This window comes from Catenulispora sp. MAP12-49 (assembly GCF_041262705.1).
GTDB lineage: Bacteria > Actinomycetota > Actinomycetes > Streptomycetales > Catenulisporaceae > Catenulispora.
The window spans coordinates 112327-169164 of record NZ_JBGCCP010000014.1; the positions used below are offsets into that span (position 1 = coordinate 112327).

Annotated in this window: 51 protein-coding genes (2 of these 51 cut by a window edge); 41 read left to right on the top strand and 10 right to left on the bottom strand. The window is 71.4% G+C overall.

From position 1 onward, the window contains the following. Window positions 1-741 carry the 5' portion of a DUF4349 domain-containing protein gene (locus tag ABIA35_RS24740; RefSeq protein WP_370342967.1) on the bottom strand. Its footprint begins 207 nt before the window's first position, so the window shows 741 of its 948 coding nt (coding positions 1-741); its start codon is at window positions 739-741; its stop codon lies beyond the left edge, outside the window. A 289-nt stretch (window positions 742-1030) separates the two neighbouring features. Between ABIA35_RS24740 and ABIA35_RS24745 the strand changes: the two genes are divergently transcribed. Next, window positions 1031-2380: a TIM44-like domain-containing protein gene (locus tag ABIA35_RS24745; RefSeq protein WP_370342968.1), complete on the top strand. Its 1350-nt coding sequence runs from the start codon at window positions 1031-1033 to the stop codon at window positions 2378-2380. A gap of 52 nt (window positions 2381-2432) precedes the next feature. Here the strand turns inward: ABIA35_RS24745 and ABIA35_RS24750 are convergent, their stop codons facing one another. After that, window positions 2433-3413, bottom strand: a complete 981-nt coding sequence (locus ABIA35_RS24750; protein WP_370342970.1) for an Lrp/AsnC family transcriptional regulator — start codon at window positions 3411-3413, stop codon at window positions 2433-2435. Between the two features lie 84 nt (window positions 3414-3497). On the opposite strand from ABIA35_RS24750, the gene ABIA35_RS24755 reads away from it, so the two are divergent. Beyond that, on the top strand, window positions 3498-5114 hold the full coding sequence (locus ABIA35_RS24755) for an FAD-dependent monooxygenase (RefSeq protein ID WP_370342971.1): 1617 nt from the start codon (window positions 3498-3500) through the stop codon (window positions 5112-5114). On the opposite strand, the gene ABIA35_RS24760 is transcribed toward ABIA35_RS24755, so the two are convergent. Next, entirely contained in the window at window positions 5111-5965 is an 855-nt protein-coding gene (locus ABIA35_RS24760; RefSeq protein ID WP_370342972.1) for an exodeoxyribonuclease III, read from the bottom strand. The two genes, ABIA35_RS24755 and ABIA35_RS24760, sit on opposite strands and share 4 nt — an antisense overlap. A 114-nt stretch (window positions 5966-6079) precedes the next feature. Here ABIA35_RS24760 and ABIA35_RS24765 point away from each other — a divergent pair, with 114 nt between their 5' ends. The 3 genes from ABIA35_RS24765 to ABIA35_RS24775 all read left to right on the top strand — a co-directional run bounded on the left by ABIA35_RS24765 (window position 6080) and on the right by ABIA35_RS24775 (window position 8696). Further along, a complete protein-coding gene (locus ABIA35_RS24765; protein ID WP_370342973.1) occupies window positions 6080-7060 on the top strand; it encodes an aminoglycoside phosphotransferase family protein in 981 nt (326 codons plus the stop codon). Window positions 7061-7133: 73 nt separating this feature from the next. Further along, on the top strand, window positions 7134-7769 hold the full coding sequence (locus ABIA35_RS24770; protein ID WP_370342974.1) for a TetR/AcrR family transcriptional regulator: 636 nt from the start codon (window positions 7134-7136) through the stop codon (window positions 7767-7769). A 3-nt stretch (window positions 7770-7772) separates the two neighbouring features. Then, the gene (locus tag ABIA35_RS24775) at window positions 7773-8696 is read left to right on the top strand and encodes a TauD/TfdA dioxygenase family protein (RefSeq protein ID WP_370359485.1); all 924 of its coding nucleotides are present in this window, start codon (window positions 7773-7775) and stop codon (window positions 8694-8696) included. Here the strand turns inward: ABIA35_RS24775 and ABIA35_RS24780 are convergent. Beyond that, window positions 8629-9942, bottom strand: a complete 1314-nt coding sequence (locus ABIA35_RS24780; RefSeq protein WP_370359486.1) for an NYN domain-containing protein — start codon at window positions 9940-9942, stop codon at window positions 8629-8631. The genes ABIA35_RS24775 and ABIA35_RS24780 overlap by 68 nt on opposite strands. Before the next feature lie 172 nt (window positions 9943-10114). Here ABIA35_RS24780 and ABIA35_RS24785 point away from each other — a divergent pair, with 172 nt between their 5' ends. Next, window positions 10115-10822, top strand: a complete 708-nt coding sequence (locus ABIA35_RS24785) for a hypothetical protein (RefSeq protein ID WP_370342979.1) — start codon at window positions 10115-10117, stop codon at window positions 10820-10822. A gap of 87 nt (window positions 10823-10909) precedes the next feature. On the opposite strand, the gene ileS is transcribed toward ABIA35_RS24785, so the two are convergent. Then, window positions 10910-14116 (bottom strand): isoleucine--tRNA ligase, encoded by a 3207-nt coding sequence (gene ileS / locus ABIA35_RS24790; RefSeq protein ID WP_370342980.1) that lies wholly within the window; start codon window positions 14114-14116, stop codon window positions 10910-10912. A 321-nt stretch (window positions 14117-14437) separates the two neighbouring features. On the opposite strand from ileS, the gene ABIA35_RS24795 reads away from it, so the two are divergent. Next, complete coding sequence (locus tag ABIA35_RS24795) at window positions 14438-14716, top strand: DUF167 domain-containing protein (RefSeq protein WP_370342982.1); 279 nt, start codon at window positions 14438-14440, stop codon at window positions 14714-14716. A 232-nt stretch (window positions 14717-14948) separates the two neighbouring features. Here ABIA35_RS24795 and ABIA35_RS24800 read toward each other — a convergent pair whose 3' ends face one another. Next, window positions 14949-15290: a hypothetical protein gene (locus tag ABIA35_RS24800; RefSeq protein ID WP_370359487.1), complete on the bottom strand. Its 342-nt coding sequence runs from the start codon at window positions 15288-15290 to the stop codon at window positions 14949-14951. Between ABIA35_RS24800 and ABIA35_RS24805 the strand changes: the two genes are divergently transcribed. From ABIA35_RS24805 to ABIA35_RS24820, 4 genes are all read left to right on the top strand, one after another. Then, window positions 15289-15723, top strand: coding sequence for a TraR/DksA family transcriptional regulator (locus ABIA35_RS24805; protein WP_370342985.1), 435 nt, complete (start codon window positions 15289-15291; stop codon window positions 15721-15723). The two genes, ABIA35_RS24800 and ABIA35_RS24805, sit on opposite strands and share 2 nt — an antisense overlap. A 106-nt stretch (window positions 15724-15829) precedes the next feature. Further along, window positions 15830-16633 (top strand): signal peptidase II, encoded by an 804-nt coding sequence (gene lspA, locus ABIA35_RS24810; RefSeq protein ID WP_370359488.1) that lies wholly within the window; start codon window positions 15830-15832, stop codon window positions 16631-16633. Further along, window positions 16633-17571, top strand: a complete 939-nt coding sequence (locus tag ABIA35_RS24815) for an RluA family pseudouridine synthase (protein WP_370342986.1) — start codon at window positions 16633-16635, stop codon at window positions 17569-17571. The genes lspA and ABIA35_RS24815 overlap by 1 nt, the downstream gene beginning before the upstream one ends. A gap of 60 nt (window positions 17572-17631) precedes the next feature. Then, on the top strand, window positions 17632-18516 hold the full coding sequence (locus tag ABIA35_RS24820) for a DUF4436 family protein (protein WP_370359489.1): 885 nt from the start codon (window positions 17632-17634) through the stop codon (window positions 18514-18516). Between the two features lie 4 nt (window positions 18517-18520). On the opposite strand, the gene ybaK is transcribed toward ABIA35_RS24820, so the two are convergent. Next, window positions 18521-19018 carry a Cys-tRNA(Pro) deacylase gene (gene ybaK, locus ABIA35_RS24825; RefSeq protein ID WP_370342989.1) on the bottom strand — a complete coding sequence of 166 codons (498 nt, stop codon included), beginning with the start codon at window positions 19016-19018 and terminating at the stop codon, window positions 18521-18523. A gap of 111 nt (window positions 19019-19129) precedes the next feature. On the opposite strand from ybaK, the gene ABIA35_RS24830 reads away from it, so the two are divergent. Then, window positions 19130-20176 carry a hypothetical protein gene (locus ABIA35_RS24830; RefSeq protein ID WP_370359490.1) on the top strand — a complete coding sequence of 349 codons (1047 nt, stop codon included), beginning with the start codon at window positions 19130-19132 and terminating at the stop codon, window positions 20174-20176. A 67-nt stretch (window positions 20177-20243) separates the two neighbouring features. Here ABIA35_RS24830 and ABIA35_RS24835 read toward each other — a convergent pair whose 3' ends face one another. Further along, window positions 20244-20909 (bottom strand): LON peptidase substrate-binding domain-containing protein, encoded by a 666-nt coding sequence (locus ABIA35_RS24835; RefSeq protein ID WP_370342991.1) that lies wholly within the window; start codon window positions 20907-20909, stop codon window positions 20244-20246. A 102-nt stretch (window positions 20910-21011) separates the two neighbouring features. On the opposite strand from ABIA35_RS24835, the gene hisD reads away from it, so the two are divergent. The 14 genes from hisD (at window position 21012) to ABIA35_RS24905 (ending at window position 35616) form a co-directional block, all read left to right on the top strand. Continuing rightward, the gene (gene hisD, locus ABIA35_RS24840) at window positions 21012-22343 is read left to right on the top strand and encodes a histidinol dehydrogenase (protein ID WP_370359492.1); all 1332 of its coding nucleotides are present in this window, start codon (window positions 21012-21014) and stop codon (window positions 22341-22343) included. Window positions 22344-22346: 3 nt separating this feature from the next. Further along, window positions 22347-23450, top strand: coding sequence for a histidinol-phosphate transaminase (locus ABIA35_RS24845; RefSeq protein WP_370359493.1), 1104 nt, complete (start codon window positions 22347-22349; stop codon window positions 23448-23450). Beyond that, window positions 23447-24037, top strand: a complete 591-nt coding sequence (hisB, locus tag ABIA35_RS24850) for an imidazoleglycerol-phosphate dehydratase HisB (protein WP_370342995.1) — start codon at window positions 23447-23449, stop codon at window positions 24035-24037. Before ABIA35_RS24845 ends, hisB begins: the two co-directional genes overlap by 4 nt. Before the next feature lie 2 nt (window positions 24038-24039). Further along, on the top strand, window positions 24040-24210 hold the full coding sequence (locus ABIA35_RS24855; RefSeq protein ID WP_194917445.1) for a hypothetical protein: 171 nt from the start codon (window positions 24040-24042) through the stop codon (window positions 24208-24210). Continuing rightward, complete coding sequence (gene hisH, locus ABIA35_RS24860) at window positions 24207-24845, top strand: imidazole glycerol phosphate synthase subunit HisH (protein WP_370359494.1); 639 nt, start codon at window positions 24207-24209, stop codon at window positions 24843-24845. The genes ABIA35_RS24855 and hisH overlap by 4 nt, the downstream gene beginning before the upstream one ends. A gap of 43 nt (window positions 24846-24888) precedes the next feature. Beyond that, entirely contained in the window at window positions 24889-25620 is a 732-nt protein-coding gene (gene priA / locus ABIA35_RS24865) for a bifunctional 1-(5-phosphoribosyl)-5-((5-phosphoribosylamino)methylideneamino)imidazole-4-carboxamide isomerase/phosphoribosylanthranilate isomerase PriA (protein ID WP_370342997.1), read from the top strand. A 3-nt stretch (window positions 25621-25623) separates the two neighbouring features. Next, on the top strand, window positions 25624-26019 hold the full coding sequence (locus ABIA35_RS24870) for a RidA family protein (RefSeq protein ID WP_370342998.1): 396 nt from the start codon (window positions 25624-25626) through the stop codon (window positions 26017-26019). 26 nt (window positions 26020-26045) lie between these two features. After that, a complete protein-coding gene (hisF, locus tag ABIA35_RS24875; RefSeq protein WP_370342999.1) occupies window positions 26046-26834 on the top strand; it encodes an imidazole glycerol phosphate synthase subunit HisF in 789 nt (262 codons plus the stop codon). A 1224-nt stretch (window positions 26835-28058) separates the two neighbouring features. Beyond that, window positions 28059-29003 (top strand): ABC transporter ATP-binding protein, encoded by a 945-nt coding sequence (locus tag ABIA35_RS24880; RefSeq protein ID WP_370359495.1) that lies wholly within the window; start codon window positions 28059-28061, stop codon window positions 29001-29003. After that, on the top strand, window positions 29000-29830 hold the full coding sequence (locus tag ABIA35_RS24885) for an ABC transporter permease subunit (protein WP_370343001.1): 831 nt from the start codon (window positions 29000-29002) through the stop codon (window positions 29828-29830). Before ABIA35_RS24880 ends, ABIA35_RS24885 begins: the two co-directional genes overlap by 4 nt. Further along, window positions 29827-31158: a sensor histidine kinase gene (locus tag ABIA35_RS24890; protein ID WP_370359496.1), complete on the top strand. Its 1332-nt coding sequence runs from the start codon at window positions 29827-29829 to the stop codon at window positions 31156-31158. Before ABIA35_RS24885 ends, ABIA35_RS24890 begins: the two co-directional genes overlap by 4 nt. Continuing rightward, entirely contained in the window at window positions 31155-31838 is a 684-nt protein-coding gene (locus ABIA35_RS24895; protein ID WP_370359497.1) for a response regulator, read from the top strand. Before ABIA35_RS24890 ends, ABIA35_RS24895 begins: the two co-directional genes overlap by 4 nt. Before the next feature lie 119 nt (window positions 31839-31957). Beyond that, window positions 31958-33787, top strand: coding sequence for an ABC transporter ATP-binding protein (locus tag ABIA35_RS24900; RefSeq protein ID WP_370343006.1), 1830 nt, complete (start codon window positions 31958-31960; stop codon window positions 33785-33787). Continuing rightward, complete coding sequence (locus ABIA35_RS24905; protein WP_370359498.1) at window positions 33784-35616, top strand: ABC transporter ATP-binding protein; 1833 nt, start codon at window positions 33784-33786, stop codon at window positions 35614-35616. The genes ABIA35_RS24900 and ABIA35_RS24905 overlap by 4 nt, the downstream gene beginning before the upstream one ends. Before the next feature lie 50 nt (window positions 35617-35666). Here the strand turns inward: ABIA35_RS24905 and ABIA35_RS24910 are convergent, their stop codons facing one another. Continuing rightward, entirely contained in the window at window positions 35667-36272 is a 606-nt protein-coding gene (locus tag ABIA35_RS24910) for a DUF1707 domain-containing protein (RefSeq protein ID WP_370359499.1), read from the bottom strand. Between the two features lie 118 nt (window positions 36273-36390). On the opposite strand from ABIA35_RS24910, the gene hisI reads away from it, so the two are divergent. The 13 genes from hisI to ABIA35_RS24975 all read left to right on the top strand — a co-directional run bounded on the left by hisI (window position 36391) and on the right by ABIA35_RS24975 (window position 49727). Beyond that, a complete protein-coding gene (hisI, locus tag ABIA35_RS24915; RefSeq protein ID WP_370343009.1) occupies window positions 36391-36819 on the top strand; it encodes a phosphoribosyl-AMP cyclohydrolase in 429 nt (142 codons plus the stop codon). After that, a complete protein-coding gene (locus tag ABIA35_RS24920) occupies window positions 36816-38366 on the top strand; it encodes an anthranilate synthase component I (RefSeq protein WP_370359500.1) in 1551 nt (516 codons plus the stop codon). The genes hisI and ABIA35_RS24920 overlap by 4 nt, the downstream gene beginning before the upstream one ends. Continuing rightward, window positions 38363-39106, top strand: a complete 744-nt coding sequence (locus ABIA35_RS24925) for a Trp biosynthesis-associated membrane protein (RefSeq protein WP_370359501.1) — start codon at window positions 38363-38365, stop codon at window positions 39104-39106. Before ABIA35_RS24920 ends, ABIA35_RS24925 begins: the two co-directional genes overlap by 4 nt. A 54-nt stretch (window positions 39107-39160) precedes the next feature. Then, window positions 39161-39367, top strand: a complete 207-nt coding sequence (locus tag ABIA35_RS24930; protein ID WP_370343013.1) for an HGxxPAAW family protein — start codon at window positions 39161-39163, stop codon at window positions 39365-39367. 265 nt (window positions 39368-39632) lie between these two features. Beyond that, the gene (trpC, locus tag ABIA35_RS24935; protein WP_370343015.1) at window positions 39633-40457 is read left to right on the top strand and encodes an indole-3-glycerol phosphate synthase TrpC; all 825 of its coding nucleotides are present in this window, start codon (window positions 39633-39635) and stop codon (window positions 40455-40457) included. A gap of 168 nt (window positions 40458-40625) precedes the next feature. Beyond that, entirely contained in the window at window positions 40626-41942 is a 1317-nt protein-coding gene (gene trpB / locus ABIA35_RS24940) for a tryptophan synthase subunit beta (RefSeq protein ID WP_370359502.1), read from the top strand. Next, window positions 41939-42748 (top strand): tryptophan synthase subunit alpha, encoded by an 810-nt coding sequence (gene trpA / locus ABIA35_RS24945; protein WP_370343018.1) that lies wholly within the window; start codon window positions 41939-41941, stop codon window positions 42746-42748. The genes trpB and trpA overlap by 4 nt, the downstream gene beginning before the upstream one ends. 159 nt (window positions 42749-42907) lie before the next feature. Then, on the top strand, window positions 42908-43447 hold the full coding sequence (locus tag ABIA35_RS24950) for a MauE/DoxX family redox-associated membrane protein (protein ID WP_370359503.1): 540 nt from the start codon (window positions 42908-42910) through the stop codon (window positions 43445-43447). 80 nt (window positions 43448-43527) lie between these two features. After that, window positions 43528-44376, top strand: a complete 849-nt coding sequence (locus ABIA35_RS24955; RefSeq protein ID WP_370359504.1) for a DsbA family protein — start codon at window positions 43528-43530, stop codon at window positions 44374-44376. Between the two features lie 228 nt (window positions 44377-44604). Further along, window positions 44605-45585 carry a thioredoxin domain-containing protein gene (locus tag ABIA35_RS24960; RefSeq protein WP_370359506.1) on the top strand — a complete coding sequence of 327 codons (981 nt, stop codon included), beginning with the start codon at window positions 44605-44607 and terminating at the stop codon, window positions 45583-45585. A 73-nt stretch (window positions 45586-45658) separates the two neighbouring features. After that, window positions 45659-46810, top strand: coding sequence for a prolipoprotein diacylglyceryl transferase (gene lgt, locus ABIA35_RS24965; RefSeq protein WP_370359507.1), 1152 nt, complete (start codon window positions 45659-45661; stop codon window positions 46808-46810). Window positions 46811-46830: 20 nt separating this feature from the next. Further along, window positions 46831-47694 carry a VIT1/CCC1 transporter family protein gene (locus tag ABIA35_RS24970; protein WP_370359508.1) on the top strand — a complete coding sequence of 288 codons (864 nt, stop codon included), beginning with the start codon at window positions 46831-46833 and terminating at the stop codon, window positions 47692-47694. 215 nt (window positions 47695-47909) lie between these two features. After that, on the top strand, window positions 47910-49727 hold the full coding sequence (locus tag ABIA35_RS24975; RefSeq protein WP_370359509.1) for a phosphodiester glycosidase family protein: 1818 nt from the start codon (window positions 47910-47912) through the stop codon (window positions 49725-49727). On the opposite strand, the gene ABIA35_RS24980 is transcribed toward ABIA35_RS24975, so the two are convergent. Next, a complete protein-coding gene (locus ABIA35_RS24980; protein ID WP_370359510.1) occupies window positions 49715-51160 on the bottom strand; it encodes an MATE family efflux transporter in 1446 nt (481 codons plus the stop codon). The genes ABIA35_RS24975 and ABIA35_RS24980 overlap by 13 nt on opposite strands. 165 nt (window positions 51161-51325) lie before the next feature. On the opposite strand from ABIA35_RS24980, the gene ABIA35_RS24985 reads away from it, so the two are divergent. Together ABIA35_RS24985 and gltB are read left to right on the top strand one after the other, a co-directional pair. Next, entirely contained in the window at window positions 51326-51868 is a 543-nt protein-coding gene (locus ABIA35_RS24985) for a PadR family transcriptional regulator (RefSeq protein ID WP_370344881.1), read from the top strand. A gap of 340 nt (window positions 51869-52208) precedes the next feature. Next, window positions 52209-56838, top strand: partial view of a glutamate synthase large subunit gene (gene gltB / locus ABIA35_RS24990; RefSeq protein ID WP_370359511.1) — the 5' portion only. Its footprint extends 50 nt past the window's final position; the window shows 4630 of its 4680 coding nt (coding positions 1-4630); its start codon is at window positions 52209-52211; the stop codon falls past the right edge of the window.

Genomic DNA, 56838 nt, shown 5'->3' on the forward strand with positions numbered 1-56838 from the left:
CGCCGGCGCCTCCGGCACCAGGAACGTGACGGTGATCGTCGACAGCGACACCTGGTCGTTCAGCGTGGCCAGCTGCGCCTGCATCGACTCCAGGTCCGCCTCGCGCCGCGACAGCTCGCCTTCGAGCGTGACCACGTCGGCCATGTTGGCCGCGTTCTTCATCAGGTCCGTGATCCGGCTGATGGCCGCCTGCTGCGCGGTGATCCGGCTGCTGGTGTCCACGACCTGCGAGGTGACGTCCGAGGCGGAGCGGGTCTCGTCCTGCACGGTGCCGCCGGTGCCCAGTTGACCGATCACCTTGTCGAAGGCCGCCGACGGCACGCGCAGCGTCACCGTGGACTGCGTCACCCCCTGCACGTCCGGCACGGTCCCGGACTGGGACTTCTCGTCGCCGACGAAGCCGCCGTTGACCGTCGCCAGCGACTCGGCGTTCGCGGTGGCGGACGCGACGTCCTTCGTGCGGACCGTCAGCGTGGCCGTGTAGACCAGGCTGCGCCCGGCCACCGGCGCCTTGGCCAGCGCGCTCTGTCCCTGCCCCGACGCGGGCGCCCCCGGGCTCGGCGCCACGTCCCCGGACATCGCGGGCCCGCCGCTTCCGCCGCTTGCACCCATCGGCGCCGCCGCTGCGTTGGACGCCGACGAACTGTTCTCTTTGCTGCTTCCGCAGCCGGCACTGAGTCCGACCGCCAGGACCGCGGCCACCACCGCCACGATCCGCCCCACCCGAGCACCCTGTCTCATCCGTCCGGCCCTCCAAAGGCCCCGGCTCCGCCCGGCCGTCCACCGGTGGACGGCCTGTGACCGAGTTGCACGGCACTGGGACGGCGGGCCGCGGTCGGCGGTTCCCGTTCCCGCGCTCACGGTTCGGTCACAAGCCGGCATCGGTACGGCACTGGCAGCGACGCCGGGGCTGCCCGGCGGCCGCTGTACGTGCAGGTAGCGGCGTTCCGGAACGGCTCGGGTCCTTGGCACCAGGCCGTCTTGCCGTACCTTGTTTTAAGGCGTTTCTGATTTCTCAAGGGGGACTCAAGTGCGTATCGGGCGGCGGATTCTCGTGGTCGCGGCAGTCGTCGCGCTGGGCAGTCCGGCAGTGGCGCAAGCCCGCGGTGGGGGCGGCGGCCACGGGTTCGGCGGCGGTGGGGGCGGCGGCGGTCACAGCGGCGGGGGCGGCGGCTTCCACGGCGGCGGGATCGTGGCGGTCGGCGGGGGCGGCGGATCCGTCGCGATCCTGGTGCTCCTGGTGATCATCGTGCTGCTGTGGCTCGTGTTCCGGTCCCGCAAGGGCGGTTCCAAGAGCGGTCTGAACACCGGGTCGGACAGGGCGGCGCACCGTTCCGACGCCGCGGCCCAGCAGCGCAACACCCAGCTCGAGGCGCGGATCGAGAACCTGGCCCAGAGCGATCCGACCTTCGCCCTGGACGCGCTCAAGCAGCGCACCGTCTGGCTGTACACGACCGCGCAGCGGGCCTGGACCGACCGCGACCGCGTCGTGTTGAGGCAGATCCTGTCCCCGGTGCTGTACGTGAAGTGGGACGAGGAGCTGCGCGACTACGAGTCGCGCGGCGAGGTCAACATCGTGCGGATCGTCTCGGGGCCGACGATCGAGCTGGTCAACATCGCCAACCGGGCCGGGGAGACCAACGACACCGTCACCTTCCGGATCACCGCGACGCTCGACGACCGCGTGCAGCGCGCCTACGGCGGGCAGGCGACGCGCAAGGACAACTCGACCCGCCCGGTCGAGTACTGGACGCTGCGCAAGGACGCCTCCGGCGCCTGGATCGTGGCCTCCATCGAGCAGGCCGCCGAGGGCGCGCACCACCTGACCGACGCCATCGAGACCGACGCCTGGGACCAGAAGGCGGTCGCCCGCGACGCCGTGCTCGAGGTGGCCCAGAACGTCTCGGTCCCGGGGGCCGGCGCCGAGATCCTCTCGCTCACCGGCATCTCCTGGAGCACCGACGCCGACGCCGCGGCCGGCGACCTGAGCGTCCTGGACGGCCGGTTCGACAAGGCGGTCCTGGAGGTCGCGGTCGAGCAGTTCCTCGAGGAATGGGCCATGAACGACGGCAGCCTCGACTTCACCCCGGTGCGCACCCTGAACCGCACGGTCATGCGCGACGCCGCCGTCGGGCGGGTCGAGGTGCGCTCGCTGCTCTCGCGCGAGCCGATCGTGGTGCGCATCGTGGTCGAGGCGGAGGGCTTCTACTACGAGGTCGACCGCCGGACCGAAGAGGTGCTGCTCGGCGACGCGCACAAGCGGCGGCCGTTCACCTTCTCCTTCGACCTGCGCCTCGACGGTCCGACGGCGAAGGGCTGGACGGTCGTCGCGGCCGACACCTCGCTGCCCGGGTCGCACATCGCGGGGCACCGCTCGTAGGTCAGAAACGGTGCACCGCTCGTAAGACAGATAACGGGGCACTGCTCGTATGTCAGAAATCTGAAGCCGGGCCATGGAGACCCGCGGCACCTTTGTAGGTCTCCAGCACCGGCGAGCTGTCGACGCTGTGCACCCCGCGCAGGGTGGCGATCCGCGTGCTGAGGTACGTGTACAGCGCCGGGATGTCGCGGGTCACCAGCGAGGCGTGCAGATTGGCCGCCCCGCTGGTGGCGGCGACGAACGCGACCTCGGGATGTGCGGCGAGCGCCAGGCCGGCCGCTTCCATCCGCGCGGGCTCGACCGTGAGCCACAGCAGCGTGCGAACACTGAGGCCCAGCATCGGCCAGCGGACGTCGACGTGGAAGTAGAGCACGCCGCCGGCGCGCAGATCGGCGATCCGGCGCTGCACCGTCGAGCGGGAGGCGCCGGTCTGCGCGGCCAGCCAGGCGGTGGTGGCGCGGCCGTCGTCACGCAGGAGGCCGATCAGGCGGCGGTCGAGGTCGTCGAGATCCTTTTCTGAGGCGCGGTTCTCCGCATCCGCAGGCCGCACAAGCGCGATCTGCTCCGGTGTGAGCGCGGTGAGCTTGGCGGCGATCCCGGCGGGGCGTCCGGAGAAGATGTGGAGCAGGCAGTGGGCCGTGACGTCCAGGACGCGCGCCGTCTTCGGCAACTCGCGCAGCAGCAGGCTCTCGCCGGGGGTGGCCGCGGCGGTCGTGCAGACCAGTTCGGTGCCGCCTGACGTCCGGCTGATCCACGAGGTGTCGCTGCGCCGGGCCAGGGCTTGGGCGATCGCTTCCGCCGAGTCGGGGGTGCAGCGGATGCGGACCAGCCACTCCACGTGCCCGAGCTTGCCTCGGTCCACCAGACCCCATACGCGCAACGCGTTCGACGAGCGCAGACGGATGTAGCGGCGCGCGACGGTCTGCTCCGACACGCCGATGGCTTCGGCGACCCGCGAATAGGGCACGCGGCCGTCGATGTGGAGCGCGTGCAGGATCTGCTCGTCGATCGGGTCGAAGTCGGTGGTATTCATCGCTGAATTCCTCGCAGTGCCGGATTCGCCCACCATACCTGCGCTGGATGGAGACACCGGACCTTCCCGGCCGACGATCGGGGCATGAACGAGAACACCACTGACCACTCCACTGACCGCACCACCGGCCACACCACGGACCACACGTCGGTCCTGATCGTCGGCGGCAGCATCGTGGGCGTCTCCGCCGCGCTGTTCCTCGCCTCCCGCGGCATCACGCCGATCCTGCTGGAGCAGCACGTCGGCATCTCGCCCCGGCTGCGCGCCAAGCTCTTCTATCCCCGCACCATGGAGGCGTACCGGGCGGTCGGGGCGGCCCAGGACATCTACGCGATCGAACACAGCCGCCCGCGCAGCGAGTACGCAGCCGTCGTCGAATCGCTGGCCGGCGCCGAGATCCGGCGCTGGCGCCTGCCCGCCGCCGACGACTACAGCGCCGTGTCGCCGTGTCAGGGCGCGATGGTCAAGCAGGGGGACGCCGAGCGCGTGCTGCGGACGCGGGCCTCCGCCGCGGGTGCGGACCTGCGCTTCGGGCATCGCTTGATCGGCTGGGAGCAGACGGCGCAGCGGGTCGCGGCTGAGGTGCTGGACGAACGCGGCGTCCGCTACGCGATAGAGGCCGACTACCTGCTGGCCGCCGACGGGAGCGCCAGCTCGGTCCGGGAGGCACTGGGGATAGCACGAAGCGGGGACCAGGCCCTTGCCTCCTGCATGGAGATGAGCTTCGCGGCGGATCTGCGCCCGCTGCTCGACGGCCGCCCGCTGGCGCTGGCCTTCGCCGACCAGCCCGGCCGCCCCTTCCTGTCGTGGACCACGGACCAGGACGCGGGAGCGGTGTCCGTCACCTACGACCCGGCGACCACGGACCCGGACACCGAGTTCACACCAGAGCGCTGCCAGGCCGTCGTCGCGGCGGCCCTGGGCCTGCCCGCCTCCGACTTCCGCATCACCGGCGCGCGCCCCTGGCAGATGGCCGGCTGGGTCGCCGACACCTTCCGCGCCGACCGCGCGTTCCTCCTCGGCGACGCCGCCCACGTCTGCCCGCCGGTCGGCGGATTCGGCGCGAACACCGGCATCCAGGACGCCTGGAACCTCGCCGCCAAGCTGGTATCCGTGCTGCGTGGCGACGCCGGGGCACGGCTGCTCGACCGGTACGAGGCCGAACGCCGCCCGATCGCGCAATTGACGGTCGGGCAGGCTGTAGCGCGCTTGGCTGGCGAGCGTGGTCAGGCTGGCGAGAGCAGGCAGGCGGTGCCAGTGCCAGTGCTCAGCGAGGCGGCTGTGGCGCTTGGCTATCGGTACCCCGGGACCGCCGACACCGAGACCGACAGCGTCTTGCCACTCGCCGCCGAACCCGACCACTGGCACGGCGAACCCGGCACCCGCCTGCCGCACCTCCCGCTCGCCGACACCTCAAGCCTCGACCTGGTCCGCGATGGTCGCCACGCCCTCCTGACCGGCCCGCAAGGCCAGATCTGGGCCGAGGCAGCCCGCAGCCTCGACCCCTGCGGAGCCCTCCTGGATATCCCCGACATCCCGCCGTCGAGCGTCGGGCCCGAGTGCGGCATCGGCGAGGACGGAGCGTTGCTCGTCCGCCCCGACGGCGTGGTGAGCTGGCGCGCTACACACCTCACCGCCGTACCCGCCGCGGATCTGGAGACCGCGCTCCAGCAGGCGCTGGCGCGCGACGCCGAGCTCTAACCGAGAGCCACGGCCTGCTCGACCGGCTTGCGCTGGGCCGGGATCGCCGCCATGTCCCAGTCGTACACGCACGTCACCGGAGCGTGATCCGACCACCGCTCCGCATACGTGGCCGCCCGCTCCACGACCGCCGAGGCGGCGACCTCCGCGAGGTTCGCCGAGGCCATCTGGTAGTCGATGCGCCAGCCGCTGTCGTTGTCGAAGGCCTTGCCGCGGAAGCTCCACCAGGAGTACGGGCCCTCGACGCCGGGGTGCAGGTTGCGGACCACGTCGGCGTAGCCGGCGTTGGTGAGCACGCTGGTGAGCCACTGGCGTTCCTCGGGGAGGAAGCCGGAGTTCTTCTGGTTGGCCTTCCAGTTCTTGATGTCGGCTTCCTGGTGGGCGATGTTCCAGTCGCCGCAGACCAGGACCGCTCGGCCGGTGGCGGCCGCCTCGGTGGTGAGGGTGGTCAGGTGGGCGTGGAAGGCTTCCATGAAGCGTTCCTTCTCGGCCTGGCGTTCGGTGCCCACTTCGCCGGCCGGGAGGTAGAGGCTCGCGACGGTCAGGGTCGGCAGGTGCATCTCGGCGTAGCGGCCGGAGGCGTCGAACTCGGGCGCGCCGAAGCCGATGCGGGTGGCGGTGGGGGCGATGCGGCTGAACAGGGCGACGCCGGCGCGGCCCTTGGTGGCGGCCGGGGCGACGACCGTGTGCCAGCCCTCGGGGGCGCGCAGGTGGGCCGGGAACTGGTCGGGCTCGGCTCGCACCTCCTGGAGGCACACGACATCGGCCGGGGTGGTGTTCAGCCACTCGGTGAAGCCCTTGGCGGCGGCGGCGCGGATGCCGTTGACGTTGACGGTGGAGACGGTCAGCACGCGCACCAGCGTAACGGGCGCCGGGGACCGGCACGGCCATCGGCACCGGCGGTGACCGGCGCGTTCGAGGTAATCGAGATGACGGCGGCCGGGTATCACCGGCATCATGCCTGGATGACGAGCCCATCGGACCGATCAGGTCGGACGCTTCCAGCCGCCAGTGGTGTGCGCGCGCCGTGGTCCACTGTGCCGGAACACCTCCAGGCCCGCGTCCTGGCGATGCTGGGCGGGGGAGAAGTGGTCGAGGCGGTGTCGCAGACCGGCGGTTTCTCGCCGGGTCCGGCGGTACGGCTGCGGACCTCGGCCGGGCGCCGGGCGTTCGTGAAGGCGGTCAGCGCGGAGTCGAACCCTGATTCGCCGAGCATGCACCGCCGGGAGGCCGCCTACTCCGCCCAGATGCCCGAGCACGCGCCGGTGCCCAAGCTCCTGGGCTCCCTGGACGAGGACGGCTGGGTGATCCTGGTCTTCGAGGAGATCGACGGCCACAACCCGGGCCCGGACTGGGATCCGGACGAGCTGCGCAGGACCGTCGAGGCCCTGGGCGAGATGTCGGCGCTGCTGACCCCCTCGCCGTTCGACGCGCCGCCGGTCGCCAAGGAACTGGCCGGCTTCACCGGCTGGCGCACCTTGGCGAAGGCGTACGCGAACGGAGAGGACGACCTGGCCTGGCTCGACCCGTGGGCCGTCGAGCGCTTGGACCGGCTGGCCGCGATCGAGGAGGCGATGGCCCCGCTGTGCGTCGGCGACACGCTCGTCAACCTGGATGTGCGCGCCGACAACATCCTGATCGCCGCTGACCGCGTCTACTTCGTGGACTGGCCGTGGGCCTCGCGGGGCGCGGCGTGGCTGGACATGGCGCTGTTCGTGCCGAACGTCTGGATGTACGGCGGGCCGGAACTGGCGCGCGTGGTCATGGAGCATCCGGTGCTGACCGCCGCCGATCCCGAGGCGGTGCGAGCCTTCGCCGTCGGTCTCATCGGCATGATCACGTACGCCGGCCGCCGGCCCTCCCCGCCCGGATTGCCGACGCTGCGTACCTTCCAGCAGGCCTTCAGCACCGCCGGTCTGGAGTGGATCCGAAGCCTGATGGAGTGAGGCATGGACTGAGGTTCGGCTTGCGGGCACATGACTCTTCCGCTTTTAACGCAATCGCGTTAACGTGCGCAGCGTGAGCGCACGGATCAGGATCCTGGAAGCGGCCGAGCGGCGTTTCGCCGAGGACGGCATCGAGGCGGTGTCCCTGCGGCAGATCGCCGCCGAGTCCGGCCAGCGCAACACCTCGGCCGTGGCCTACCACTTCGGCACGCGGGCCGCGCTGGTCGGCGCCCTGTACGAACACCGCATGACGCCGATCAACGCGCGGCGCCTGGAGTTTCTGGCGGCGAATCCCGACGCCGACGTGCGCACGTATGTCAGAGCTCTGGTCGAACCACTGGCCGGGACGCTGACCGACGCCGAGAAGGCCGGGCGCCCCTCCTGGTATCTGCGCTTCCTCGCCGAGGCGATGCGCTACCCGGAGTACGACCCGGCGTCGGTGGCGATCGCCCTGGAACGGCCGGAGGCCTCCAGCATCCGGGCCCTGATATCCGGTCTGCTGGCGGCGACCGGCCCGCTGCGGCTGCCGCCGGGCGTCTTCGCCGAACGGATGCGCCTGCTGGCACTGCTGGTCATCACGTCCCTGGCCGATCGTGAACGGCATCCGGGGACCGGCGTCGGCACCGAGACGCTGGTCGCCGCCGGGGCCGCGATCCTGGCCGATCCACCGCAACCACCGCAACCGCCGCAACCACCGCACGAGGAGTGAGCGATGGCCCCCTATCCCACCCTGCAAGCCCTGCTCTCCGGCCGCAGTCTGGCCGCCGGTCCTCGCAGAGGTCTGCGACGCCTGCCCGAGGGCGAGGAATCCCAGCCGTACGACCACATCACGGTCGCGCCGTGCACTTCGCTGATCGGCGCGCAGATTTCGGGCATCGATCTCGCCGAACCGGTCACGCCCGAGGTATTCGCCGAACTCGACCGCGCGCTGCTGGAATTCAAGGTCCTGTTTTTCCGTGATCAGCACCGGGTCACCGGGGCCCGGCATCGCGATTTCGCGCAAATGTGGGGCGAATTGGAGGTCCATCCCTTCCTGCCGCAAGGGGAGGTCGCGGAGATCGTGCGATTCGAGAAGGGGGCAGAGAACGCCGGCGTGGAGAACGTCTGGCATGCCGACGTCACCTGGCGCGAGAAGCCGGCGCTCGGCTCGGTGCTGCGGGCCGTGGAGGTGCCCGAGGCCGGCGGCGACACCTGCTTCGCGGACATGGCCGCCGCCTACGACTTCCTGCCCGAGCACGTCAAGACGGCGATCCGGGGCCGGGTCGCGGTGCACGACTTCACGCTGCCGTTCGGCATCGGCATGGACCCGGACAAGCTCAAGGAGATGCAGGAGAAGTACCCGGCGGTGGAGCATCCGGTGGTGCGGATCCATCCCCGGACCGGCCGGCGCACGCTGTTCGTGAACGGGATCTTCACCACGCACATCGTCGGGCTGCCGGAGGAGGAGAGCGAGGAGCTGCTGAAACTGTTGTTCCAGCAGGCCTCCGTGCCGGAGTACCAGGTGCGGTTCAAGTGGGAGGCCGGCTCGATCGCGTTCTGGGACAACCGGGCCGTGCAGCACTATGCGGTCAGTGACTATTTTCCGCAGCGCCGGGTGATGGAGCGTGCTGCGATTCTGGGTGATCGGCCTCGGTAGGCGTAGGCGGGGCCGGCTGCACGGGCGGCGGGGACTGGGGGACGGGGACGGTCGGCGGCGAGGGCTGCGGGGCGGGGACGGCCGGCGGCTCGCCGGTGGTCGGGGCTTCGGGTGCGGGCGCTGCGGGCGGTGCCGGTGCCGGCGCGGGTGCCGGTGACTCCGAGGCCGCCCCGGGCCCGGCCCCGGCCGCTGCCCAGGCTCCGGCGTCGGCCACACCCTCCCCGCCGTGCTGCTCCCGCCACTTCTTCAGACCGTCCAGGAACCCGGCGCGCAACTCGTGCTTGATCGGCTCCAGCTCCGCCTCCCAGGTGTCGATGCCCAGGTCGTTGGCGAAGCGCAGCAGGTCCGGGTCCAGGTCGTGCGGGACCCAGGTCCAGGTCGCGGTCCAGTCGGTGAGCCGGCGGCGCTCGGCCTCGGTGGCCCGGGCCATCCAGCGCGCCACGTAGGCCCGGCCGACGTCGATGGGCTCGGCGCGGCCCATGCTCTTGTTCTCCTCGGCGTCCAGGAAGCGCTGGGTCGGGGAGGTGACCTGCCACAGTTTGGGGAAGCGGCTGTTGGCCAGCGGGCTCTTGGGCGTCTCGGTGGGGTGCAGGACGCGCTGCGGCATGTCCAGCGGCGAGGGGAAGGCCTTGTGGGCGGGCTTGGCGTGTTCGCCGTGTTCGCCGTGGCTCCCGGGCTTGGCCGGTTCGCAGCCGCCGTGCTCGCCATGGACGGCCGAGGGTTTCACCCAGACGTAGGGCTTGAGCCACTCCTCGGACAGCGTCATCGACTTGTCCACCGCGGCGATCAGCTCCAGCGACTGGTTGTAGTCCGAGGCCGCGCCCCACAGGTGGATGCGGGTTCCGTACTCCTGGGCCTCCTCGACCGCGTGCAGCAGGTCCTCGTCGCCGCTGACCAGCACCACGTCGGCGACCGCGCGCTTGCGGGCCAGGCCCGTGAGGTCGGCGTGCAGGAAGGTGTCGACGCCCTTCTGTTCGTACTTGCCGTCGTCGCGCCGGACCAGCTTGCCCAGCCGCAGCTTGACCCCGTCCAGGACGCGCAGCAGCCGCTGGTCCCGGGTCGGGCCGGTGGCCGGGGCGGCGTCGTACCAGTACACGCGCAGGACCGGCAGCCCGGTCTCGGCGGCGGCGCGCTCGGTCAGCGCGGTCACCAGGCCCGGGTAGTCGACGTCGATCCCGGGGCGGCCGGGGTCGCCGCTCACCACGTTCGCGGCGGCGGCCAGCACATATCCAGCGTCGACCAGCACGGCACAGCGATCCATTGGCTAAAAGTGTCACATGGTCGCGGAACGTGGCAACACGACAGACCGGCAGTCACACGGCTTTACCGAATAAGCCCGCTGACGGCAGAATCAGGGCATGGGGACACTCGGGGGGATGATGACTGAGTTCTCGCAGCGCCGTCGGCGAATGCGGAATATGACAGCAATATGCGTTGTCGCGATCATCGCGGCGGCGCTCCAGGGCTGCGCGAGCAGCGGCACGGTGGCGGGCCCGGGCCAGACGGCTCCGACGGGGACGGCCTCCAGCAGCCCCGCGGCGTCGCCGACGCAGACCGCGAGCCCGACCGGGACGGCGTCGGACTCCGATACCGCGACCACGGCCTCGACCACGGCATTGGCCGCCAGCTCGAGCACGACCACCGCCCCCGCCGCGCCGGCCACCGGCGGCTGGACCCCGCAGGGCCAGCTGGCGAACCCCGAACAGATCGACCAGGTGGTGAACCCCGACAAGTCGGTCACCGCGACCTGGCCGAAGGGCGCCCCGCCCGGCAAGGCGCTGACCATCAAGATGCGCGCCGCCCGCAACGGCGCCAAGATCGTGATCCACCTGGCCATCGACAACGAGAGCGGCCAGCAGGTCAGCATGAGCGAGGGCGTGTTCACCGGCGGCACGGTCCTGGACGCCTCGGGCAACGACCTGAACATGGACAACTTCGACCCGCTGTGGACCCTCGGCAGCGGCAGCTCGGACGGCAACATCGACCCGGGCCAGCCCCTGATCGGCGACTTCGTGGTCGACGCCCCGGCCGGGGGCTCGACGCTGAACGCCTACTGGACGCAGGCGGTCTCCGAGGGCGGGATCATGAGCGGGATCATCCTGATCCGGGATATTCCGATCAACTGACGTTCGGGGCGGGCGGGGTGTGCATTCGAAGGAGTGTAGAAGCGCGCCCCCGGATCCCGAGCGGGATCCGGGGGCGCGCTTCTTGCGTCAGCCCGCCTTGGCGATGCGGAACTTCAGTCCCAGATCCTCGTCCCCGGCGATCGCGGCCTGCAGCTTCGCCAGCTCCTGCGGGTCCTCGGCGGCCGGGACCGGGCCCTCGGCGAAGGACAGGGCCAGGATCTCGTCGGCGATCATCGTGGCGTGCTCGCGGACGGCCTCGGCGGTCTCGGCGCCGGCTTCGGAGCCGTCGAGGACGGCCCAGGACACGGTGATGCGGTCGGCGACGTCCAGGCCGGTGGCCTTGCGCGTCTCCTGGAGGAAGCGCACCACGTCGCGGGCCAGGCCCGCGCGGCGCAGTTCCGGGGTGACGTGCAGGTCCAGGGCGATGGTCTCGCCGCCGGAGGTGGCCACGGCCCAGCCTTCGCGGGGGGTCTCGGTGACGATGACCTCCTCGGGGGCGACCGTCACCTCCTCGCCCTCCACCACGACCGTCGCCGAGCCCTGCGAGCGCAGCGCGCCGGCCAGCGCGGCCGCGTCGCAGGCGGCGATGGCGGCGGCGACCAGCGGGGTGCGCTTGGCGAAGCGGGCGCCGAGCGAGCGGAAGTTGCCCTTGGCGCTGTAGTCGATCAGGTCGCCGCCCGCGTCGGCCAGCGGCGAGGTGGTGAGCACGTTCAGCTCCTCGAGCAGCTGCGCGCGCAGTTCCTCCGGCAGTGCGGCCCAGCCGGGGGCGCCGACCAGCGCGCGCGAGAGCGGCTGGCGGGTCTTCACGCCGGAGTCCGCGCGGGTGGCGCGGCCCAGCTCGACCAGGCGGCGGGTGAGCGCCATCTGCTCGGCCAGCTCCGGGTCGACCAGGGCCTCGTCCACGACCGGCCAGGCGGCCAGGTGGACCGACTCCGGCGCGTCGGGGGCCACCGGGCGGACCAGGTCCTGCCAGACGCGCTCGGTGATGAACGGGACCATGGGGGCCATCAGCTTGGTCACGGCCTCCAGCGCCTCGTGCAGCGTGGCCAGGGCGGCCGGGTCGGCGTTCCAGAAGCGGCGGCGGGCGCGGCGGACGTACCAGTTGGACAGGTCGTCCACGAACGCTGACAGGAGCTTGCCGACCTTGAGCGTGTCGAACTCGTCCATCGCCGCGGTGACCTCGCGGACCAGGACGTTGAGCTCGGACAGGACCCAGCGGTCCAGGGCCGGACGCTCGGCGGGCTTCGGGTCGGACTCCGAGGGCGACCAGCCCGCGGTGCGGCCGTACAGGGCCTGGAAGGAGACCGTGTTCCAGTAGGTCAGCAGGGTCTTGCGGACCACTTCCTGGATGGTCGCGTGCCCGACCCGGCGCGCGGACCACGGCGAGCCGCCGGCCAGCATGAACCAGCGCACGGCGTCGGCGCCGTGCTGGTCCATCAGGGGGATCGGCTCCAGGATGTTGCCCAGGTGCTTGGACATCTTGCGGCCGTCCTCGGCCAGGATGTGGCCCAGGCACAGGACGTTCTTGTACGACGACTTGTCGAACACCAGGGTGCCGACCGCCAGCAGCGAGTAGAACCAGCCGCGGGTCTGGTCGATGGCCTCGGCGATGAAGTCGGCCGGGTAGGCGTTGTCGAACTTCTCCTTCGAGCCCTCGACGTAGGGGTAGCCGTGCTGGGCGAAGGGCATCGAGCCGGAGTCGTACCAGCCGTCGATGACCTCCGGCACCCGGGTCGCGGTTTTGGGAGTCACAGCACACTGCGGGCACGGCATGGTGACGTCGTCCACGAACGGCCGGTGCGGGTCCAGGTTCGACACGTCCTGGCCGGACAGCTCGCCGAGCTCGGCGAGCGAGCCGACGGCGGTCACGTGGTTGTCCTCGCACACCCACAGCGGCAGCGGGGTGCCCCAGTAGCGCTTGCGGGACAGCGACCAGTCGATGTTGTTGTTCAGCCAGTCGCCGAAGCGGCCGTACTTGACGTTGTCCGGGAACCAGTTGGCGGCGTCGTTCTCGCGCATCATCGCGTTCTTCAACGCGGTGGTGCGGATGTACCAGGCCGGCTGCGCGTAGTAGAGCAGCGCGGTGTGGCAGCGCCAGCAGTGCGGGTAGCTGTGCTCGTACTCCAGGTGCTTGAACAGCACCCCGCGCTCGCGCAGGTCCGAGGTCAGGACCTCGTCGGCCTTCTTGAAGAAGACGCCGCCGACCATCGGCACCGACTCCTCGAAGGTGCCGTCGCCGCGGATCGGGTTCACCACCGGCAGGTCGTACTTCTTGCAGGTGGCCAGGTCGTCGGCGCCGAAGGCCGGGGCCTGGTGGACCAGGCCGGTGCCGTCCTCGGTGGTGACGTAGTCGGCCAGCACCACGAAGTGCGCGTCCGGGACGTCGACGAGCTCGAACGGGCGCTGGTAGGTCCAGCGCTCCATCTCGGCGCCGGTGAAGGACTCGCCGGTGCGCTCCCAGCCCTCGCCGAGCGCCGCTGCCACCAGGGGCTCGGCGACGACCACGCGCTCGGCGCCGTCGGTGACCACCACGTAGGCGACCTCCGGGTGGGCGGCGACCGCGGTGTTGGAGACCAGGGTCCAGGGCGTGGTCGTCCAGACCAGCAGCGAGGTGTTCCCGGCCAGCGGCCCGGAGGTCAGCGGGAAGCGGACGTAGACCGAGGGGTCCACGACCGTCTCATAACCCTGCGCCAGCTCGTGGTCGGACAGGCCGGTGCCGCAGCGCGGGCAGTACGGCGCGACGCGGTGGTCCTGGACCAGCAGGCCCTTGTCGAAGATCTGCTTAAGGGACCACCACACCGACTCCACGTAGGACGGGTTCATCGTCCAGTACGCCTCGTCGGTGTTGACCCAGTAGCCCATGCGCTCGGTGAGCTTCTCGAAGGCGCTCACGTGGCGCTGCACCGACTCGCGGCACTTGGCGTTGAACTCGGCGATGCCGTACGCCTCGATGTCCTGCTTGTTGGTGAACCCGAGCTCGGCCTCCACGGCCAGCTCCACCGGCAGGCCGTGGCAGTCCCAGCCGGCCTTGCGGTCCACGCGGTGGCCCTGCATGGTCTTGAAGCGCGGGAAGACGTCCTTGAAGACGCGGGCCTCGACGTGGTGGGTGCCGGGGCGGCCGTTCGCGGTCGGCGGGCCCTCGTAGAAGGTCCAGGTGGGGGCGCCCTCGGTGGCCTTGAGGCTCTTGTCGAAGATCGCGGCGCCGCGCCAGAAGTCGATGATCTCGGCGTCCATCGCCGGGAGGTCGAGCTGGGCGTTGACGGGGCGGTACAGCCTCGGATCGGGCGCAGTCATGACCGCGGTGCCTTCCTTCGTCGTAGGTCTCAAAACCGACGAAGGGACGACACTGGCACTCCCTATACAGAGCGACTCTCTATATAAGGGGCCGGTACCGCGGTACCACCCTCCTTGACACACCGCGGTCAACGGTATGTCCACTTCATTGGTATCCGGCCGGGTCTACTCGGGCTCGGGCCCTTTCTTCCGGCGGCTCGGGGGTGATTTTCGCGCGGCGTCCGCCTCCGGGCTCGCACCGTCCCCGGATCGCTGAGGCTTTCCCGCCGCGCTACTCGTCCCGTCGCTGCCTGCTCGGGTACTCGTGTCATTGTAAGCGGTATGGAGGAGCTCCGAATTCCAATTCGCGTGAAGCCCGGAAGCTCCCGCACGAGGGTCGGCGGACGGCACGGTGATCGGTCACTCATCGTGGCCGTCACGGCCAAGGCGGTCGACGGCGCGGCGACCGAAGCGGCGCTCCGAGCGGTCGCCGATGCCTTGGGAATGCCCCGCCGCGCGGTCGTGTTGATCACCGGAGCCACCTCGCGCGACAAAGTCTTAGGTGTTTCTTCGGAAGACCCGGAAACGCTGCGCGAGCTGGTGCGGGACCTGCTCGGCTGAACCGGGCGCGATCCCGCGGAAGACCCGCTTCAGCAGCTCGCGGCGACCACTTAGCCCGAACGAGTGAATGTTTGGTGCGCGTGTGTTCGACGGGAACTGGTGGGCGGGTTGGGACGTTTCTCCCCTCACGAAGCGTGATTAGCGGGGGCTCGGTGCGGGCACGCTACACGTCGCGTGTGAGTTGGGGGCGGACGGGTTGTGATGCTCGGCATGAGCGCACTGCGCCGCCACGTCAGAGAGCGAGGATGACGGCCGTGACGACGAGTAGGACCAAGGCATCAGAGGCGGCCACGGGGGCCACGCACGCCGCGAAGGCGTCCGTCAAGAACAAGGCGGCCGGCAAGGCGGTGCCCACGCCGACTCGCGCCGCGACCGGGGCCACCGCGGCCCCGCCGACCCGCCGCTCGGGCGCCGGTGAGGCGAGGCGGTCGGCGAGCGGGCCGGCCGCTTCGGTTTCGGCGAAGGTTTCGGCCAAGCCCGCGGCGGCCACAACCGCTGCAAAGACTTCAGCTGCGCAGGACTCAGCTGTGAAGACCCCGGCGCCGGAAGCCGCCGCGGAGAAGGAGACGCCCATGACGGTCACGCAGATCACCGAGACGATGGCCGGTGTCGGCGGGCTGCCGCCCTACCGGTCCGGTGAGGACCCGTGGACCACCGACGAGGTCGGTGAGCTCCAGGCCGAGCTCGAGGGCGACGCCGCCCGGCTGCGCCGGGAGATCAGCGTCGCCGAGACCGGCATCGCCGACCTGTTGCGGGACTCCGGCGAGGGAGCCGGCGACGACCAGGCCGACGCCGGGACCAAGAACTTCGAGCGCGAGCACGAGATGGCGATAGCGAACAACGCCCGGGAGATGCTGCAGCAGACCGAGCGGGCGCTGGCGCGGCTGGCCGCCGGGACCTACGGGGTGTGCGAGTCCTGCGGCGAGCCGGTCGGCAAGTACCGGCTGCAGGCCTTCCCGCGGGCCACGCTGTGCATGAGCTGCAAGCAGCGGCAGGAACGGCGCTAGGTCGCCGGGAGTGAGGACGTCCGTGAGCCCGGCGTGCGCCGGGCCCGGCCGCGATCTTCTCGGTGATCGAGCGTCGCCCGGTCTGCCGCGAAGGTAGGGTGTGCGCGTGGCTTCAGAAGTACGTGCGGATTCAGAGGTGGCCGAGGACGTGGCCGGGATCGTCGACGACGCCGACGGGGGTGCCGGGCAGACCGGCGCCTCCGAGGCAGCCGGAACGGCAGAGGCGGCTGAGACGGCCGAGGCGGCTGAGGCGACCGGGACGACTGAGGCGACCGAGACGACCGGGACGACCGAGGCCCCGCGGCGCAAGCGCCGGATCGGCATCGTGCTGCTGTTCGCGGCGCTCGCCCTGACCCTGGACGTGACCAGCAAGGCGATCGTGGTCGCGCAGATGCAGGACCGCGGCCCGATCCACGTCACCGGCGGGTTCCTGAACATCACCCTGATCCGCAACTCGGGCGCGGCCTTCTCCATCGGCGAGGGCCAGACCTGGGTGTTCACCATCATCGCCGCGGGGGTGGTGTTCGTGATCCTGCGGGTCTCGCGCAACCTGCGCTCGCTGCCCTGGGCCATCGCGCTCGGGCTGCTGCTCGGCGGCGCGCTGGGGAACCTGAGCGACCGGCTGTTCCGCTCGCCGGGCATCGGCCGCGGCGACGTGGTCGACTTCCTGCAGTTCCCGACCTTCCCGCTGGTGCACTACGACTTCCCGGTGTTCAACCTCGCGGACTCCGCGATCGTCGTCGGCGGGTGCCTGATGGTGCTGCTGTCCTTCCTGGGCATGCAGCCGGACGGGACCCGGCACAAGGAGGTCCCCGAGGGCGCCTCCGACGGTGCCGCCGAGGGCGCCGCCGAGGGCGCCTCCAAGGACGTCTCCAAGGGCGTCGAGGGCGGGGACGACGCTGCCGGATAATGGTGGCCATGTCTGATCTCCGCTCTCTCCCCATCCCCGACGGCCTCGAAGGCGAACGCCTGGACGCCGCGCTGGCCCGCATGTTCGGCCTGTCGCGCACCCGCGCCGCCGAACTGGCCGCGGACGGCCGGGTGCGGGTGGACGGCGCCGAGGCCGGCAAGTCCGACCGGGTGCACGGCGGGTCGTGGCTGGAGATCGAGCTGCCGCCGGCCGCCGATCCGGTGGCGGTGAAGGCCGAGGCCGTCGAGGGCATGAAGATCGTGCACGACGACGAGGACATCGTCGTCATCGACAAGCCGGTCGGGGTCGCGGCGCATCCGAGCCCGGGCTGGCTGGGGACCACCGTCGTCGGCGGGCTGGCCGCGGCCGGGTACCGCATCTCCACCTCCGGGGCCTCCGAGCGCCAGGGGGTCGTGCACCGGCTGGATGTCGGGACCAGCGGCCTGATGGTGGTGGCCAAGTCCGAGCGCGCCTATACCCTGCTCAAGCAGGCGTTCCGGGACCGGACCGTGGACAAGCGCTACCACACCCTGGTGCAGGGCCACCCGGACCCGATGCGCGGGACCGTGGACGCCCCGATCGGCCGGCACCCGCACCACGACTACAAGTTCGCGGTGGTCCGGGACGGCAAGGACAGCGTCACGCATTACGAGACGATCGAGGCCTACCGTGCGGCCACGCTGCTGGCCATCAAGCTGGAGACCGGCCGGACGCACCAGATCCGGGTGCACATGGCGGCCCTGCGGCACCCCTGCGTCGGGGACCTGCAGTACGGCGCCGACCCGAAGCTGGGGGAGCGGCTGGGGCTGGGCCGGCAATGGCTGCACGCGGTGAGCCTGGGCTTCGAGCACCCCGGGACCGGGGACTGGGTGCAGTTCGAGAGCCGGTATCCGGACGACCTGCAGCACGCGTTGGATCTCATCGCCTCAGAAAGCTGATTCCGCGGCTTCCCGGCGTTGCTGCCGAGCCCCGGGCGATCACGGCGGTTGACTTGGTCCGTGGCGAAGAGGACGGATTGGTGGTGGCCGCCGGCCCACCCGCGCACCTGGGCGGCGATGGTCGGCGCGGTGGCGCTGGTGGCGCTGGCCACGCTGATCGGGGTGTACCTGTCCCATCTGGACCGCGGCGGCCGGCACAGCGGCTTCGAGGCCGGGGCGGCCGGCGTCCCGGACCGCGTCGACATCGTGGCCACCATCAACCAGGTCAACGCCGCCCGCAATGACGCCGACCTGCGGGTGTTCGTCAGCGTCACGGGCGCGTACGCCGAGGACGAAAGCGGCGTGTACCCCAAGCAGGACGTGACGGTCAGCACCTCCTCGCTGTCCACCGGCGAGCTGGCCTTCCCGGCGGGCAAGCGCATCGTGGCCCAGGACACGCTGCTGGACCTGGTCGGCGGCGACATCGCCGACTACCCCTTCGACCGCTACACGACCACCATCCGCTTCGCCGCCGACGTCGCCGGCAAGCCGGTCCCCACCACGCTCGCCATCATCGACTCCGACCCGGGCTTCGTGACCCGTGAGAAGGCCGACGGCGACGTGTACGCCCCCGGCTTCGACGTCCAGCTGCGCCGCACCCGCGGCACGTTCGCGATGGTGTGGCTGATGTACGTGATCATGTGGTCCCTGGCCCTGGCGGTCCTGACCGGCGCCCTGGTCATGGGCCACCGCCGCCTGGGCATGGTCTGGCCGGGCCTGGGCTGGATGGCCGCCTCGCTGTTCGCGCTGGCCGGGTACCGGAACACGGCGCCGGGCCAGCCGCCGATCGGCTGCCTGCTGGACTACACCGTGTTCCTGTGGGCCGAGGCGATCGTGGCGTTCTCGGTGGTGTACGCCGTGCTGCGGGGGACCAGGGTGGAGGTGGCGGCTGAGGCAGAGCGCTGAGGCGCTACCCCTCCCGCCCGATCTCCGCCACCACCGCGCCGGTCAGCCGCACCAGCTCCTCGGGCGAGAGCTCGATCTCCATCCCGCGCTTGCCGGCCGAGCAGAACATGGTGTCGAACATCAGTGCGGTCTCGTCGACCACGGTCGGCAGCTGCTTGCGCTGGCCCAGGGGCGAGACGCCGCCCAGGACGTAGCCGGTGGTGCGGGTCACGGCGGCCGGGTCGGCCATCGCGGCCTTCTTGCCGCCGACCGCGGTGGCCAGCGCCTTGAGGTCCAGGGAGCCCGAGACCGGGACCACGGCCACGGTCAGCTCGCCGTCCACGTCCGCGACCAGGGTTTTGAAGACGCGCTCGGGCTCGACGCCCATCACGTCCGCCGCCTCGCGGCCGTAGGAGGCCGCGGCCGGGTCGTGGTCGTAGGTGTGGATCGTGAACTCCACGCCTTCCTTGCTGAGCAGGGCGGTGGCCGGCGTGCCGGTCGCCTGACGGTTCTTCGCTGCCATGGGGCAATCGTGCCAGCCGGGGACCCGGCGCGGACGGCCGGCGGCCCACTTCGGGCACATCGGCCACTCCCGGCTGCCAGGATGGGGCGCGGCATGAAAAGCTGATGGACGATGAACGACCAGACTTCGCCGACTGCCGATGGGCAGGGCCCGGGTTCCTCGCCGTGGCGGAACCCCTTCGAGGAGCCGCAGAGCGCGCAGGGGCTGCCCGGCGTGCCGCCGCCCCCGCCAGCAACCGTCGGCGGCGGGCCGGGCGGTCCGGCTGGTCCGGGCGGTCCCGGCGGGCCGGGCGGTCCCGTCGGCTACGGCGCCGGTCCCGCGGTGTCGGCGCCGCGACGGACGCTGACCGGGACCCTGCTCGCCTGGCTGCCCGACCTGCTGGTCGCGGCGATCCTGGTGGTCCTCGGCGCGGTGCTGGGCGTGCTGTCCGGGCTGGCCTGGTACCGCTTCGCGCCGACGGTCTGGCTGACGCTGCCGGCCAACGCGGTCTCGCAGGTGACCTCCGGCGTCGACCAGTCCGCGCTGCTGGTGGAGCCCGAGGCCAAGGGCATCGCCAGTGTCGACGGGTACTACTTCGTCTTCACCGCGATCGTCGGCCTGCTGCTGGGCGTCCTGGGCTTCTTCCTGGCGCGGCGCGGTTTCCTCAGTGAGCGCGACCGCGAGGGCGAGCGCGACGGCGCGGCCGTCGGCGCCTGGGCCGGCGTGCTGCTCGGCGGCCTGGTCGCCGCCACCGTGGCGGCCGCGATCGGGCGCTGGGTGTCGATGCCGGATCCGCTGACCGTGCTGCACACCATTGCCGCCGGCCACAACTTCCACGCGCCGGTCGCCCTGCACGCGCAGGGGCTGTACCTGGCCGCGCCGCTGCTGGGCCTGGTGCTGTTCCTGGCGCTGACCGCGGCGTTCACCAAGCCGGCGCCGCAGCACCACGGGCACCAGGGCTACTTCACCGCCGATGATCCTTACGGGTTCCGGGGCGGTGCCCGCGGCGGCGGTGTCCCGGACCGGGTGCCGCCCGGCGGCGTCCAGGACCAGGTCCCGCCGTCGCAGCAGCTGCCGGGCACGAACGGCCGGCCGGACGAGCGCCCCGGTGGGAACGGTCCCGACGGGACGCCCGGTGCGAACACGGGTGCGTCGCAGGCGGACAACTCGCTGGGCTGAGGCCTGGCTGAAGCTGGATTTCTTGGCGGCCGCAGCTCACAGCTGCGGCCGCCGACCATTGCCCGGCTTACCGGCTCCGCCGCCGCAGCAGGTCGACCGCCGGCAGCGACGGCAGGTTCTTCAGGATCCCGGTCTCCCGGCGCAGGATCTTCGCCTCGGCGCGCAGCCGGTCCACGGTGCTCTCCGTGGTCAGCAGCTGCTGCTTCTCATAGGTGTCCAGCACCGTAGCGGCACCGATCAGGTACGACAGCACCGTCGGGTCCTCCGGCAGTTCCGGTATCGCGCCGACCTGCACGCCGCGCAGCTCCGACAGCGCGCCCTGGTACTTGCGGAACAGCGCGGTCAGCCCGGGCGCCAGCACCTCGGCCTCGGGGCCGGCGACCTCGTCGAGCAGCTCCACCTCGCCGCGGGCGTAGGGGCCCTCGTCGTCGTAGGCCTCCAGGCGGAAGCGGTGGACGCCGGTGGTGGTGATGTCGAAGCGGCCGTCCTCGTACTCCACGATCGAGTCGATCTCGGCGGTGCAGCCCACGTCGTACAGCGCCGTGACCTGGCCGCGCCCCACCTCGTGGCCGTCCTTGACGGCCAGCACGCCGAACCGCCGCGGGGCGCCCTCGGGCAGCCCGGACAGGTCGCGCACCAGCTGCCGGTAGCGGTGCTCGAAAATGTGCAGGGGGAGTACGACGCCCGGGAAGAGCACGCTTCCGAGGGGGAACAGCGGCAGCTCTGTCGTCACGGACCCAATCTAGTCGCTGCCCGCCCGGGAACCAGTCGGCCCGGCGTGCCCACTCTGCGGACGCGCCGGTCCGGCGCCGGTGACCGAACTAGAATCGGTGCCGTGATCACTCGAATCGACCTGCGCGGTCGCGCTCTGGACACGGCCCAAGCCGATCCTCGCGCCCTGGTCCCCAGGGCCGAGCTGGACGTGGAGGCGGCCCTGGCCGTCGTCCGCCCGATCGTCGAGGACGTGCACCATCGCGGCGAGGCGGCGCTGATCGAGTACGCACAGAAGTTCGACGGGGTCGAGCTGGCCCAGGTCAAGGTCCCGACCGCTGCGCTCACCGAGGCGCTGGAGAAGCTTGATCCGCAGGTCAGGGCCGCGCTGGAGGAGTCGATCCGCCGGGCCCGCACGGTGCACCAGGACCAGCGCCGCGAGGCCAGGACCACGCAGGTCGTGCCCGGTGGCAGCGTCACCGAGCGCTGGGTGCCGGTGGACCGGGTCGGGCTCTACGTGCCCGGCGGCCGGGCCGTGTATCCGTCCTCCGTTGTGATGAATGTGGTGCCCGCGCAGGAGGCCGGGGTCGGCTCGCTGGCCGTGGCCTCGCCGCCGCAGAAGGAGTTCGGCGGCCTGCCGCACCCGACGATCCTGGCCGCGTGCGCGCTGCTCGGCGTGGACGAGGTCTACGCCGCCGGCGGCTCGCAGGCCGTCGCGATGTTCGCCTACGGCTACGGCGATGCGGAGGGAAACCTCGTCTGCCGCCGCGCCGACCTGGTCACCGGCCCCGGCAACATCTACGTCGCCGCCGCCAAGCGCCTGCTCAAGGGGGTCATCGGCATCGACGCCGAGGCCGGCCCGACCGAGATCATGGTGGTCGCCGACGCCACCGCCGACGCCGGCATCGTCGCCGCCGACCTGATCAGCCAGGCCGAGCACGACCCGCTGGCCGCCGCGGTGCTGGTCACCGACTCCGAGGAGCTGGCCGAGGCGGTCGAGAAGGAGCTGGAGGTCCGGGTCGCCGCGACCAAGCACTTCGAGCGCATCCGCGAGGCCCTGGCCGGCCGCCAGTCGGCGATCGTGCTGGTCGACGACATCGAGGCGGCGCTGATCGTGGCCAACGGCTACGCCGCCGAGCACCTGGAGATCCAGACCCGGAACGCCGCCGAGGACGCGGCCAAGGTGCGCAACGCCGGCGCGGTGTTCGTCGGCTCCTTCGCCCCGGTGAGCCTGGGCGACTACCTGGCCGGCTCCAACCACGTGCTGCCCACCGGCGGCTGCGCCTGCCACAGCTCGGGGCTGTCGGTGCAGAGCTTCCTGCGCGGGATCCACGTCGTGGACTACACCCGCGAGGCGCTGGCCGAGGCCTCCGGCCTGGTCGTGGCGCTGGCGAACGCCGAGGACCTGCCGGCCCACGGCGAGGCCGTGACGGCCCGCTTCGAAGAGCGGGGCTGAGACGTGGACTACCGCGACCTGCCGATCCGCGACGATCTGCGGAAGCTGACGCCGTACGGCGCGCCCCAGATCGACGTGCCGTATCCGCTGAACACGAACGAGAACCCTTATGGTCCGCCGCCGGAGCTGGTGGCGGATCTGGCCAAGGCCGTCACCGACGCGGCGACCACGCTGAACCGCTACCCGGACCGCGACGCGACCGACCTGCGCAAGGACCTGGCCGACTACCTCGGCCACGGCCTGACCGCGCAGAACCTCTGGGCCGCCAACGGCTCCAACGAGGTCCTGCAGCAGATCCTCCAGGTCTTCGGCGGCCCCGGCCGCAGCGCCATCGGCTTCGAGCCCTCCTACTCGATGCACCGCCTGATCGCGCTGGCGACCGCGACCGAGTGGATCTCCGGCCTGCGCGAGGGCGACTACACGCTGGACGCCGCCAAGGCCGTGGGCGCCATCGAGGAGCACCGGCCGAACATCGTCTTCCTGACCTCGCCGAACAACCCGACCGGCACCGCGATGGAGCTGGACGTGATCCGCGCCGTGCTCAAGGCGGCCGACCAGGTCGGGGCGATGGTGGTGGTGGACGAGGCCTACTTCGAGTTCGCGCGGCCCGGGACGCCCTCGGCGCTGACGCTGCTCCCGGAGCACCCCCGGCTGATCGTCACCCGCACCATGTCGAAGGCCTTCGCCATGGCCGGCGCGCGGGTCGGCTACCTCGCCGCCGACCCGGCGGTGATCGACGCGCTGCTGCTGGTGCGGCTGCCGTACCACCTGTCGGCGCTGACGCAGGCCGCCGCGCGGACCGCGCTGAAGCACGTCGGCGCGCTGCTCGGGACGGTCGTCGCGGTGAAGGCGCAGCGGGACCGCATCGTCGAGGAGTTGTCGGCGCTTGGTCTGCACGTCGTCCCGTCCGACGCGAACTTCGTGTTCTTCGGCGTCCCGGGCGGGGACCAGAAGGCGCTGTGGGCCAAGGTGCTGGAGCACGGCGTCCTGATCCGCGACGTGGGCATCCCCGGCATGCTGCGGGTCACCGCCGGGACCGAGTCTGAGACGACGGCGTTCCTGGACGCCTTGAAGGAGAGCCTTGCCGTGTTGGATGGAGAATCGTGAGCCGCGTGGGCAGGGTGGAGCGGACGACCGGCGAGACCGGCGTCCTGGTGGAGGTCGACCTCGACGGAACCGGCGAGGCCGAGATCTCCACCGGTGTGGGCTTCTTCGACCACATGCTGCACCAGCTGGCCAAGCACGGCCTGTTCGACCTCACCGTGAAGACCGAGGGCGACCTGCACATCGACGGCCACCACACGGTCGAGGACACCTCGCTGGCCCTGGGCGCCGCGTTCCGCGAGGCGCTGGGGACAAAGGCGGGCCTGCGCCGGTTCGCCGACGCCCGGGTCCCGCTGGACGAGACCCTGGCCGAGGTGGTCGTTGACCTGTCCGGGCGCCCCTACCTGGTGCACGAGATGCCCGAGGGCCTGGCGCCGATGATCGGGGACTTCGACACCGAGCTGACCCGGCACATCTTCGAGTCGTTCGTGGCGCAGGCGCAGATCTGCCTGCACATCCGCGTGCCCTACGGCCGCATCGCGCACCACGTGGTCGAGGCCCAGTTCAAGGCCCTGGCCAGGGCGCTTCGGGAGGCCTGCTCGCCGGACCCTAGAGTGAGCGGTATTCCGAGCACGAAGGGTGTCCTTTAGAGATGACCGGTAGTTACGCGGCCGCGGGACTTCTGTTCCTCGGCCTCTTTCTCCTTGGCGGAGCCTTCTCCCTGTTCCGGCAGGCCTCCGGCAACGGCAACATGCGCGTGATGTCGATACTGCTGGTGCTGTGCGCCGGCATGGCGATCGCCGGCGGGGTGATGCGCTGGTGAGCAAACCCACGGTCGTGGTCCTGGACTACGGCTCCGGCAACATCCGGTCGGCCGAGCGGGCCCTGGAGCGGGCCGGCGCGCAGGTCACCGTGACCGCCGACGTCGATGCCGCGCTGAACGCCGACGGGCTGTTCGTGCCCGGGGTCGGGGCGTACGCGGCGTGCATGGCCGGCCTCAAGGCCGTCAAGGGCGACCGGATCATCGGGCGGCGGCTGGCCGGCGGCCGGCCGGTGCTGGGGATCTGCGTCGGCATGCAGATCCTGTTCGAGCGCGGGGTGGAGCACGGCGTGGAGACCGCCGGGTGCGACGAGTGGCCCGGGACCGTGGAGCGGCTGGACGCGCCGATCATCCCGCACATGGGGTGGAACACGCTGGACGTCCCCGAGGGCTCGCGGCTGTTCGCCGGGCTCGAGGCGGACGCGCGGTTCTACTTCGTTCACTCCTACGGAGTGCGCAAGTGGGAGCTGACCGACACCGGACGGATGGCCGCGCCGTTGGTGACGTGGGCGACCCACGGGGAGCCGTTCGTCGCCGCGGTGGAGAACGGTCCGCTGTCGGCCACGCAGTTCCATCCGGAGAAATCCGGTGACGCCGGTGCGCATGTGCTGGAGAACTGGCTCAAGCAGCTCGCCTGAACAGCGCCCGTTTTATCAACACTCGAAGAACAGGGATCTGATCATGTCCGGCAACCTCGAACTCCTGCCCGCCGTCGACGTCGCCGACGGCCAGGCCGTCCGCCTCGTGCAGGGCGCCGCCGGCTCCGAGACGTCCTACGGCGACCCGCTCGCCGCCGCGCTGGCCTGGCAGAGCGCCGGGGCGGAGTGGATCCACCTGGTGGACCTGGACGCCGCCTTCGGGCGGGGGACCAACGCCGACCTGCTGGCCGTCGTGATCGGCTCGGTGGACGTGAAGGTCGAGCTCTCCGGCGGCATCCGCGACAGCGTGTCGCTCAGGCGCGCGCTGGCCACCGGTTGCGCCCGCGTCAACCTCGGCACCGCCGCCCTGGAGCGCCCGGAGTGGGTGGCCGAGGTGATCGCCGAGCACGGCGACAAGATCGCGGTCGGCCTGGACGTGCGCGGCACCACCCTCTCCGCGCGCGGCTGGACCCAGGAGGGCGGCCAGTTGTTCGAGGTGCTGCAGCGCCTGGACGCCGACGGCTGCGCGCGCTACGTGGTCACCGACGTCAACCGCGACGGCACCCTGACCGGGCCGAACCTGGACCTGCTGCGCGACGTCTGCGCGGTCACCGACAAGCCGGTCGTGGCCTCCGGCGGGGTGTCCTCGCTGGCTGATCTGGAAGCGCTGGCGACGCTGGTGCCGATCGGCGTCGAGGGCGCTATCGTCGGCAAGGCGCTCTATGCGGGCGCCTTCACGCTTGAAGAAGCCCTCGAACTCACCAGGAGCGCGTGAGACATGAGCAGCATCCAGCGGATCGGCTCCGACGGGCAGTGGGAGAACGAGTACGGGTACTCCCGTGTGGTCGTCGCCGGCCCCCACGCGTGGGTGGCGGGCTGCACCGCCACCGTCGACGGCGTGGTGCAGGGCAACGGCGACCCGGCTGCGCAGATGAAGGTCGCGCTGGAGACTGCTCGCAAGGCGCTGGAGCAGGTTGGGTTCGGACTGCATGATGTGGTGCGGACGCGTTGGTACGTGGTGCACGCCCGGGACGTCGCCGAGGTGGGGCGGGCGCACGGCGAGGTCTTCGCCGAGTGCCGGCCGGCTGCCACGGCGCTGGTGGTGTCGGGGCTGATCGACCCCGGGATGCTGGTCGAGGTGGAGTTGGACGCCTACCGGTCGCAGAGCGCGTAACGACTGTTTTCGCAAAGGAGCAGCAAGTGAGCACCGCCGCCCTCGGCCAGCTGGCCGTCCGCGTGATCCCGTGCCTGGACGTCGACGCCGGCCGGGTGGTCAAGGGCGTGAACTTCGAGAACCTGCGCGACGCCGGGGACCCGGTGGAGCTGGCGCGCGCCTACGACGCGGCCGGCGCGGACGAGCTGACCTTCCTGGACGTGACGGCGTCCTCGGACGCGCGCGAGACGGTGTACGACGTGGTCGGCCGCACGGCCGACCAGGTCTTCATCCCGCTGACGGTCGGCGGCGGCGTGCGCACGGTGCTTGACGTGGACCGCCTGCTGCGCGCCGGAGCCGACAAGGTCGGCGTGAACACGGCGGCGGTGGCACGGCCGGAGCTGATCGCCGAGATCGCCGACCGCTTCGGCAACCAGGTCCTGGTGCTCTCGGTGGACGCGCGGCGCTGCCCGCAGGGCGTGAGCACGGACTCAGGCTTCGAGGTCACCACCCACGGCGGCCGTCAGTCCACCGGCATCGACGCGGTGGCCTGGGCGGCGCGGGCGGCGGAGCTCGGCGCGGGGGAGATCCTGCTGAACTCGATCGACGCCGACGGGATGAAGCAGGGCTTCGACCTGGAGATGCTGGCCGCGGTGCGCGCCGCGGTGACCGTCCCGCTGATCGCCTCCGGCGGCGCGGGCGCGCGGGAGCACTTCGTACCGGCGGTGGGGGCGGGGGCCGACGCGGTGTTGGCGGCTTCGGTGTTCCACTTCGGGGATGTGACGATCGGGGAGGTCAAGGATTCGCTGCGGGGGGCGGGGTATCCGGTGCGGTAGGGAGCGGGTTGTGGTGGAGCGGGCTGTGGCAGAGCGGGGCATTGTTGCTGCTTGGTGCTGCGGTTTGTTCGTGGGTTGACAGTCAAGGGCGTTTTCTTACGGCTTCGCGCGGGTTGAAGACGGATCCGCTGGTGGCGCGGTCGTGGGGGCGGTGCTCATCACGCGTTGGCTGCTGATGGTCTGGGCAGGTGGTGGGGTCTACTGCCACAGTCAAGGTCAAGAGCGGCAGTCAAAGGCGACGGTCAACGGCGCCTCCGGCGGCGCCTGCGCGGCGAGCGGCCTCGCTCCGGGGAGTGGGGGTCGCGCTGGCTGCCGGCGGACGCTGCTTGTGGTCGCCTTCGTCCCGGATTCCCCGTCGCATCGTCGCCTAACGGAAGCAGACCGGTCCGGTGGTATCAAGTCGGATCGCCCAGCTGGTGGCCGGGTATCAGCGACTTGACACCACCGGCCCGGCCTGCTTGGCTTCGCCCGCCGAAGCGACGGGGAATCCGGGACAACCCCACCTGTGGGAAGAGTTCCCGCACCTTGTGCACGCACCGCCTGGCCGCCGCTGTGCCTCACCGGGTGGACCGAGTCCACACCACAGACCGGGGTTGTCCCGGATTCCCCGTCGCTTCGGCGGTGCTTGCACAACCATCCCGGACTGGGCGGTGTCCAGCCGAACCAAACCGGTGGCCAGCAACAGTGATCCGGCTTGATACCGCCCAGGCCGGGATGGTTCCCTCCGGGCGACGAAGCGGCGGGGAAGCCGGGACAAAGGCGACCACAAGCAACGACCGCCGCCAGACAGCGAGGCCCCCCATCCCCGGAGAGAGCGCCGCTCGCCGCGTAGGCGCCGCCGGAGGCGCTCTTGACTGTGGTTCTTGACTGTGGCTTTTGACTGTCGCCGTAGACCCCACCATCTGCCCAGACCATCAGCAGCCAACGCGCCCCGACCACCGCCCCACGACCGCGCCACCAGCGGATCCGTCTTCAACCCGCGCGAAGCCGTAAGAAAACGCCCTTGACTGTCAACCCACGAACAAACCGCACCCGCCCCGCGACCCCCCAAGCACGCACCCCCTGCACGCACCCCCTGCACGCACCCCCAAGCACGCACCCCTGCACGCACCCCATCCATCCCGCTATGCACCGCGCCATACATCCCACGATGCAGTCCAGCCGCCTCCAAGTTCGCCGTCTGGTCTGACGACCGCGAGGGGTGTCGGGCCATAGCGTTGCCACATGATCGAGGCACGCAGCCTGACTAAACGCTACGGCGACAAGACCGCCGTCTCCGACTTGTCCTTCACGGTGCGCCCTGGGGTGGTGACTGGTTTCCTGGGGCCGAACGGTGCTGGGAAGTCCACCACCATGCGCATGATTCTGGGGCTGGACCGGCCGAGCTCCGGTTCGGTGACCGTCAATGGCAAGGCCTATGCCGAGCACTCCGCTCCGCTGCATGAGGTCGGTGCTCTGCTGGAGGCCAAGGCCATCCACACCGGGCGCAGCGCCTACAACCATCTGCTCGCGCTGGCCGCGACCACCGGGATCGAGCGGTCTCGGGTCGACGAGGTGATCGACCTCGTGGGTCTGCGCGAGGTGGCCAAGAAGCGCGCTGGGGGGTTCTCGCTCGGGATGGGGCAGCGGCTCGGTATCGCCAGCGCTTTGCTGGGCGATCCGGACACGCTGATCCTGGACGAGCCGGTGAACGGGTTGGACCCCGAGGGCATCCTGTGGATCCGGAACCTGCTCAAGGACCTGGCTTCTGAGAACCGGACCATCTTCGTCTCCAGCCACCTGATGTCCGAGATGGCGCTCACCGCTGAGCACCTGATCGTGATCGGGCAGGGCAAGTTGATCGCCGACACGTCGGTGGCCGAGTTCATCTCGCGGGCCTCGACCGGCAGTGTCAAGGTGCGTACTCCGGAGGCTGCGAAGCTGCGGGAGTTGCTGGCCGGGCCGGATGTCACCGTGTCCTCCTCTGTCGAGGGGACGCTGCAGGTCCAGGGGCTCACCAGCGATCGGATCGGCACCATCGCGGCGGAGAACCGGATCACGCTGTTCGAGCTGGCGCCGCATGAGGCTTCGCTGGAGGAGGCGTTCATGGAGCTCACCGGCGACGCCGTGGAGTACCGTGCGCCGGCACCGGCCAGCGCGACCACCACTGACGTCGAGGTGAACGCATGACCGCCGTCACGCAGGCGCCGGCTCCGGTGCGCCGGGTCCACACCGGCAAGGTCACCCAGGGTCGGGTGATCAAGAGTGAGTGGATCAAGTTCCGGACGCTGCGCTCCTCGCGCTGGTCGCTGATCGCCGGGGTCGGGGCGATGATCGCCATCGCGCTGCTGTTCAGCCTGGCGATGAAGAGCCACTACCCGCACATGAGCCACGCCCGGCAGAAGGAGGTCGACCCGGTCGCCGACCCGATGCGCGGGGTGTTCCTCGGGCAGTTGGCGGTCGGGGTGCTCGGGGTCATGATGATCACCGGTGAGTACACCACCGGGATGATCCGGGCCTCGCTGGCCGCCGCGCCCAAGCGGCTGCCGGTGTTGTGGGCCAAGGCGCTGGTGTTCACGGTCGTGGCCTGGACGATCATGACGATCACCGCGTTCGTCTGCTTTTTCCTCGCGCAGTCGATCTTCTCCTCGATCCACCTGAACAAGTCGCTGTCCGACCCGGGCGTGCTGCGCGCGGTGTTCGGCGAGGGCTTGTACCTGACGGTGGTCGGGCTGCTGGGTGTCGCTCTGGGGGCGATCATCCGCAGCACCGCCGGGGCCATCGCGGCGCTGTTCGGGATCCTGCTGGTGCTGCCGGTGCTCGGCGAGGTCCTGAACCTCACCTCCTGGGGCGACCACGTCAACCCCTACCTGCCGAGCAACGCCGGGCAGCAGATCATGGCGCTGACCACGACTTCGCCGGACATGAAGCCGTGGCCCGGGTTCCTGCTGTTCCTTGGTTACGCTGTGGTGGCGATGGCCGCGGCGGCCTTCCTGCTCAAGAAGCGAGACGCGTGACCTCAGCGACCGTCCCCGAAGACCCCGGCAGCCGCCGGGGCCTTCGGGCTGTCGTGGACGCGCCGACCGCCGTGTCGGCGTGGCTGAGCTCGCCGGGGATGAAGCGCTTCCTGCAGGCCGCCGGGTTGGAGAACCTGGTGCGGCGCGGACAGCGGTGGACCTCGTCCCATTCCACGATCGTGGACTCCGTGCTCGTCGCGGCGGTCCTGGTCCCGCTCAGCGGGCATCAGGCCCTGCATCCGGCGCGCCACGCTGTGCTGGGCTGGGTGCTTCAGTTCGCCTTCTTTGTGCCGCTGGCGCTGCGGCGCCGGTTCCCCAGCGCGGTGTTCGCCATCGTGGCCGGCGCCGCGCTCGTGCAGTGGGTCGCGGGCCTGGTGATGGCGATGCCGCCGGAGGACTTCGCGCTGCTGATCGCGCTCTACACGGTCGCCGCGCACACCTCGATCCGCCGCTGCCTGGCCGCGATCGGCGTCATGGAGGTCGGCGCGGTGCTGGTCGCGGCGTCGTGGCCGTACCAGGGCGCGGCGCTGCGGGTCTTCGTGTTCGTCTCCGGCATGGTCACGGCCGCCGCGGTGCTCGGCGTCAACACCCGCACCCGGCGCGCCTACTTCGCGACGCTGGAGGAACGCGCGCGCCGCCTGGAGTTCGAGCGCGACCAGCAGGCGCAGATCGCCGCCGCCGCCGAGCGCGCCTCGATCGCGCGGGAGGTGCACGACGTCGTCACGCACAGCCTGTCGGTGATGGTCGCCCTCACCGACGGTGCCTCCTACGCGGTGCACACCGCGCCGGACCGCGCGGCCGAGGCCGTCGCGAAGGCCTCCGAGGTCGGGCGGCAGGCGATCACGGACATGCAGCGGGTCCTGGGCGTCCTGCGCGGCTCGGCCGGGGCCACGATGGCCGAGCTGCACCCGCAGCCCGGGCTCGCGCAGCTGGACACGCTGCTCGCCGAGGTACGGGTGGCCGGGCTGCCGGTGGAGCTGGTGGTCAGCGGCGCGCGGCCGGACCTGTCTTCGGGCGTGGAGCTGGCGGTCTTCCGGGTCGTGCAGGAGGCGCTGACCAACACCCGCAAGCACGCCGAGCCCGGCGCGTCGGCGCGGGTGCGGCTGGACTTCGCGGCGGACGCCGTGGCCGTGACGGTGCTGGACGACGGTGCGACGGCGGATGTGAAGCCCGATGCGGCCGGCGGACACGGGATCGCCGGCATGAAGGAACGGATAGCGGCGTACGGCGGGGAGCTGGAAGCCGGGCCGCGCGGCATCGGGCGGGGGTGGCGGGTGCATGCCCGGGTGCCGGTGGCGGCCCTTGGCGCCGAGGCGGGCCCGGCATGATCAGCGTCCTGCTGGTGGATGACGCCCCGCTGCTGCGCATGGGATTCCGCATGGTCCTGGAGGCGCAGCCGGACGTCGAGGTCGTCGGCGAGGCCGGCGACGGCGCCGAGGCCGTGGCACTAGCCACGCAGCTTCAGCCGGACGTGGTGCTGATGGACGTGCGCATGCCCGGCGTCGACGGCATCGAGGCCACCGCGCGCATCACCGCCGCCCAACTGCCCTCGCGGGTCCTGATCCTCACGACGTTCGACCTCGACGAGTACGCCTTCGCCGCGCTGCGCGTGGGTGCCGCCGGCTTCCTGCTCAAGAACGCGCACCCCTCCGACCTGATCGCCGGGATCCGCACCGTGGCCGCCGGCGACGGCGTGGTGGCCCCCCGCATCACCCGCCAGCTCATCGAGGCCTTCGCGCGCCAGACCGATCCCGCCACGGCCGGTCCGCGCGCCGACGAGCGCCTGGAGCGCCTGACCGACCGCGAGCGCGAGGTCCTGGTGGAGATCGCGCGCGGCCAGTCCAACGCCGAGATCGCCGAGAGCCTTCAGCTGTCCGAGGCGACGGTGAAGACCCACGTCAGCCGGATCCTGCCGAAACTGGAGCTGCGCGATCGGGTGCAGGCGGTGGTGTTCGCCTATGAGGTCGGGCTCGTCGCCGCCGGTTCGCCGCCGGGTGGAGAGAAGTAAGCTCCGCCTAACCAAACCGGGAGTAATAGTCGCGCATCCGGAATGGGTTTTACCCGGCCGGGTGTTGTCCGCCAGAGTGGATGCCGGGCAGGGTCTCGGCGTGACATGGGTGGGATGACGTGAGTACGGAGAGTTTACAAACGGCTGCGCGGACGAAGGACTCGATCCTCAAGCGCGGGTTCGGTCTGCTGGGTGTCGCGATCCGCACCGAGCCGCGAGTCTTCGCGGCCGCGGTCACCGGCAGCGCGGTGTACGGGATCATGACGGTCGGCGCGGCCTGGGCCGTGGGCTGGGCCACCGACCACGCGGTCCTGCCGGCGTTCGCGGCCGGGAAGGTGCCGGCCGGGGCGACGCTGACCGCCGGGCTGCTGATCCTGGGCGTGGCGCTGGCCAAGGTGATGGGCATCATCGGGCGGCGGCTGCTGGCCGGGGTGATGCAGTTCCGGCTGCAGTCGCGCTATCGGCGCGCCGTCTCCGAGCGCTACCTGCAGCTGCCGCTGTCCTGGCACCGCCGGCACCCCACCGGCCAGCTGCTGTCCAACGCCGGCTCGGACGTGGACATGACCTGGCAGTTCATCGCGCCGCTGCCGATGTCGCTGGGGGTGCTGATCATGATGGTCGCGGCCCTGGTGTCGATGGTGCTCACCGATCCGGTGCTGGCGATCATCGGCTTCCTGCTGTTCCCGGCGATCATCGTGCTCAACACCGTCTACCAGCGCTACGCCGCGCCCCGGCTGGCCGCCGCGCAGGAGATGCGCGCCGGGGTCGCCGAGATCGCGCACGAGTCCTTCGACGGCGGCCTGGTCGTGAAGACCCTGGGCCGCGAGGACGAGGAGACCGTGCGCTTCGCCGCCGCCGCGGACCGCCTGCGCGACGCCAACATCTCCGCCGGCCGCGCCCGCGCCTTCTTCGACCCGGCGCTGGAGGCCGTCCCCAACCTCGGGGTGCTGGTCGCGCTGCTGGTCGGCACCTCCCGGGTGGCCTCCGGCGCGATCCAGGCCGGGCAGGTCGTGCAGGTCGCCTACCTGATCACGCTGCTGGCCTTCCCGCTGCGCGCCATCGGCTGGGTCCTGGGCGAGCTGCCGCGCTCGGTGGTCGGCTACGCCCGGGTCAAGGCCGTGCTCGACGCCCAGGGCGACATGGAGTACGGCACCGCGCAGGCGCCGTCGGACGGCGCCGCCGAGGTCCGCCTGGACCACGTCAGCTTCGGCTACGACGGCCAGGAGATCCTGCGCGGCATCGACCTGAGCCTGCGGCCAGGCTCGACCGTGGCGCTCGTCGGGCCGACCGGCTCGGGCAAGTCCACGCTCACCGGCCTGCTGGCCCGCCTGGCCGACCCCGACGGCGGCGCGGTCGAGCTGGACGGCACCGACGTCCGCGAGTTCGCCCGCGGCCAGGTCCCGGCACAGGTCTCGCTGGTCCCGCAGCAGACCTTCCTGTTCGCCGACAGCATCCGCGACAACATCCGGCTGGACCGGGACGCCGACGACGAGCGGATCTGGGCCGCGCTGCGGCTGGCGCAGGCCGAGCGCTTCGTCAAGCGCCTGCCCGAGGGCCTGGACACGGTCATCGGCGAGCGCGGCGCGACCCTGTCCGGCGGCCAGCGCCAGCGCCTGGCCCTGGCCCGGGCCCTGATCCGCGACCCCCGGCTGCTGATCCTGGACGACTGCACCGCCAGCGTCGATCCGCAGGTCGAGGCCGCGATCCTGGGCGGGCTGCGGGACGCCGCCGGCGAGGGGACGCTGGCCTCCACGGTCCTGGTCGTCGCCTACCGCAAGGCCACGATCGCCCTGGCCGACGAAGTCGTCTACATGGAGCACGGCCGGGTCGTGGACCGCGGGCCGCACCTTGAGCTGGTGGAGCGCTGTGCGGGATACCGCGATTTGATCACCGCCTACGAACGCGACCACGAAGAGCGCGACGGCGAGCTGCAGGAGGTCGGGATATGAGCACCGCCGTCGCCGAACTCGATGACGCCGACCAGACCACCGTCGTCCCGGCCGGCTATCAGCTTCCTGAAGCCTCCGACGGCGGCTACGCCGTCCTGCGCCGCGGCGTCCGCCTGGCCCCGGCCTTCACCAAGGGCCTGGGCATCACGGCCGCCCTGGCGCTGATCGCCACCGTCGGCCGGGTGGTGATCCCGCTGACCGTGCAGCAGACACTGGACCACGGGATCCTCGCCAAGGGCGGCACCGACTACGGCGTGGTGCGGAACATGGTCGCGCTCAGCGCCGTGGCCGTGCTGATCACCGCGGTTTCGGCGTACCTGATGAACTTCCGCCTCTACACCTCCAGCGAGCGCGGGCTGGCCGAGGTGCGCACCAAGGCCTTCCGCCACGTGCACGACCTGTCGCTGCTGCACCAGCAGGCCGAGCAGCGCGGCGCGCTGGTCAGCCGGGTCACCAGCGACATCGACACGGTCACGGTGTTCATCCAGCAGGGCGGCATGCAGCTGTTCGTCGCCGTCGCGCAGGTCGTGGTGGTCACGGCCGTGATGGCGGTGTTCTCCTGGCAGCTGACCATCCTGGTCTGGGTCTGCTTCGTGCCGATGTTCCTGGTCATGCGCAAGATCCAGGGCCGGACGGGCCGGGCGTACCGCAAGGTGCGCCGGCGCTACGGCAAGATGCTCGGCGAGGTCTCCGAGGCGCTGGTCGGCGCCGACGTGCTGCGCGCCTACGGCATCGAGGACCGCACCGGGGCCCGGATCGGCGCGGCGGTGGAGGACACGCGCGACTCCCAGGTACGGACCCAGCGGCTGATCGTCGTCACCTTCTCCATGGGCGAGCTGGTCGCCGGCCTGGTGAACTCCGCGATCGTGGTCGTCGGGGTGATGCTCGGGGTCGGCGGCCACCTGTCCGCCGGCGACCTGACGGCGATGCTGTTCCTGGTGAACCTGTTCATCTCGCCGGTGCAGTTCGCCACCGAGCAGCTGAACGAGGCGCAGAACGCCATCGCCGGATGGCGCCGCATCGTCGGCCTGCTGGAGGAGCCGCCGGACGTGGTGGACCCCGGCGAGGCCGGCGTGACGCCGCCGGAGGGGCCGCTGGGCGTCGGCTTCGAAGAGGTCGTGTTCGCCTACCCCGGCGGCGCCCCGGTGCTGCACTCGCTGACCACCGAGATCACGCCGCGCACCCGGGTGGCGGTGGTCGGGGAGACCGGCTCGGGCAAGACGACGTTCGCCAAGCTGCTGACCCGGCTGATGGACCCGAGCTCCGGCCGGATATTGATCAACGGGGTGCCGCTGAAGGACGTGGACTTCGAGACGCTGCGCTCCCGCATGGTGATGGTGCCGCAGGACGGCTTCCTGTTCGACATGACGGTCGGGGACAACGTCCGCTACGGCAAGCCCGGCGCCACCGACGCCGATGTGCGGCGGGCGTTCGAGGACCTGAGCCTGACCGACTGGCTCGACGGGCTGCCCGAGGGCCTGAACACCCGGGTCGGGCAGCGCGGCGAGTCGCTGTCGGCGGGCGAGCGGCAGCTGGTGGCGCTGGCCCGGGCCTACATCGCCGACCCGGACCTGCTGGTGCTGGACGAGGCCACCTCGGCCGTCGACCCGGCGACCGAGGTGCGGATCACCCGCGCGCTGGACGGGCTGACGCGGGGGCGGACGTCGATCGCCATCGCGCACCGGCTCTCCACGGCCGAGGCCGCGGACGAGGTGTTCGTGTTCGACGCCGGGGAGATCGTGGAGCGCGGGCCGCACCGGGAGCTGGTCGGAGCCGGCGGGGTGTACTCGGGGCTGTACGAGAGCTGGTCGCGGCAGCAGTCCTCGTAGACAAGCAGTCGATCTTTATAGATTCGCGGACTTCATAGATATGCGGAAGATCAGGCGGGATCCTCGTTCGACGGTCCCGCCTCGCCCGGCTTGTGCCAACGCGCCACCACCGAGCCGTGCTTGTTCCGTCCGACCAGGCGGACGTGCAGCACCTCCGGCGTGCCGTCGTCGGGGTTGGTGATGTCGACGCCGCCGTGGCGCACCGACAGCTCGTTGGCGTCCACCGTCATGCCCGGGCCGAGCAGGAGCGTGACGCCGTTGCCGCGTCCGCGCATCTCGATGATCAGCTCGGGCCCGCTGCGCACGGCGCTGGTCAGGTCCAGCGTGATCGGGCACCACAGCGTGCGCAGCACCAGCCGGTGCGGCAGCTTCCACCGGCCCTCGCGGCGCACCGGGCCGTGCTTCTCGCGGATCCTCACCACTTCTCCGGCCGAAGCCGCCGGCGCCGGGGCCACGCCGGCCCCGGGCTCCAGGTCCGCGGTCAGCGGCGCCAGCGCCTCGAAGGTGCGCGCCGTCAGCGCCGTCTCCACGCGCTCGTCGTACTCCGCGGGGTCGAGGCGGCCGTCGCTCACGGCGGCTCGCAGCGTGTCGATGACTCGGTCGCGGTCCGCGTCGGAGGCACGCAGCACAGGCTGCTTGGCCGGATCGGTCGACATGCGGGCTCCCCCTGGACGGCAGTGGTGACGACCTTCACGTTATATCGCAATCAGGCCGCCGGTCGCAGGAACCGAACCCGCGCGACGTGCCGCCGGGGCCGCGGGCGACAATGGGTGCATGACCGACGAAGTCGCCACCCCCGCCCTGGACCCCGCGATCGCCGCCCGGCTCAAGCGTGACGAGCACGGCTTGTTCGCCGCCATCGCGCAGCAGCACGACACCGGCGAGGTGCTGATGCTGGCGTGGATGGACGACGAGGCGCTGCGGCGCACGCTGGCCACCGGCCGGGTCACGTACTGGTCGCGCTCGCGCCGGGAGTACTGGACCAAGGGCGACACCTCGGGGAACGTCCAGGTGCTGAAGGCCGCCGCGGTGGACTGCGACGGCGACGCGGTGCTGCTGAAGGTGGAGCAGAGCGGCGGCGCGTGCCACACCGGGGACCGGACGTGCTTCGACGCCGGGGAGCTGCCGCTCGGCGCGGCCTCAAGCGCGGGCGCGGACTCGGCGTCGGCGGTGCGCGCGCCTCTGGGAGAATCGGCGGCATGACGGCCTTCCCCCCAGGGGTGGACACCCCGGACCTGCCGACCTTCCGCGAGCTGGCTCAGGACCGCCGGGTGATCCCGGTGGTACGACGGGTGCTGGCCGACGGCGAGACGCCGGTCGGGCTGTACCGAAAGCTCGCCGGTGAGCGTCCCGGCACCTTCCTGCTGGAGTCGGCCGAGCACGGCATCTGGTCGCGGTACTCCTTCGTCGGCGTCAGCACCGGCGCGGCGCTGAGCGAGAAGGACGGCGCGGCGCACTGGATCGGCGAGCCGCCGGTCGGGCTGCCGGCCTCCGGCGACCCGATGGACGTGCTGCGCCAGACCCTGGAGCTGCTGCACACCCCGCGCCTGCCGGGGCTCCCGCCGCTGACCGGCGGGCTGGTCGGGTACATGGGCTACGACGCCGTGCGCCGCCTGGAGCGGATTCCGGAGCTGGCCAAGGACGACCTGCTGATCCCGGAGCTGACCTTCCTGCTCAGCCTGGACCTGGCGGTGCTGGACCACGCCGACGGCTCGGTCTGGCTGATCGCCAACGTTTTGAACCACGACAACCTGCCCACCGGCGTCGAGGCGGCCTACGCCCGGGCCGTGGAGCGGCTGGACGCGATGACCGCCGCGCTGAACGAGCCGATGGTCAACACCCCGGTGGTGTACGACCCGGCGGTGGCGCCGGACTTCAGCGCCAACCGCACCCCGGAGGACTACCGGGAGACGGTGCTGCGCTGCATCGAGGAGATCAAGTCCGGCGAGGCGTTCCAGATCGTGGTGAGCCAGCGCTTCGAGGCGCCGGTCGAGGCCTCGGCGCTGGACGTCTACCGGGTGCTGCGCGCGACGAATCCGAGCCCGTACATGTACCTGCTGCGGGTCCCCGGCCCCGACGGCGGCGCCGAGGGCGGCTTCGACATCGTCGGCTCCTCGCCCGAGGCGCTGGTGAAGGTCACCGAGGGCCGCGCGATGCTGCACCCGATCGCCGGCACCCGCCCGCGCGGCGCCGACCCCGAGCAGGACGCGCAGCTGGCCGCCGACCTGCTGGCCGACCCCAAGGAGCGCGCCGAGCACCTGATGCTGGTCGACCTGGGCCGCAACGACCTGGGCCGGATCAGCCGCCCGGGCTCGGTGGAGGTCGTGGACTTCATGGCGGTCGAGCGCTACAGCCACGTGATGCACATCGTCTCCACGGTCATCGGCGACCTGGCCGAGGGCAAGACCGCCTTCGACGCGGTCACCGCCACCTTCCCGGCCGGCACCCTGTCCGGCGCCCCGAAGCCGCGCGCCATGGAGATCATCGAGCACAACGAGCCGACCCGCCGCGGCCTGTACGGCGGCATCGTCGGCTACCTGGACTTCGCCGGCGACGCCGACACCGCCATCGCGATCCGCACCGTGCTGATCCGCGACGGCGTGGCCTTCGTGCAGGCCGGCGCGGGGATCGTGGCGGACTCCGATCCGTTCGCGGAGGACCAGGAGTGCCGGAACAAGGCGATGGCCGTGCTGAAGGCGGTCGCGGTCGCCGGCACGATGCGGTCGGCGGTGGGAGAGGGTGCGCGGTGAGTACGGGAACTGAGAAGGGCGGGGTTGTGAAGGCCAGTGCTGTGAAGGGCGATGCGTCGGCTGCCGATCCCGCCCCGGCCCGCCGCAACAACCGCCGCGAACTGAGCCTCGTCGTCCTGCTGGCCCTGCTCGGCGGCATCCTCGCCTGGGCCGCGGCCGGCCGCCCCTGGGCCACCGCGACCGTCGGCCAGGCGCCGAACACGCTCAAGGTCTCGGCCAGCGGCAACGACCTGTCCGCCGGCGTCACCGCGCTCGGCCTCACGGCGCTGGCCGGCGGCCTGGCGCTGTTCGCCACGCAGCGGCTGGCGCGGCGGCTCGTCGGCGTGCTGCTGATCGCGGCCGGGATCGGCGCGGCGGTCTACGCCTTCGGCGAGCGCGGCACGAGTCATGCGTCACATGTCCTGGCCGACAAGGCCGCCACCAAGGGCTACGCGGCCGGGCAGGTCGCCGCGCACACGGCCTCCTGGTGGATCCTCGCGGCGTTCGGCGGGGTGCTGGTCGTGCTGGCCGGCGCGGCCACTGTCGTACGCGGTGCGACCTGGCCCGGGATGTCTTCGCGCTATGACAACGCCGCGACCGGGGCGGCTGCCGCGCGGGTCGTCGACCCCGGCAGTTCCAAGGACCTGTGGGACGCCCTGGACCGCGGCGAGGACCCGACCGGCGGCCCCGCCGCGGATCCGGCCGGCGACCCCGCCGGGGCGGCCGCGCCGGTCAGCACCACCCCGCGTGCGGAGCATTAGGCCGAATCGTTGACAATGGATGCGCCTGAATCACCTGTAAGTGCTAGGAGCACCATGTCGTCATCTTCCGGTGAGGACCACGGCAGCACCCCGGCTGCCTGGACCGCTGTCTTCCTCTGCATCATCGGCTTCCTGATCGGCGGCGCGGGCCTGGTGTTCGCCGTGCCGGCGGCGGCCATCGTCGGCGGCGGGATCGCCGTGATCTCCCCGATCGTCGGCAAGGCCATGTCCGCGATGGGTCTGGGCGCGGTCGCCAAGTAGTCGCACCAGCTCGCACCAGCTCGCACCAACCCGCACCGGGCCCGCAACGGCCCCGGAACGGGTGCCGGACCTGCGGATCCGTACGCTTCGGAGCCCGCCGCGCAGTGTCGCGGCGGGCTCCGCGTTCGTCCCACCAGAAGATCACTGGACTTCGGAGACCCTCCGGAGCCGCTAGAGTGAGACGTCGGACACCCTCCCCACCCGGTCGTACTCGGGGCGGGGTCGTCCGTCTGTCTGGTGTGGCGATCGAGGGGAGCTGACGACGGTGAACGTACTTGCCGAGATCATCGAAGGCGTCCGCCTCGACCTTGCCGAACGCCAGGAGAAGATCAGCCTGGACGACCTCAAGGCCCGGGTGGCGCGCATGGACAGCGCCATCGACGGCGTCGAGGCGCTGCGCCGCGGCGGAGCCGGCGGCGACGGTGTGAAGGTGATCGCCGAGGTCAAGCGCTCCTCGCCGTCCAAGGGCGCGCTGGCCGCGATCGCCGACCCCGCGGGCCTGGCCGCCGACTACGAGGCCGGCGGGGCCACCGTCATCTCCGTGCTCACCGAGCAGCGCCGCTTCGGCGGCTCGCTGGCCGACCTGGACGACGTGCGCAAGAAGGTCGACATCGCGGTCCTGCGCAAGGACTTCATCGTCACCAGCTACCAGCTGTGGGAGGCCCGCGCGCACGGCGCCGACCTGGCGCTGCTGATCGTGGCCGCGCTGGAGCAGCCGGCGCTGGAGTCGCTGATCGAGCGCGCCGTCTCCATCGGCCTGACCCCGCTGGTCGAGGTGCACGACGAGGAAGAGGTGCGCCGCGCGCTGGACGCCGGCGCCCGCCTGGTCGGCGTCAACGCCCGCGACCTGAAGACCCTCGAGGTCAAGCGCGACACCTTCGCGCGGCTGGCCCCGCTGGTCCCGGACGACGTCGTGCGCGTCGCCGAGTCCGGCGTGCGCGGCCCGCACGACCTGATCGCCTACGCCAACGCCGGCGCCGACGCGGTGCTGGTCGGCGAGTCGCTGGTGACCGGCAAGGACCCGCGCGCCGCGGTCGCCGACCTGGTCGCGGCCGGCGCGCATCCCGCGCTGCGGAACGGGCGCGCCTGAGCGCCCGGTGAGACGGTAGAGTCCAGCATTGTGATGTCGAGCAAGCCCCGGGCCGCGGCCCGCCGCCGTCCCTGGTGGCGGCACGTCCCGGCGGCGCGCCGATGGCAGGAAGCGTAGTCACCCGCTTCCGTCATAGCTGTACACATCACATATCACCGGGACATCTCCATGTCTGACCAGACAGATCCGCATTCATCGTCAGACCCTCGCGCTGAGATCATCTCCGCGTACGCGGCCACGGCCGCGATGCCCGACGACACCGGGCACTTCCCCTCCGACGAGGCCCTGTTCGGCGGCCGCTTCATGCCCGAGGCGCTGATGGCCGTCCTCAAGGAGGTCACCGAGGCCTACGAGACCTCGAAGACCGACCCGGAGTTCCACCGGGAGTTCGCCGACCTGCTGCTGCACTACGCGAACCGCCCGAGCCTGCTCACCGAGGCCCACAACCTCTCGGCCCGCGCCGGGGCCCGCATCCTGCTCAAGCGGGAGGACCTGAACCACACCGGCTCGCACAAGATCAACAACGTGCTGGGCCAGGCGCTGCTGGCCAAGCGCATGGGCAAGACCCGGCTCATCGCCGAGACCGGCGCCGGCCAGCACGGCGTGGCCACCGCGACCGCCGCGGCGCTGCTGGGCCTGGACTGCGTGGTCTACATGGGCGCCGAGGACACCAAGCGCCAGGCGCTGAACGTGGCGCGGATGCGCATGCTCGGCGCCGAGGTGGTGCCGGTCGCGATCGGCTCGCAGACCCTGAAGGACGCCATCAACGAGGCCCTGCGCGACTGGGTCGCCAGCGCCGACAACACCTACTACCTGCTCGGCACCGCCGCCGGTCCGCACCCGTTCCCGGCGATGGTCCGCGACTTCGCGCGGGTCATCGGCGTGGAGGCGCGCCGGCAGACGCGGGAGCTCACCGGCGCGCTGCCGGACGCCGTGTGCGCCTGCGTCGGCGGCGGCTCCAACGCGATCGGCGTGTTCCACGCCTTCGTGCCGGACGAGTCGGTGAAGCTGTACGGCTTCGAGGCCGGCGGCTCGGGCGTGGCCACCGGCCTGCACGCGGCCTCCATCACCGGCGGCTCGGTCGGCGTCCTGCACGGCACCCGCACCTACCTGCTCCAGGACGAGAACGGCCAGACCAAGGAGAGCCACAGCATCTCCGCGGGCCTGGACTACCCGGCCGTCGGGCCGGAGCACGCCTGGCTGCACGCCACCGGCCGCGCCGTCTACGAACCCGTGGACGACAGCGAGGCGATGGACGCCTTCCGCGTCCTGTGCGAGACCGAGGGCATCATCCCGGCCATCGAGTCCGCGCACGCCCTGGCCGGCGCCCTGCGCATCGCGCCGCGGCTGGCCGAGGAGCTCGGGCGCGAACCGGTGATCGTGGTGAACCTCTCCGGGCGCGGTGACAAGGACATGCACACGGCGGCGGCGTACTTCGGTGTCGACTTTGTCGACGATGGGCAGAGCGAGGGGGGAGAGCTGTGAACCGGCTCCAGGATGTGCTCAAGAGCGCGCGGGCGGAGAACCGCGCCGTCCTCATCGGCTACCTGCCGGCCGGCTACCCGTCCGTGGACGGCTCCATCGACGCCATGCGCGCCATGGTCGAGGGCGGCTGCGACGTCATCGAGGTCGGCCTGCCGTACTCCGACCCGGCGATGGACGGCCCGGTCATCCAGGCCGCCGCCGACCAGGCGCTGGCCCGCGGCGTGACCACGGCGGACGTCATCCGCGCCGCCGGGGCCGTCGCCGACACCGGCGCGGCCGCGCTGATCATGTCGTACTGGAACCCGATCGAGCACTACGGCGTCGACCGCTTCGCCGGGGAGCTCGCGGCGGTCGGCGGCAGCGGCGTCATCACCCCGGACCTGATCCCGGAGGAGGCCGGCCCCTGGATCACCGCGACCGACGCCCACGACGTCAGCCGCGTGTTCCTGGTCGCCCCGAGCTCCACCCCCGAGCGCATCGCGCTGACCGCCGAGGCCTGCAACGGCTTCGTCTACGCCGGCGCGGTCATGGGCGTCACCGGCGCCCGCGACCAGGTCGGCCACTCGGCCCGGGCCCTGGTCGAGCGGACCCGGCAGGCCACCGACGCCCCGGTGTGCGTCGGACTCGGGGTCTCCACCGGCGACCAGGCCGCCGAGATCGCCGCCTACGCCGACGGCGTGATCGTCGGCTCGGCGTTCGTGCGGCGGCTGCTGGACAACCGCGACCCGCGCACGGGCGTGGACGCGGTCCGGGAGCTGGCGGCCGAGCTGGCCGACGGCGTGCGGCGGGGGAGCAAGGCGCGGTAGCGGTCCGCCCCGATCGCGCACCGTAGCTGAGAAACCGCTAGGAAGTTCCCTCGCGGGGGTGAGTGGCACTCCCGCGAGGGTCTTCTGTGCCTGTAATTTAATGAAGCCCGCCCCGACCTGAGGCGCGCACGCGCCGACACCGTCCGAGGACAGAAGGTTATGACTTCGATGGCTTCCAAGGCCCCCGCCAAGGGCAAGGACGCGCCCACGTCCGGCGGCATCAGCGGTTTCCTGGCCGCCTACCAGCAGTGGATCAGCCTCGGCATGCGGCTGCTGCTGGCGGCGATGTGGCTCTACTACAGCCTGGGCAAGCTGGGCTCGCCGGAGAGCAACGCGCAGAGCGTGCGCGACTTCAAGATCCTGCCGGAGTCCCTCGTGACGCCCTTCGGCTACGCGCAGCCCTACTTCGAGATGGCGCTGGGCATCCTGCTCATCCTGGGCCTGGGCACCCGGCTGGTGGCGATCTTCTCCGCGCTGCTACTGCTGGTCTACATCGGCGGGATCATCTCCCTGGGCGCCCGCGGCATCGCGATCAGCTGCGGCTGCGGCGGCAGCGGCGGCCTGGTCGCCAAGGGTCACACCCGGTACACCCTGGACGTGCTGCGAGACCTGCTCTTCATGGTCCCGGCGGCGTGGCTGATCTGGAAGCCGGCGTCCAAGCTCTCGCTGGAGCGCGCGCTGCTGGGCGACCCGATCTGACCCGACCGGACCCGAGCGGATCGTGACCCGATCCGCCCTGTCCGATTGTTCCGCAAATGGGACCCCTGCACGATGGGTTCATGACGAGCTCTGGCGGCAGCGGTCCGCGACGCACCGGACGAGAGCGTGCCGCCGAGGCGCGCCGCCAGCAGGCAGCCCGGGACCGCCGCCGCAAGCAGCTGGTCATCGGCGGTGTGACGGTCGCGGTGATCGCGCTGGCCGTGCTGATCGGCGTGCTGGTGCAGAACAACAAGTCGACCAGCAACAAGAACGCGCGCAACGCCTACGGGGCCGGCCAGCCCTTCGCCGCGCCATCCGGCGTCAACCCGAGTCCGGGCACCGCCTCGGACCCCGGCGCGATCGTCTACGGCAAGCCCGACGCCAAGGTCACCGTCGAGGTGGACGAGGACGTCCGCTGCCCGTTCTGCAAAGAGGCCGAGACGTTCTTCGGCGCCACCAACAAGGAGTACGCCGACGCCGGCAAGATCCAGGTCCACTACCGCCTGGTCGACCTGATCGACCGCAACGGCGGCGGCCAGGGCTCGCTGGTCGGCGGGGCCACCCTGGCCTGCGCCGCGGACGTCGGCCAGGCCGAGTTCATCGCCTACCACGACCTGATCTACAAGAACCAGCCGGACGAGACCAACGACGCCTACGGCAACGTCGACACCATGCTGAACCTCGCCAGCCAGGTCCCTGGCCTGCGCAGCGCGACCTTCGACGAGTGCGCGCGCAGCGGCAAGTACGCGCAGTGGATCAAGGACAACTACACCTGGCTGAGCAAGAAGCTCGGCGGCAACGTCGGCACCCCCGACATCTACATCGACGGCACGCCGTTCCAGCTCAAGGACCCCACGGTCGTCCCGGGCCCGCAGCAGACCGCCGACTACAAGGCCGCGCTCGACGCCGCGGTCGCCAAGCAGGGCTGACCTGCCTGCGGGTTTGCCCGCGACCGGTCTTCACTCCGGGCCGCCGCCCCCTGGTGCCATTGGCACATCGCAGGGGACGGCGGCCTAAAAGTTCCTGAAGGATTTGGCGCAACCCGCCGCACCTCCGGTGCGTTTCCAGGCAGTCACCGCATAAGATGCGGTGCGCGTGCCCGGGTCCGAGCCAGGCACGCCTCCACCAGACGGAACCGGACAGGACTGTTAACGACGATGAGCCAGGCGAACCGGGTAGGGAAGCAGAACGCTCGTGAGCGGGTGTTGGCGGAGAAAGTCGCCCGCCAACGTCGCGAGCGGCGCCGCAAGCAGATGACCATCGGCGGTGTCGTCGTTCTGGTCGTCGCGGTGGCCGGCGGCGTCGGCATCGCGGTGTCCGCGGCCAAGCACAACAGCACGCCCTACCTGGCCCCGGCCGCCGCCGTGGTCGACCCGCAGGCCAAGTCCACCAAGGCCACGGGCATCCACATCGGCTCGGACGACGCGCCGGTGAAGATGAACGTCTTCGAGGACTTCCGCTGCCCGGTCTGCCAGGAGGTCGAGACGGCCGTCGAGCCGACCTACCGGCAGTACGTCGAGGCAGGCAAGCTGCAGATCACCTACCACCCGGCGCGCGTCATCGACAGCCACGACAACGGCACCGGCTCGCTCAACGGCGCCAACGCCGCGGCCTGCGCGCAGGACCAGAGCCAGTTCCTGCCGCTGCACGACCTGCTCTACGCGAACCAGCCGAACGAGCAGACCGACCCGTGGGCGGACAAGTCGGCCCTGCTGAAGATCGCCGACGAGATCCCGGCGCTGAAGTCCAGCGCGGACTTCCAGTCCTGCGTCACCGGCGGTACGCACAACGGCTGGGTCCAGGCCAACGCCGACAACTTCAACAAGCTGGGCCTGCCGGGCACGCCGACGATGTTCATCGACGGCCAGCAGCTGTCCTTCACCCAGAACAGCGCCGCCGCGGTCCTGCAGTACTTCCAGGGCCAGCTGGACGCGGCGTTCAAGAAGGACGGCGGCAAGGCCGGCACGCCGACCACCCTGCCGACCGCGCCGACCTCGGCGCCGTCCTCGGGTGCGTCCTCGCCGTCCAGCGGTGCGAGCTCCTCCGGCGCGCCGGCCACGACGCCGCCGTCGTCCGCGAGCAGCTCGGCCAGCTCGGCCGGCTCCTCCGCGCCCACCCCGACCTCGTCGAAGTCCTGACCGTCACCGTCTGATCTGCGCCGGGCCCGGGGAACCGGGCCCGGCTCACACCCTCTGAGGACGACCGCCCCCGATGAGCCTCACCGTCGCCCACCACGCCGCCGCCTATCTGGCGGACATCCCGAGCCCGACCAAGGCCCAGTACCACCTGGGTCCGATCCCGATCCGGATGTACGCCATGTGCATCCTGGCGGGCATCCTCGTCGCCGTCTGGCTCGGCGACAAGCGCTGGCGCGCCCGCGGCGGCAAGCCGCAGGAGGTCGTCGACATCGCCATCTGGGCGGTGCCGTTCGGCCTGGTGGGCGGCCGCCTCTACCACGTCATCACGACCTCCGCGCCGTACTTCGGCAAGGACGGGGACCCCGTCAAGGCGTTCTACGTCTGGCAGGGGGGCCTGGGCATCTGGGGCGCCATCGCCCTGGGCGCGGTCGGCGCCTACATCGGCTGCCGCCGGCGCGGGGCGAGCCTGCGCACCTTCGCCGACGCCACGGCGCCGGGCATCGTCCTGGCCCAGGCGCTGGGCCGCTGGGGCAACTGGTTCAACAACGAGCTGTACGGCAGCCACACCAGCCTGCCGTGGGGTCTGAACGTCCACGTCATGGACACCACGACCCAGACCGCGGTGCTCGGCCCGGACGGCAAGGCCGAGCTGGTCGCCGGCGGGCCGTTCCACCCGACGTTCCTGTACGAGTCGATCTGGTGCGTGGGCGTGGCCCTGCTGTGCCTGTGGGCCGACCGGCGGTTCAAGCTCGGCTACGGCCGGGTGTTCGCGATCTACGTCGCGGCCTACACCGTGGGCCGGTTCTGGATCGAGTCGCTGCGCATCGACGACGCGCACCACTTCCTGGGCATGCGGCTGAACGACTGGACCGCGATCATCGTGTTCATCGGCGCGGTCGTGTACTTCGTGTGGTCGCGCAAGAAGTACCCGGGGCGCGAGTCCACGCCGTACATGCCGTCCGACGGCGGGGTGCCGGCGGCGGAGGGTGCGGAGCCCGCGGAGCTCTCGGACGTCTCGGAAGTCTCGGAGCTCTCGGATGAGACTTCCGATGCAGGTGAGGACGCCCTTACTGAGGATGCCCTTGTTGGCGAACAGGCGGGCGAACCTGAAAAACTGGTGAAGGACTCCGAGCCGGCCGCCGATGTGGTGGTGCCGGCCCAGGACGGCGGACCGGAGACGGTGTCGACCCCGACCGGCAAGGCGAGCGAGTCCTCGAACCCGTAACGCCTGCCTGGATCGAGTCGATGAATCACCCTGACGTCTCAGTTCTCACCACCGACCCGACAACCGACAACGCCGACAGCACCGACAGCGCCGATAACGCAGATAGCGCTGACAACGCCGGCACGGCCGCCGGATCCGGGGACTCCGGATCCGGCCCGGCCGACCGTTCGCACCCGGCCTACCAGGGCCCGTCGATCCCCAAGGACCACCACCGCGACGTCAACGGCGGCTGGCTGCGGCCGGCCGTCTTCGGCGTCACCGACGGCCTGGTGTCCAACTTCTCCCTGATCGCCGGCATGGCCGGCGGCGGGGCGGCGCACAAGACCATCGTCCTGACCGGCCTGGCCGGCCTGGTCGCCGGCGCCTGCTCGATGGCGGCCGGGGAGTTCATCTCGGTGGCCAGCCAGACCGAGGTCACCCAGGCCGAGATCGAGATGGAGCGGCTGGAGCTGGCCCGGCGCCCGGCCGCCGAGATGAAGGAGCTCGCCGAGTTCCTCACCCAGCGCGGCCTGGACCCCGACCTCGCCCTGGAGGCGGCGCGGCAGATCCACCGCGACCCGGACCAGGCCCTGATCGTGCACGTGCAGGAGGAGCTCGGGGTGGACCCGACCGACCTGCCGAGCCCGGTGGTGGCCGCGGTGTCCAGCTTCGGGTCGTTCGCGATCGGCGCGGTGCTGCCGCTGCTGCCGTACCTGCTCGGGATGAGCAGTCTCTGGGTGGCGATGCTTTTGGCCTTCGGCGGACTGTTCGCCTGCGGGGCGATAGTCTCGCGCGTGTCCTCCCGCTCCTGGTGGTTCTCCGGGCTGCGCCAGCTGCTGTTCGGTGCGGCCGCCGCGGTGGTGACCTTCGGGCTCGGCGCGCTGATCGGCGGGCATGTGGGATGACGGACGTCCTTCGAGCTTAATAGTGTAAAAATCACATCATCCGGGCTAATCGGCGTTCAGCCGGCGTCCGCCGGTGGGAGATGACTCGCGAGATCAGGTTTCGAAGCAACCACTGATGCCCGCTCCGCGTCGAAGACGTAGAGCGAACGGGCAGACGCGGGGTCGTTGACGGGGATCGGCGCGGCTCCGGATCATGGCGAGGAGAGGTGCGGCTGTTGTCCGCGAAGAGCGAGGAGCTGGAAGCCCTGCGGAACGGTGAGCCGGCCGAGGGTGACACCGGCGCGGTGCACGGGGACGGTGCGGGCGATGCCGCGAGCGCTGCGAGCGTTGGCAGCGATGTGAGCGCTGCGAGCGCCGAGGGCGTCGCGCGGGCCGAGGCGCTTGACGGGGCTGAACCGCACGACGGGTCCGCGGTGCGCGGCGAGGATGCCGCACCCCACGAGGCCGACGAGCTGGCCGAGACCGTCTCGCTGCCCGCGGCGGCCGCGCAGCTCCCGGGCGACGCGCTGTCCGAGACGGTCTCGTTGTCCATGGCCGGCGCCCAGGAGCACATGCGGGTCCGTCCGCAGCCCGGCTCCGGAGCCTCCGAGGCCCCCGAGGTGCCGAAGGACGTCGCCGACGAGACGGCTCGGGCCATCGCCGAAGCGGGATCCGTCGAACAGCCCGCCGCCGAGGACGAGCCCTCGAGGTTTTCCATGGACTCCGGGAGCTCGGGGGACTCCGGGAACGCTGGGGACTCCGCGCACTCTGAGCACTCCGACGCTCCGTTCCCGGCGCGGCGCCAGCGCCACACGCCGTTGTACGGACGCGGTTTCCGGGTCCTGCCGTGGAAGCACAAGGCGCGTCTGAACCCCCATCAGCGTCGGCGCCGCAAGATCGTGGTGCGTTCGCTGTGGGGCGCCGTGCTGCTCTTCTTCGGCACTGTCGCCTGGTCCGTGGCCGGCGCCCTGACCTCCCCGGGCACCGACACCGTGCAGGCGCGGCTGGCCGAGTGGGGCCGCGACCACGGCATGGGCGGCCTGGTGGCGCGGCTGGAGCAGTGGCAGTACGACCTGAACCCGCCGTCCAAGGGCGGCTCGGTGGACGCCAAGCAGTTCACCGACCTGGGTCCGACGACCGCGCCGAGCTCGGCCAAACCGTCCAAGAGCGGCGCCGTCCCGGGCAAGGGCGGCACGTCGAGCACCCCGCCCGCGGACGTGATCCCGATGCAGCCGCGCCTGCCGGCCCCGCCCGGGCTGACCCTGGAGCCCGGCGAGGGCGAGTTCCAGGTCGCGGTGCAGACTCCCGGCGGCCAGCCGGTGGTGCAGGTCGCGCGCATCCGTCCGGACGCGGTGTACACCAGCGTGACCGCCGACGTCGCGGTGATCGACACCAAGCACAGCAGCTTCGTCCTGCACCCCGGCCACGAGGGCGGGCTGAACTCGATCATCACGAACGTCCCGAACCAGATCGACGCCGACGCCCGGCCGAACCTGATGGCGCTGTTCAACGGCGGCTTCAAGATCAGCGAGTCCCACGGCGGCTACTACGACCACGGCGTCACAGCCGCGCCCCTGATAGACGGCGCGGCCAGCGAGGTCATCTTCAAGGACGGCCACATGGCGGTCGGCATGTGGGGCCGCGACTACAGCTTCCAGAAGAACCCGGACATCATCAGCGTCCGGCAGAACCTGAAGCTGATGGTCGACGGCGGCCAGGTCGTCTCCTACATCGACAGCAGCTCCGACTGGGGCCGCGCCGACCACGGCTCGGCGGCGGTCTGGCGCTCCGGCGTGGGCGTCAAGGCCGACGGCGACATCGTCTGGGTCGGCGGCAACGACCTGACCGCCCCCTCCCTGGCGCGCCTGCTGAAGGACGCCGGCGCGGTCCGCGCGATGCAGCTGGACATCAACCTGCGCTGGGCGGACTTCCAGTACTTCCCGGCCCACGACGGCAACCCCGACAACTCCAAGCTGTACGAGGACTTCCTCCAGGGCCCGAACAAGTTCTTCGTGAACTCCACCAAGGACTTCATGGCCGTCTACCTGCGCTGACCCCGCAGCAGGACCAGCAGCGCGGCGCACTGCAGCGCCGCGCTGGCGACCATCGCGGCCCACACCCCCGGCAGCCCGAACGGCCCGGCCAGCAGGTGCGCGAGCACCACCAGCACCACGGTCCCACCAGCGGTCACCGGCAGCAGCCGGTTCCCGCCCCGCCCCGCGGCCAACGCGCCGGACAGGCTGATCACCACCGAAATGGGCAGCAGGTAGAGCGCCAGCCACCGCAGGAACACCACCCCGACCGCCACCACCTCGGCCCGTCCGGTGAACGCCGCCATGATCCACGGCGCCGCCCCGGCATACCCGACCGCGGCAACCGCACCCACCACGGCGCCGACCCCGATCACCGCTGTCGTGATGCGGTGGGCCGAGTCCGGGGCGCTGCGCGCGGAATGGATGGTCGCGGCCTGGCGCACGGCATAGAACGCCATCGAAGCGAAGTACATGGCCTTGGTCCCGATGCCATACGCCGCCACCGCCGTGACACCGAACCCGGCGACCGCCCCGGCCAACGCGGTCGCCCCGGCCATCCGCACGAGGAAGTCGGTGCCCAGCGGCGCGCCGGCGCGGGCGACTTCGAGGGCTGAGGCGGCGAGGCCGCGGGCGGTGGCGGTGGCGGCCCGGCGGGGGAGTGCGGCAGTCACAGCCGGAGCTTCGAGCACCGCGATCGAACCCCCGCCACTCCTTGCCGCGACGGCTGGCTGCGCCGAGCTGGCCGATAGCGCTGCAACGGCTGGCTGCGCCGGGCTCGCCGGCCGCGCCGCGACGGTGTGCACCTCCGCCGCCTCGTCATGTCCGATGCGCCGGCGCACCAGCACCCCGGAGACCGCCAGCATCGCCGCCCGCCCGGTCACCGTCGCCATCGCCGCGCCTCGCACGCCGAACCCGAGCCCGTAGATCAGCGTCGGGTCGAGCACCAGGATCAGCGCGTTGGCCCCCATCGCGAGCCGCATCGGCGTGCGCGTGTCGCCCAGGCCCTTGAAGACCGCGTCCACCATGAGCTGCCCGAAGTACACCGCCAGCCCCGGTACGGATATCGCCAGGTACCCCAGTGCGTCGCGCCGTGCGTCGCCGGGGCCGAAGAACATCCCCACCACCGGCCCCCGGAACGCCAGCCCGCCCGCGACCACCACCACCGTGATCACCGCGGACAGCACCGCCCCGCCCCGCATGGCCGCCCGCCGCCCGTCAGCCGCCGGCCGTGCCGCGATGAGCACCGTCGTTCCCGCGCCGGCGATGAGCACCAGGCCCAGCACCAGGTTCTCCAGGTTCGTGGCCAGCGCGACCGCCGCCGTGGGCGCCGGCCCCAGGTGCGCGACCCATGCGACATCGATGATCCCGGCCACCACCCCCGCGAGCAGTTCCACGTACACCGGCCACGCCAAAGCCACGATCGCCCGGCGGTGTCCCCCAGCGGTGACGCTCATCGGATCCCCCTCGTTTCGCTGTACCTCGAATCGAGGTAACGCGAAAAGAGGTACCATGAGGCGCGCCGCCGCCGCAACCGATAAACCGCCGCCAGCGCTGCCCCAGCCCGCCCTGCCCCAACCCGCCCAGCCCCGACCCATTCCGGAGATGGAGACCCAGGCCCGATGCTCCCGCTGGCCATCCTCGGCTTCCTCGCCGAAGGCCCCCTGCACGGCTACCAGCTCAAAGACCGCATCACCGGCCTGACCGGCCACGTCAAACCGGTCAGCGACGGCGCCCTCTACCCGGCGATCGCCCGTCTGGAGGCCAAGGGCCACCTCGAGCGCTGGACCGAGCCCGGCACCGGGGCCGCTCCGCGCCAGGTCCTGGGCCTGACCGAGGCCGGCCGGGCCGAGCTGGCCCGGCGCCTGCGCGAGCCCAGCGAGGTGGAGATCACCGACCGGAACCGCTACTTCACGATCCTGGCGTTCCTGCACCGGCTGGACGATCCCGCCGCGCAGGCCGCGGTGCTGCGCCGCCGCCTGGCGTTCCTCGACGCGCCCGGGGCCGGCTTCTTCTTCGACGCCGAGGGCAAGCCGGTCAAGGCCGAGGACGCCCCGACGCTCTTCCAGCGCGGCATGACGCGGATCGCGCGAGCCACCGCGCGGGCCGAACGTGAGTGGTTGCACACGGCCATCGCGGAGTTGGATGGCGCTGCGGGGGAATAGGGAGTGGGACAAGTCTTATGCGCGAGCCGTCGTCGTCTCGGGCCGGGGCTGTCAACACCCCTCATCACCGGGGTTCGGACACGACCGAAGGCGCGCCCTCGTGAACGTTCCGGACCACCGTTCGCGTCCCGTGGCCGAACCGGTGCTGCTCAAGATCCACAACAAATGAGCCGGTCTCAGTATCTGGAACACATCTCGGGACCGGGCGTCCCGCACTGTGAGATAGTCCACTCCCCACCCGCCCCACCATGTTGTAACCTCTGCTTACACCTGATCGGATTGCGCAAGGGCCAAAGACGTCCCGCCGTGCCAGACTGACACGACGGAAGGACAGCCCCCCATGGCATTCCCAGCCATACCGACCGGTCGCGCCGGATCCTCCCGCCCCGAAGGCGAAGCGAGCCACGCCGTGGCCGCAGCCGCCACGCCCGCGCCCGCCATCACCAGCGCCGCCCCGCTGTTCTCGGCGCTGCCCGCGGCACAGGGCCTGTACGACCCCCGTACGGAGAAGGACTCCTGTGGCGTCGCCTTCGTGGCCACGCTCACCGGGGTGCCCAGCCACGCGATCGTGGAACAGGCACTCCAGGCCCTGGTCAACATGGAGCACCGCGGCGCCTCCGGCGCCGAGCCCTCGACCGGCGACGGCGCCGGCATCCTGGTGCAGGTCCCGGACGCCTTCCTGCGCGCCGTCCTGGCCCAGGAGGCGAACCCGAACGCGCGTTTCGACCTCCCGCCCGCCGGGCACTACGCCGTCGGAGTGGCCTTCCTGCCCGCCGACGACGACGCCGCGCGGGACGCCGAGGCCCGTATCGAGGCCATCGCCGCCGAGGAGCACCTGGCCGTGCTCGGCTGGCGCGACCTGCCCACCAACCCTGAGGGCCTGGGCAACGGCGCGCTGTCGGTCATGCCCCGCTTCCGTCAGCTGTTCCTCACCGGCACCGCCGGCCAGTCCGGCATCGAGCTGGACCGCCTGGCCTTCGCGCTGCGCAAGCGCGCCGAGCGCGACGCCGAGGTCTACTTCCCCTCGCTGAGCTCGCGCACCCTGGTCTACAAGGGCATGCTCACCACCGCGCAGCTGGAGACCTTCTTCCCGGACCTGCTCGACGAGCGCTTCGCCAGCGCCATCGGCCTGGTCCACTCCCGGTTCAGCACCAACACCTTCCCGGCCTGGCCGCTGGCCCACCCCTACCGGTTCGTCGCGCACAACGGCGAGATCAACACCGTGATCGGGAACCGGAACTGGATGCGGGCCCGCGAGTCCGACCTGGAAACCGATCTGATCTCCGGCGATCTGGACCGCCTCTTCCCGATCTGCACCCCCGGTGCCTCCGACTCCGCGTCTTTCGACGAGGCCCTGGAGCTGCTGCACCTGGCCGGCCGCAGCCTGCCGCACGCCGTGCTGATGATGATCCCCGAGGCCTGGGAGAACCACGCCGAGATGGACGCCGCCCGGCGCGCGTTCTACCAGTACCACTCCTCCTTCATGGAGCCCTGGGACGGCCCGGCCGACATGGTCTTCTCCGACGGCACCGTGATCGGCGCCGTCCTGGACCGCAACGGCCTTCGCCCCTCCCGCTACTGGGTCACCGACGACGGCCTGGTGGTCCTGGCCAGCGAGTTCGGCGTGCTGGACATCGACCCGGCGACCGTGGTCCGCAAGGGCCGTCTGCAGCCCGGCAAGATGTTCCTGGTCGACACCGTGGCCGGCCGGATCGTCGAGGACGAGGAGATCAAGGCCGCCCTGGCCGCCGCCGAGCCGTACGCCGAATGGCTGCACGCCGGCCGGATCAAGCTCGACAAGCTCCCCGAGCGCGAGCACATCGTGCACACCCGCGCCTCGGTCACCCGCCGCCAGCAGACCTTCGGCTACACCGAGGAAGAGCTGCGGGTCCTGCTGGCCCCGATGGCCCGCACCGGCGGGGAGCCGCTGGGCTCCATGGGCTCGGACTCCCCGGTGGCGGTCCTGTCCGAGAAGCCGCGCCTGGTCTTCGACTACTTCGCCCAGCTGTTCGCGCAGGTCACCAACCCGCCGCTGGACGCCATCCGGGAGGAGCTGGTCACCAGCCTGGCCACCACCATCGGCCCGGAGACCAACCTGCTGGACCCCACGGCCGCGGCCTGCCGCCAGGTCGAGGTGGCCTTCCCGGTCATCGACAACGACGAGCTGGCCAAGCTCATCCACATCAACGCCGACGGCGACCTGCCCGGCCTGCGCGCGGTCACCGTCTCCGGCCTGTACCGCGTTGCCGGCGGCGGCGCGGCGCTGCGGGCCCGCCTGGAGGAGATCCGCGAAGAGGTCTCCAAGGCCATCGCCGGCGGCGCGCGCATCATCGTGCTCTCCGACCGGCACTCCGACGCCGAGCACGCCCCGATCCCCTCGCTGCTGCTCACCTCCGCGGTGCACCACCACCTGATCCGGGAGAAGACCCGGACCCACGTGGGCCTGGTCGTCGAGGCCGGGGACGTGCGCGAGGTGCACCACGTCGCGCTGCTGATCGGCTACGGCGCGGCCGTGGTCAACCCCTACCTGGCCATGGAGTCGGTGGAGGAGATGGCCGGCTCCGGCCACCTGGGCCTGATCGAGCCCGAGCAGGCCATCCGGAACCTGATCAAGGCGCTGGGCAAGGGCGTGCTGAAGGTGATGTCCAAGATGGGCATCTCCACGGTCGCCTCCTACCGCGGCGCGCAGATCTTCGAGGCCATCGGCCTGGCGCAGGACGTCGTCGACGAGTACTTCACCGGCACCTTCAGCAAGATCGCCGGCGTCGGCCTGGACACCCTGGCCGAGGAGACCGCGCGCCGGCACGCCCGGGCCTACCCCAAGCAGTCCGGTACCTCCCGCCTGGCGCACCGCCGGCTGGAGATCGGCGGGGAGTACCAGTGGCGCCGCGAGGGCGAGCCGCACCTGTTCGACCCGGACACGGTCTTCCGGCTGCAGCACTCCACCCGCGAGAAGCGCTACGACATCTTCAAGCAGTACACCTCGCGCGTGGACGAGCAGTCCGAGCGCCTGATGACGCTGCGCGGGCTGTTCACAATCAAGTCAGGCGAGCGAGCGCCGATCCCGATCGAGGACGTCGAACCGGTCTCGGAGATCGTCAAGCGCTTCTCCACCGGCGCCATGTCCTACGGCTCCATCTCCTACGAGGCGCACCAGACGCTGGCCATCGCCATGAACCAGCTGGGCGCCAAGTCCAACACCGGCGAGGGCGGCGAGGACGTCGAGCGCCTGCGCGACCCCGAGCGCCGCAGCGCGATCAAGCAGGTCGCCTCCGGCCGCTTCGGCGTCACCGCCGAGTACCTGGCCGAGGCCGACGACATCCAGATCAAGATGGCCCAGGGCGCCAAGCCCGGCGAGGGCGGCCAGCTGCCCGGCCACAAGGTGTACCCGTGGGTGGCCAAGACCCGGCACTCCACGCCGGGCGTCGGCCTGATCTCCCCGCCGCCGCACCACGACATCTACTCCATCGAGGACCTGGCGCAGCTGATCCACGACCTGAAGAACGCCAACCGCGACGCGCGCGTGCACGTCAAGCTGGTCGCCGAGGTCGGCGTCGGCACGGTGGCCGCGGGCGTGTCCAAGGCGCATGCCGACGTGGTCCTGATCTCCGGGCACGACGGCGGTACCGGCGCGAGCCCGCTGACCTCGCTGAAGCACGCCGGCGCGCCCTGGGAGCTCGGCCTTGCCGAGACCCAGCAGACGCTGCTGCTCAACGGCCTGCGCGACCGGATCGTGGTGCAGACCGACGGCCAGCTCAAGACCGGCCGCGACGTGCTGATCGCGGCGCTGCTGGGCGCCGAGGAGTACGGCTTCGCCACCGCCCCGCTGGTCGTCTCCGGCTGCATCATGATGCGGGTCTGCCACCTGGACACCTGCCCGGTGGGTGTGGCGACGCAGAACCCCGAGCTGCGCTCCCGGTTCAGCGGCCGGCCCGAGTTCGTGGTCACCTTCTTCGAGTACCTGGCCGAGGAGGTGCGCGAGCACCTGGCCGCGCTGGGTTTCCGGACCCTGCAGGAGGCCATCGGCCACGCCGAGCTGCTGGACACCCAGGCCGCGGTGGAGCACTGGAAGGCCGCGGGTCTGGACCTGGCCCCGCTGCTGCACGTCCCGGCGCTGCCGGAGGGCACCGCGCTGTACCAGACCCGCGAGCAGGACCACGGCCTGGACAAGGCCCTGGACCACCAGCTCATCGCGGTGGCGCAGCCGGCGATCCGCGACGGCGAGCCGGTGCGCGCGCAGTTCGAGATCCGCAACGTCAACCGCACCGTCGGCACGATGCTCTCGCACGAGGTGGTGAAGGTGCACCGCGGCGAGGGCCTGGCCGAGGGCACCATCGACCTGACCTTCGTGGGCTCGGCCGGCAACTCCTTCGGCGCGTTCCTGGCCCCGGGCATCACCCTGCGGCTGGAGGGCGACGCCAACGACTACGTCGGCAAGGGCCTGTCCGGCGGGCGCATCGTGGTCCGGCCGCACCGCGAGGCGGACTCGATCAACGCCGCGGCCGAGCGCAACGTGATCGCCGGCAACGTGATCGCCTACGGCGCCACCAGCGGCCGCGTGCACCTGCGCGGCACCGTCGGCGAGCGCTTCTGCGTCCGCAACTCCGGGGCCACCGCGGTCGTGGAGGGCGTGGGCGACCACGCCTGCGAGTACATGACCGGCGGCACGGTGGTCATCCTCGGCGAGCACGGGCGCAACCTGGCCGCCGGCATGAGCGGCGGCACCGCCTACGTGCTGGACCTGAAGGTCTCCCGCGTCAACTCCGAGATGGTCAACGTCGAGGCGCTGGACGCCGAGGACCGCGCCCTGCTGCACACCCTGGTGCAGGAGCACCAGGAGGAGACCGGATCCACCGTCGCCGAGACCCTTCTCGCGGACTGGGGCGCGAACGTCGGACGGTTCGCGAAGATCATGCCGGTCGACTACAAGCGGGTGCTCAGCGCCCGCGCCGCGGCCCAGGCCGCCGGCC

Coding starts and splice junctions, on each gene's coding strand:
- ABIA35_RS24750 (WP_370342970.1), bottom strand. CDS start 3,413: ATGAATACCACCGACTTCGACCCGATCGACGAGCAGATCCTGCACGCG.
- ABIA35_RS24755 (WP_370342971.1), top strand. CDS start 3,498: ATGAACGAGAACACCACTGACCACTCCACTGACCGCACCACCGGCCAC.
- ABIA35_RS24765 (WP_370342973.1), top strand. CDS start 6,080: ATGACGAGCCCATCGGACCGATCAGGTCGGACGCTTCCAGCCGCCAGT.
- ABIA35_RS24775 (WP_370359485.1), top strand. CDS start 7,773: ATGGCCCCCTATCCCACCCTGCAAGCCCTGCTCTCCGGCCGCAGTCTG.
- ABIA35_RS24785 (WP_370342979.1), top strand. CDS start 10,115: ATGACAGCAATATGCGTTGTCGCGATCATCGCGGCGGCGCTCCAGGGC.
- ileS (WP_370342980.1), bottom strand. CDS start 14,116: ATGACTGCGCCCGATCCGAGGCTGTACCGCCCCGTCAACGCCCAGCTC.
- ABIA35_RS24795 (WP_370342982.1), top strand. CDS start 14,438: ATGGAGGAGCTCCGAATTCCAATTCGCGTGAAGCCCGGAAGCTCCCGC.
- ABIA35_RS24805 (WP_370342985.1), top strand. CDS start 15,289: ATGACGGTCACGCAGATCACCGAGACGATGGCCGGTGTCGGCGGGCTG.
- ABIA35_RS24800 (WP_370359487.1), bottom strand. CDS start 15,290: ATGGGCGTCTCCTTCTCCGCGGCGGCTTCCGGCGCCGGGGTCTTCACA.
- ABIA35_RS24815 (WP_370342986.1), top strand. CDS start 16,633: ATGGTGGCCATGTCTGATCTCCGCTCTCTCCCCATCCCCGACGGCCTC.
- ybaK (WP_370342989.1), bottom strand. CDS start 19,018: ATGGCAGCGAAGAACCGTCAGGCGACCGGCACGCCGGCCACCGCCCTG.
- ABIA35_RS24830 (WP_370359490.1), top strand. CDS start 19,130: ATGAACGACCAGACTTCGCCGACTGCCGATGGGCAGGGCCCGGGTTCC.
- ABIA35_RS24855 (WP_194917445.1), top strand. CDS start 24,040: ATGACCGGTAGTTACGCGGCCGCGGGACTTCTGTTCCTCGGCCTCTTT.
- priA (WP_370342997.1), top strand. CDS start 24,889: ATGTCCGGCAACCTCGAACTCCTGCCCGCCGTCGACGTCGCCGACGGC.
- ABIA35_RS24870 (WP_370342998.1), top strand. CDS start 25,624: ATGAGCAGCATCCAGCGGATCGGCTCCGACGGGCAGTGGGAGAACGAG.
- ABIA35_RS24880 (WP_370359495.1), top strand. CDS start 28,059: ATGATCGAGGCACGCAGCCTGACTAAACGCTACGGCGACAAGACCGCC.
- ABIA35_RS24885 (WP_370343001.1), top strand. CDS start 29,000: ATGACCGCCGTCACGCAGGCGCCGGCTCCGGTGCGCCGGGTCCACACC.
- ABIA35_RS24895 (WP_370359497.1), top strand. CDS start 31,155: ATGATCAGCGTCCTGCTGGTGGATGACGCCCCGCTGCTGCGCATGGGA.
- ABIA35_RS24905 (WP_370359498.1), top strand. CDS start 33,784: ATGAGCACCGCCGTCGCCGAACTCGATGACGCCGACCAGACCACCGTC.
- ABIA35_RS24910 (WP_370359499.1), bottom strand. CDS start 36,272: ATGTCGACCGATCCGGCCAAGCAGCCTGTGCTGCGTGCCTCCGACGCG.
- hisI (WP_370343009.1), top strand. CDS start 36,391: ATGACCGACGAAGTCGCCACCCCCGCCCTGGACCCCGCGATCGCCGCC.
- ABIA35_RS24920 (WP_370359500.1), top strand. CDS start 36,816: ATGACGGCCTTCCCCCCAGGGGTGGACACCCCGGACCTGCCGACCTTC.
- ABIA35_RS24930 (WP_370343013.1), top strand. CDS start 39,161: ATGTCGTCATCTTCCGGTGAGGACCACGGCAGCACCCCGGCTGCCTGG.
- trpB (WP_370359502.1), top strand. CDS start 40,626: ATGTCTGACCAGACAGATCCGCATTCATCGTCAGACCCTCGCGCTGAG.
- ABIA35_RS24950 (WP_370359503.1), top strand. CDS start 42,908: ATGACTTCGATGGCTTCCAAGGCCCCCGCCAAGGGCAAGGACGCGCCC.
- ABIA35_RS24955 (WP_370359504.1), top strand. CDS start 43,528: ATGACGAGCTCTGGCGGCAGCGGTCCGCGACGCACCGGACGAGAGCGT.
- ABIA35_RS24960 (WP_370359506.1), top strand. CDS start 44,605: ATGAGCCAGGCGAACCGGGTAGGGAAGCAGAACGCTCGTGAGCGGGTG.
- lgt (WP_370359507.1), top strand. CDS start 45,659: ATGAGCCTCACCGTCGCCCACCACGCCGCCGCCTATCTGGCGGACATC.
- ABIA35_RS24970 (WP_370359508.1), top strand. CDS start 46,831: ATGAATCACCCTGACGTCTCAGTTCTCACCACCGACCCGACAACCGAC.
- ABIA35_RS24980 (WP_370359510.1), bottom strand. CDS start 51,160: ATGAGCGTCACCGCTGGGGGACACCGCCGGGCGATCGTGGCTTTGGCG.
- ABIA35_RS24985 (WP_370344881.1), top strand. CDS start 51,326: ATGCTCCCGCTGGCCATCCTCGGCTTCCTCGCCGAAGGCCCCCTGCAC.